General features: G+C 61.0%; 47 protein-coding genes (2 of these 47 cut by a window edge). 30 read left to right on the forward strand and 17 right to left on the reverse strand.

Annotation, left to right across the window (positions count from 1 at the left end; all coding sequences use genetic code 11):
* The 4 genes in view from HU722_RS16475 to HU722_RS16490 are tightly spaced (at most 43 nt apart) and all read left to right on the forward strand, a layout consistent with a single transcriptional unit that may run on beyond the window.
* A protein-coding gene (locus HU722_RS16475; RefSeq protein WP_065909524.1) for a hypothetical protein crosses the window boundary here: on the forward strand, positions 1–725 show its 3' portion. The gene continues 268 nt to the left of window position 1, outside the view; 725 of the gene's 993 nt are visible here — the last part of the coding sequence; its start codon lies off the left edge, out of view; it ends in the stop codon at positions 723–725.
* Positions 718–1839, forward strand: a complete 1122-nt coding sequence (locus HU722_RS16480; RefSeq protein ID WP_083213992.1) for an acyl-CoA dehydrogenase family protein — start codon at positions 718–720, stop codon at positions 1837–1839. The genes HU722_RS16475 and HU722_RS16480 overlap by 8 nt, the downstream gene beginning before the upstream one ends.
* A gap of 12 nt (positions 1840–1851) precedes the next feature.
* Positions 1852–2238 carry an ectoine synthase gene (locus tag HU722_RS16485; RefSeq protein ID WP_065872864.1) on the forward strand — a complete coding sequence of 129 codons (387 nt, stop codon included), beginning with the start codon at positions 1852–1854 and terminating at the stop codon, positions 2236–2238.
* A 43-nt stretch (positions 2239–2281) separates the two neighbouring features.
* On the forward strand, positions 2282–3481 hold the full coding sequence (locus HU722_RS16490) for an MFS transporter (protein ID WP_065872863.1): 1200 nt from the start codon (positions 2282–2284) through the stop codon (positions 3479–3481).
* On the opposite strand, the gene HU722_RS16495 is transcribed toward HU722_RS16490, so the two are convergent.
* Positions 3437–4039: a MiaE family protein gene (locus HU722_RS16495; RefSeq protein WP_065872862.1), complete on the reverse strand. Its 603-nt coding sequence runs from the start codon at positions 4037–4039 to the stop codon at positions 3437–3439. The two genes, HU722_RS16490 and HU722_RS16495, sit on opposite strands and share 45 nt — an antisense overlap.
* A 151-nt stretch (positions 4040–4190) precedes the next feature.
* On the opposite strand from HU722_RS16495, the gene HU722_RS16500 reads away from it, so the two are divergent.
* Positions 4191–5054 carry a universal stress protein gene (locus HU722_RS16500; RefSeq protein WP_186754196.1) on the forward strand — a complete coding sequence of 288 codons (864 nt, stop codon included), beginning with the start codon at positions 4191–4193 and terminating at the stop codon, positions 5052–5054.
* Between the two features lie 68 nt (positions 5055–5122).
* Here HU722_RS16500 and HU722_RS16505 read toward each other — a convergent pair whose 3' ends face one another.
* Positions 5123–5593 (reverse strand): DUF1289 domain-containing protein, encoded by a 471-nt coding sequence (locus HU722_RS16505; RefSeq protein ID WP_065872860.1) that lies wholly within the window; start codon positions 5591–5593, stop codon positions 5123–5125.
* 397 nt (positions 5594–5990) lie between these two features.
* Here HU722_RS16505 and acnB point away from each other — a divergent pair, with 397 nt between their 5' ends.
* The 5 genes from acnB to HU722_RS16530 all read left to right on the forward strand — a co-directional run bounded on the left by acnB (position 5991) and on the right by HU722_RS16530 (position 12585).
* Positions 5991–8600: a bifunctional aconitate hydratase 2/2-methylisocitrate dehydratase gene (acnB, locus tag HU722_RS16510; RefSeq protein WP_065890882.1), complete on the forward strand. Its 2610-nt coding sequence runs from the start codon at positions 5991–5993 to the stop codon at positions 8598–8600.
* Positions 8601–8943: 343 nt separating this feature from the next.
* Entirely contained in the window at positions 8944–9837 is an 894-nt protein-coding gene (locus HU722_RS16515) for an alpha/beta fold hydrolase (protein WP_065890881.1), read from the forward strand.
* A 25-nt stretch (positions 9838–9862) separates the two neighbouring features.
* Positions 9863–11134 (forward strand): glycosyltransferase, encoded by a 1272-nt coding sequence (locus tag HU722_RS16520; RefSeq protein ID WP_065872857.1) that lies wholly within the window; start codon positions 9863–9865, stop codon positions 11132–11134.
* Between the two features lie 118 nt (positions 11135–11252).
* Complete coding sequence (locus HU722_RS16525; protein WP_065890880.1) at positions 11253–11978, forward strand: autoinducer binding domain-containing protein; 726 nt, start codon at positions 11253–11255, stop codon at positions 11976–11978.
* A 28-nt stretch (positions 11979–12006) separates the two neighbouring features.
* The gene (locus HU722_RS16530) at positions 12007–12585 is read left to right on the forward strand and encodes an acyl-homoserine-lactone synthase (RefSeq protein ID WP_065880651.1); all 579 of its coding nucleotides are present in this window, start codon (positions 12007–12009) and stop codon (positions 12583–12585) included.
* Positions 12586–12636: 51 nt separating this feature from the next.
* Here HU722_RS16530 and HU722_RS16535 read toward each other — a convergent pair whose 3' ends face one another.
* Positions 12637–13914 carry a serine/threonine transporter gene (locus HU722_RS16535; RefSeq protein ID WP_065872854.1) on the reverse strand — a complete coding sequence of 426 codons (1278 nt, stop codon included), beginning with the start codon at positions 13912–13914 and terminating at the stop codon, positions 12637–12639.
* 381 nt (positions 13915–14295) lie between these two features.
* Here HU722_RS16535 and HU722_RS16540 point away from each other — a divergent pair, with 381 nt between their 5' ends.
* From HU722_RS16540 to HU722_RS16555, 4 genes are all read left to right on the forward strand, one after another.
* Complete coding sequence (locus HU722_RS16540; protein WP_065872853.1) at positions 14296–14820, forward strand: cysteine hydrolase family protein; 525 nt, start codon at positions 14296–14298, stop codon at positions 14818–14820.
* A 53-nt stretch (positions 14821–14873) separates the two neighbouring features.
* On the forward strand, positions 14874–15827 hold the full coding sequence (locus HU722_RS16545) for a 2-hydroxyacid dehydrogenase (protein ID WP_065872852.1): 954 nt from the start codon (positions 14874–14876) through the stop codon (positions 15825–15827).
* Positions 15828–15956: 129 nt separating this feature from the next.
* Positions 15957–17024: a phosphotransferase family protein gene (locus HU722_RS16550; protein ID WP_065872851.1), complete on the forward strand. Its 1068-nt coding sequence runs from the start codon at positions 15957–15959 to the stop codon at positions 17022–17024.
* Between the two features lie 9 nt (positions 17025–17033).
* Complete coding sequence (locus HU722_RS16555) at positions 17034–17801, forward strand: SDR family oxidoreductase (RefSeq protein WP_049713006.1); 768 nt, start codon at positions 17034–17036, stop codon at positions 17799–17801.
* 30 nt (positions 17802–17831) lie between these two features.
* Here the strand turns inward: HU722_RS16555 and HU722_RS16560 are convergent, their stop codons facing one another.
* On the reverse strand, positions 17832–18275 hold the full coding sequence (locus HU722_RS16560; protein ID WP_065872850.1) for a carboxymuconolactone decarboxylase family protein: 444 nt from the start codon (positions 18273–18275) through the stop codon (positions 17832–17834).
* 154 nt (positions 18276–18429) lie between these two features.
* Here HU722_RS16560 and pdxR point away from each other — a divergent pair, with 154 nt between their 5' ends.
* Positions 18430–19863: a MocR-like pyridoxine biosynthesis transcription factor PdxR gene (pdxR, locus tag HU722_RS16565; RefSeq protein WP_065872849.1), complete on the forward strand. Its 1434-nt coding sequence runs from the start codon at positions 18430–18432 to the stop codon at positions 19861–19863.
* Between the two features lie 84 nt (positions 19864–19947).
* Positions 19948–20349, forward strand: a complete 402-nt coding sequence (locus HU722_RS16570; protein ID WP_065890879.1) for a cupin domain-containing protein — start codon at positions 19948–19950, stop codon at positions 20347–20349.
* A gap of 36 nt (positions 20350–20385) precedes the next feature.
* Here the strand turns inward: HU722_RS16570 and HU722_RS16575 are convergent, their stop codons facing one another.
* Complete coding sequence (locus tag HU722_RS16575; RefSeq protein ID WP_065880654.1) at positions 20386–21015, reverse strand: DNA-3-methyladenine glycosylase I; 630 nt, start codon at positions 21013–21015, stop codon at positions 20386–20388.
* Between the two features lie 217 nt (positions 21016–21232).
* Between HU722_RS16575 and HU722_RS16580 the strand changes: the two genes are divergently transcribed.
* The 3 genes from HU722_RS16580 to HU722_RS16590 all read left to right on the forward strand — a co-directional run bounded on the left by HU722_RS16580 (position 21233) and on the right by HU722_RS16590 (position 24065).
* Positions 21233–22558 (forward strand): C4-dicarboxylate transporter DctA, encoded by a 1326-nt coding sequence (locus HU722_RS16580; protein ID WP_175402987.1) that lies wholly within the window; start codon positions 21233–21235, stop codon positions 22556–22558.
* A 101-nt stretch (positions 22559–22659) separates the two neighbouring features.
* Positions 22660–23361, forward strand: coding sequence for a FadR/GntR family transcriptional regulator (locus tag HU722_RS16585; protein WP_065872845.1), 702 nt, complete (start codon positions 22660–22662; stop codon positions 23359–23361).
* Positions 23362–23378: 17 nt separating this feature from the next.
* The gene (locus HU722_RS16590; RefSeq protein ID WP_065890878.1) at positions 23379–24065 is read left to right on the forward strand and encodes a GntR family transcriptional regulator; all 687 of its coding nucleotides are present in this window, start codon (positions 23379–23381) and stop codon (positions 24063–24065) included.
* Positions 24066–24201: 136 nt separating this feature from the next.
* Here the strand turns inward: HU722_RS16590 and HU722_RS16595 are convergent, their stop codons facing one another.
* Complete coding sequence (locus tag HU722_RS16595) at positions 24202–29070, reverse strand: NAD-glutamate dehydrogenase (protein WP_065890877.1); 4869 nt, start codon at positions 29068–29070, stop codon at positions 24202–24204.
* A gap of 491 nt (positions 29071–29561) precedes the next feature.
* On the opposite strand from HU722_RS16595, the gene HU722_RS16600 reads away from it, so the two are divergent.
* From HU722_RS16600 to HU722_RS16645, 10 genes are all read left to right on the forward strand, one after another.
* Positions 29562–29915, forward strand: a complete 354-nt coding sequence (locus HU722_RS16600; RefSeq protein ID WP_065872842.1) for a hypothetical protein — start codon at positions 29562–29564, stop codon at positions 29913–29915.
* Positions 29916–30346: 431 nt separating this feature from the next.
* Complete coding sequence (locus HU722_RS16605) at positions 30347–31306, forward strand: AAA family ATPase (RefSeq protein ID WP_003174327.1); 960 nt, start codon at positions 30347–30349, stop codon at positions 31304–31306.
* A 5-nt stretch (positions 31307–31311) separates the two neighbouring features.
* Positions 31312–32244 carry a DUF58 domain-containing protein gene (locus HU722_RS16610; protein ID WP_065890876.1) on the forward strand — a complete coding sequence of 311 codons (933 nt, stop codon included), beginning with the start codon at positions 31312–31314 and terminating at the stop codon, positions 32242–32244.
* Positions 32241–32735: a DUF4381 domain-containing protein gene (locus tag HU722_RS16615; protein ID WP_028616472.1), complete on the forward strand. Its 495-nt coding sequence runs from the start codon at positions 32241–32243 to the stop codon at positions 32733–32735. Before HU722_RS16610 ends, HU722_RS16615 begins: the two co-directional genes overlap by 4 nt.
* On the forward strand, positions 32728–33816 hold the full coding sequence (locus tag HU722_RS16620; protein ID WP_065872840.1) for a vWA domain-containing protein: 1089 nt from the start codon (positions 32728–32730) through the stop codon (positions 33814–33816). The genes HU722_RS16615 and HU722_RS16620 overlap by 8 nt, the downstream gene beginning before the upstream one ends.
* Complete coding sequence (locus HU722_RS16625; RefSeq protein WP_065890875.1) at positions 33813–35552, forward strand: tetratricopeptide repeat protein; 1740 nt, start codon at positions 33813–33815, stop codon at positions 35550–35552. Before HU722_RS16620 ends, HU722_RS16625 begins: the two co-directional genes overlap by 4 nt.
* Entirely contained in the window at positions 35549–37189 is a 1641-nt protein-coding gene (locus HU722_RS16630; protein ID WP_065890874.1) for a BatD family protein, read from the forward strand. The genes HU722_RS16625 and HU722_RS16630 overlap by 4 nt, the downstream gene beginning before the upstream one ends.
* Positions 37190–37599: 410 nt before the next feature.
* Positions 37600–38841, forward strand: a complete 1242-nt coding sequence (locus HU722_RS16635) for an exonuclease SbcCD subunit D C-terminal domain-containing protein (RefSeq protein ID WP_065871987.1) — start codon at positions 37600–37602, stop codon at positions 38839–38841.
* The gene (locus HU722_RS16640) at positions 38838–42476 is read left to right on the forward strand and encodes an AAA family ATPase (protein WP_065890873.1); all 3639 of its coding nucleotides are present in this window, start codon (positions 38838–38840) and stop codon (positions 42474–42476) included. Before HU722_RS16635 ends, HU722_RS16640 begins: the two co-directional genes overlap by 4 nt.
* Positions 42473–43066, forward strand: coding sequence for a glutathione S-transferase (locus HU722_RS16645; RefSeq protein ID WP_065880710.1), 594 nt, complete (start codon positions 42473–42475; stop codon positions 43064–43066). Before HU722_RS16640 ends, HU722_RS16645 begins: the two co-directional genes overlap by 4 nt.
* 157 nt (positions 43067–43223) lie before the next feature.
* On the opposite strand, the gene HU722_RS29000 is transcribed toward HU722_RS16645, so the two are convergent.
* The 6 genes from HU722_RS29000 to HU722_RS16670 all read right to left on the reverse strand — a co-directional run bounded on the left by HU722_RS29000 (position 43224) and on the right by HU722_RS16670 (position 48811).
* A complete protein-coding gene (locus tag HU722_RS29000) occupies positions 43224–43349 on the reverse strand; it encodes a hypothetical protein (RefSeq protein ID WP_256530428.1) in 126 nt (41 codons plus the stop codon).
* A gap of 159 nt (positions 43350–43508) precedes the next feature.
* The gene (locus HU722_RS16650; protein WP_065890872.1) at positions 43509–43688 is read right to left on the reverse strand and encodes a hypothetical protein; all 180 of its coding nucleotides are present in this window, start codon (positions 43686–43688) and stop codon (positions 43509–43511) included.
* Positions 43689–43844: 156 nt separating this feature from the next.
* A complete protein-coding gene (locus HU722_RS16655; RefSeq protein WP_065890871.1) occupies positions 43845–45017 on the reverse strand; it encodes a lactonase family protein in 1173 nt (390 codons plus the stop codon).
* Positions 45007–45300 (reverse strand): DUF5629 family protein, encoded by a 294-nt coding sequence (locus HU722_RS16660; RefSeq protein ID WP_065871991.1) that lies wholly within the window; start codon positions 45298–45300, stop codon positions 45007–45009. The genes HU722_RS16655 and HU722_RS16660 overlap by 11 nt, the downstream gene beginning before the upstream one ends.
* A gap of 79 nt (positions 45301–45379) precedes the next feature.
* Positions 45380–47755 carry an efflux RND transporter permease subunit gene (locus HU722_RS16665; protein WP_065890870.1) on the reverse strand — a complete coding sequence of 792 codons (2376 nt, stop codon included), beginning with the start codon at positions 47753–47755 and terminating at the stop codon, positions 45380–45382.
* Between the two features lie 15 nt (positions 47756–47770).
* Positions 47771–48811 carry a WD40/YVTN/BNR-like repeat-containing protein gene (locus HU722_RS16670; RefSeq protein WP_139114573.1) on the reverse strand — a complete coding sequence of 347 codons (1041 nt, stop codon included), beginning with the start codon at positions 48809–48811 and terminating at the stop codon, positions 47771–47773.
* A 307-nt stretch (positions 48812–49118) separates the two neighbouring features.
* Here HU722_RS16670 and HU722_RS16675 point away from each other — a divergent pair, with 307 nt between their 5' ends.
* Positions 49119–50234 carry a Gfo/Idh/MocA family protein gene (locus tag HU722_RS16675; RefSeq protein ID WP_065890868.1) on the forward strand — a complete coding sequence of 372 codons (1116 nt, stop codon included), beginning with the start codon at positions 49119–49121 and terminating at the stop codon, positions 50232–50234.
* 109 nt (positions 50235–50343) lie between these two features.
* On the opposite strand, the gene HU722_RS16680 is transcribed toward HU722_RS16675, so the two are convergent.
* The 5 genes from HU722_RS16680 to HU722_RS16700 all read right to left on the reverse strand — a co-directional run.
* Complete coding sequence (locus HU722_RS16680; protein WP_065908842.1) at positions 50344–52047, reverse strand: AMP-binding protein; 1704 nt, start codon at positions 52045–52047, stop codon at positions 50344–50346.
* 31 nt (positions 52048–52078) lie between these two features.
* Complete coding sequence (locus HU722_RS16685) at positions 52079–53377, reverse strand: acetyl-CoA C-acetyltransferase (protein WP_065890866.1); 1299 nt, start codon at positions 53375–53377, stop codon at positions 52079–52081.
* Positions 53374–54264, reverse strand: a complete 891-nt coding sequence (locus HU722_RS16690; protein WP_065871997.1) for a MaoC/PaaZ C-terminal domain-containing protein — start codon at positions 54262–54264, stop codon at positions 53374–53376. Before HU722_RS16690 ends, HU722_RS16685 begins: the two co-directional genes overlap by 4 nt.
* A gap of 3 nt (positions 54265–54267) precedes the next feature.
* On the reverse strand, positions 54268–55611 hold the full coding sequence (locus tag HU722_RS16695) for a 3-oxoacyl-ACP reductase (protein WP_065890865.1): 1344 nt from the start codon (positions 55609–55611) through the stop codon (positions 54268–54270).
* 152 nt (positions 55612–55763) lie between these two features.
* Positions 55764–57671, reverse strand: the 3' portion of a protein-coding gene (locus HU722_RS16700) for an acyl-CoA dehydrogenase (RefSeq protein WP_065871999.1). The gene runs 618 nt beyond the window's last position; the window shows 1908 of its 2526 coding nt (coding positions 619–2526); its start codon lies beyond the right edge, outside the window — the gene reads right to left on this strand; its stop codon occupies positions 55764–55766.

The following is a 57671-nucleotide window of genomic DNA, read 5'->3' on the forward strand; positions in this document are numbered from 1 at the left end:
ACGCCCGCCGCACCGGACAGGCGCAACACTTCAGTTTTTTTGAAGTCGATGCCTTCGACGGCAGCAATGGCCGCGCGCTGGCGGCCCACTCTCGCGGCTTGGTTCAGACACTGACGTGCTCGCCCAACCGCGCCAATCAGATCGCCTTTGATCGGTATGCCTCTCCTGAGCATTCACTGTTCTACCCACAATCGTTCTTCAAGGTCACCCCGTCGTTGCTCAGCTCGGCGCCTTATCAACGGTTTGCCGAGGGTTTCGACTACCTCTACGAAACCGCTGCATTCCAGTTCTACACTCAGGACCGCGACCTGCAGCTCAGTCATATCAAACCGCTGCTCAAGCCGGGCGGCCTGGCGTTCTTCTTGGAAAAACTCAATCACGCCGACCCTGAGGAATATCTGCGCCGGGAAGCGCTCAAGGATAAACGCTTCAAGACGCGCTATTTCACCGTCGAAGAAATCGAGTGGAAGCGCAGACAAATGCTCGATCAGATGGAAAACGGACAAGTCCGCAAGGAGGCTCTGGTTGCAGCCCTTCAGCGGCACTTCAAGCACGTCTTCCTGCTATGGAATAGCACCAATTTCTGCGAATTCGTCGCATCAGACGATCAGAACCACATCGAGCACTTCCTCGAACTGCTAGGCCCGGTCAATCAGCCCGGCGGCTTCTGCTTCGAAAATGCGTCCCTTGGCAAACAGCCGCAAGGGGACGCTCTCGATGCCTGACGTTTATCTATCCCAGTGGCGCGAGCGGGCTGCCCTTGCGGATAAAAGCCGTAGATTGAGCGACGAAACACTGGGTGAGTTGCGCTCAAGCGGTTTGCTGAACCTGGTTTGCCCCCGCAGAGCCAAACCGCTGAAACCCGGCTGGCCAGCATTGGTTCGTTCATCAAGGATAGCGGCCAGGGCATGTGCATCGACAGGCTGGTTAATCAGCTTGGTGGGAGGACACGCCGCCATCGCAGCGCGCTTGAATCCATCGTTTGAGGCGAAACTCTACGACGGCGGCACGACACAGTTGTTTGCCTCTGCATCGGCAGGCCCGGACAGTCGATTATCCATTGAGCCTGGGGGCATGCGTGTCAGTGGGCGCTGGCGATTCAGTTCTGGCATTGAACACGCGACGTGGTTGATTCTGAATGCACCCTGCGCGAACCCTCCTACGGCCGACGCCAGCGAGCGCTTCCTGATTGTCGTAGCGAAGCAAGGTGTCACTGTTCTCGACTCCTGGGACAGCATAGGCATGCGCGCCACGGGTTCGCATGATGTCGTAACACCAGAGCTGTTGGTGCCTCATCACGAAGTCTTCCCGCTTCAAGAGGTGTTCGGTGCACGACCGGCGGGCACCGGGTCGGATTACCTTTACAGCGTGCCCATCGTGCCGTTCATCACGACCTCGATCATAGGCCCGCTATTGGGCTGCGCGGAGGGGGCGTACGACCTCCATCTCCAGGCGCTCGCGCAGCAAACTACTCCACCTTCGGCGGTGGCCCTTGAGCGGGTAGCCCACAGTGGCGCGCAGTTGACGGCGGCCAGTGCGCTGTTTGATTCACTGGTCAATCGTTTGGACGAATCAGGTCAGGCACTGCGCTCACTCAGCGAGAGCCAGTTGTCAGCCCTCAAGCGTGATCGCAGCTACCTCGCCCGCCAATGCGTTGAAGCCGTACACCGACTGGTAGAACACAGTGGCGCCTCGTTGATGACCACCGGCAATCCGTTGCATCGCCACTGGCGCGACCTGCAAACAATGGCCGCGCACCGTGACGTGCATTGGGATTCAGCCATGCTCGCCAGTGCTGCTTCAGCGCTCCACCCCCCCCTTTTAGCCTCAAATCATTAACGGGAGACGACGATGTTTGTTCGCAGCAAAGCCGATATTGAAAACACCGCCCACTTTGTTGAGTGGGGTGCTGGAACCAGCCACCGCCTGCTGACGGAAAAAGACCAGATGGGCTATACCGTCTGCCATACCGTCGTGCGCGCAGGCACCGAGTCTCTGCTGCATTACCGTAATCACTTGGAAGCCTGTTATTGCATTGCAGGTAACGGTGAGGTTGAAGATATGAACGGCAACGTCTATCAGATCCGCCCAGGGGACATGTATGTGCTGGACCAGCATGACCGCCATTACCTGCGCGGTGGTCAGGACGAGGACCTGGTACTGGTGAGTGTGTTCAACCCGCCGCTCAGGGGCGATGAGCGCCACAACCTCAGCGACACCTCTGGCTCAAGCTATTGATCGGCTGTCAGTTGACTCTATGATTCATTGAAACGGGAGCACCATGCGCAAGGATTACCTGGCTTTTTTTATCTCACTGTTCCTGTCACGGCTGGCGGACCAGATCCTGCTGTTTATCGTGCCGCTGATTGTGTTCCAGACCACCAACAGCGTCGCGTGGGCCGGGTTGGCGTTTTTCGTCGAATCGCTGCCGCGCTACCTGGCCTTTCCCGTCTGTGGAGCGTTGTGCGATAAATTCTCGCCGGTGCGCATCCTGCATATCAGCCAGGTTTACCGCGCACTGGCGTGCGTGGTGGCCGTAGCGCTTTACGGGGTGTTTGACGGTATCTATTGGCTGGTGGCCCTGTCTGCGCTGTGCGGCGTACTGACGACGCAAGGCATCATGGCTCGCGAAGTCGTGATGCCACACATCTTCAAGCATTACACCTACGCCAAGACCTTGTCCTACTCACAAATAGCCGACCAGAGCGGCCTGGTGCTGGGGCCGCTGGTAGCGGCGTTGATGTTGGAGGTGTGGGCCTGGCATTGGGTAGTGCTGGGGGTTGCCGGGTTGTTTGTGCTGGCAGATCTGGCGATGCGGGCCTGGCAGCGCAACACCACGGTGAATCTTGAGAGTTTTGAACAGCATCAGGACATCTGGCTGCAACCGCTGCGCATCGCATTCGGGCATATCCGCAACCTGCCAGAGCTGAAGCGCATCATTGCCCTCGCGGTCGGCGTGAACCTGATCATCGGCGTGACGCTGGCCACGTCGGCGGCGATGGTCACGGGTCAATTCGCCGCCGGCAAGGATGCCTATGCGTTGCTACAGGCGGCCGGCGCAGTGGTCACCATCGCTATCCTGTTTTACCTGGCGCGCGCCACGCTGTCGTTGAAAGTGCTGGGCGGGCTGTCGTATTCAATGATCGGGGCCGGGGCCCTGGTCATGGCGGTCAGCCCCACGCTTTGGGCTTACACCGTGGGATTCCTGCTGGTCACCGGTTTCGACAAAATGTTCAACGTGTATATGCGCAGCACACGTCAACGGGTCATTCCGGTGCAAGACTTCGGTAAAACGGTGGGCGTGATCACGTTGCTCAACAACCTGGCACAGCCATTGGCCGGTCTTGCGATTGCCGTACTCGCCGCGCCCTTGAGTACCCAGACGGTGATCCTGCTGCTGACCGGGATCACCGCGCTGATCGGCGTGGCCGTCGCGTCAGGCTGGCACGCCACTGTGAAAGCGGAATTCGATGTCGGGTGACTCGATCAGCTCTTGCTCGGCCGCCCTCACCCGCTCGATCACCTGAGCGATATCCTTGGCGTCGCCATACTGGTACGCCAGCTTCAGGTAACCCTGGAAGTGCCGCGCCTCGCTTTTCAGCAAGCCAAAGTAGAACTTGCCGAGTTCTTCGTCCAAATGCGGCACCAATGCTTCGAAACGCTCGCAACTGCGCGCTTCGATAAAGGCACCCACCACCAGCGTGTCAACCAGTTTGACCGGCTCATGGCTGCGCACGACTTTGCGCAAACCCGAGGCATAGCGCCCGGCGTGCAGCTGCCGTAGCTCGACCTTGCGCTTTTTGATCAAACGCATGACTTGCTCATGGTGTACCAGCTCTTCGCGGGCCAGGCGCGACATCATGTTGATCAGGTCAACATGGCCGTGGTACTTGGCCATCAGGCTCAGGGCGGTGCTGGCGGCTTTGAATTCGCAGTTCTTGTGGTCGATCAGCAGGGTTTCCTGATCGGCCAGCGCGGCCTGGACCCAAGCGTCAGGGGTGCGGCAACCGAGGAATTCGTGGATTTCTGGCAGGTTCATCGGGCTCACGGGCAAAAGGATCACAAAAGGCCGGCGATTATACCGACCCCGCCGCAGACCACCAGTCACGGGCCTTGATGTGCATCAACATGACGTCTGGCGGGCAGCAACTATAGTTGTTCCAGCCCCCGCCTCTTTTGGAGATCCGATCATGCAAGCCATCCGCAGCATCCTGGTGGTCATCGAACCCGAGCATTCGGAAAGCCTGGCCCTCAAGCGCGCCAAGCTGATCGCCGGGGTCACTGGCGCGCACTTGCATTTGCTGGTCTGCGACAAGAAGCATGAGCACTCGGCGCTTCTGGCGCTGCTGAAGTCGGGCTTGCAGGAAGACGGCTACAGCGTCAGCACCGAGCAGGCCTGGAATGACAGCCTGCATGAAACCATTATCGATGTGCAGCAAGCCGAGGGTTGTGGCTTGGTGATCAAGCAGCATTTCCCCGACAGCCCGCTGAAAAAAGCCCTGCTGACGCCCGCTGACTGGAAGCTGCTGCGCTATTGCCCGTCGGCAGTGCTGCTGGTCAAGACGGCTAAGCCGTGGATGAGCGGTGTGATCCTGGCGGCGATCGATGTGGGCAACACCGATGCAGACCATCGGACGCTGCACAATTCAATCATCGACCATGGTTTTGATATCGCCAGCCTGGCCAAGGCGCAGTTGCATGTCATCAGCGCCCACCCGTCGCCGATGTTGTCGGCGGCAGACCCGACCTTCCAACTCAAGGAAACCATCGAGGCGCGTTATCGCGAGCAATGTAAGGCGTTTCAGACAGAGTTCGATGTGGACGACTCACACTTGCACATTGAGGAAGGCCCGGCGGATGTGCTGATCCCGTTCGCCGCCCATAAGTGGCAGGCGGCGGTGACGATTATCGGCACCGTGGCGCGCACCGGGATTACCGGAGCGCTGATCGGCAATACGGCGGAGGTGATACTGGATGCAGTGGAAAGTGATGTGTTGGTGCTCAAGCCTGACACGCTGATGGATCAGCTGGAGGAACTGGCCAGCAAGCCCTGACGGGGTCTTCAGGCAACAAAAATCAACTGTGGGCGCTGGCTTGCCTGCTCCCGCCTTGACCGCTCCAGTCAGTGCCCCAGTGCATCCTTCAAAAAGTTTGGCGCGATATAGCGCTGGTAGTGCGCCTCCGACAGGATAAAAAACTCCCGATCAATGGCATCGCGCAGGTCCGGCAAGGGCCAATCGCGAAACTCCGGCAACAGCACCATGCCGTAAGCCTCCAAGTTGGAAATAACCCGCGCACCACGGGCGATCAACTGGTACGCCCAGCAATACTCGGATTGATGCGGCACAAAGCGAATCTTGCGCTGCTCCAACTGCCCACGCAGGGTCTTGGGGTCGAATACCTCGACTTTGCCGGCCATTACCTGCACCAACAGCTGCTCCAACCGCAGCCAGACCGCGCGTTTTTCTTCTTCGTTATAGCCGTTCCACTGGATCACTTCGTGGTGGAAACGCTTGCAACCACGGCACACGAGATCGCCGTAAACCGTGGAGCACAGGCCGACGCAGGGAGTCTTGATGGTTTGGTTGGACATGGGCAACGACACGCAGATCAGCGAAACAATGCGCCATGTTAGCCCTTTGTCTAACGGCTATCACCCTGCAAACTTGGCGAGGCAACTTACCTTTAGTTTTTTTTTGCCGTAGAATCATCCGGCCTTGTAAGGCGCCAATAATCCGCTGGAAGCTGTTTTCAAAGCGTCACGAGCACAGTCGTTCCTTCAGAACGGTGTTGGCGATGGTGAATGACTCGGTAGGTCAACGCCCTCGCCAACCCTCATCAGCTCCGTTCTGCAGGCGTAAAACTTTGAAAGCAGCTTCTGTGAGAAATGCCGGCAGCGCTGGCTTTGTGGCTCAAAAAGCCCCCGAGCGCATGCGTGCCGTTCATTGCTGGATGAGCGTCCCGTGGGACCACTGATGAGGGTAATAACTGTGCTTGAAGCCTACCGCAAACATATCGAAGAGCGTGCAGCCCTGGGTATTGTTCCCCAGCCGCTTAACGCCGAACAAACCGCAGGCCTGGTTGAGCTGCTGAAAAATCCTCCGGCTGGCGAAGAAGAATTCCTCGTTGACCTGATCACCAACCGCATTCCACCAGGCGTTGACGAAGCTGCCTACGTCAAGGCCGGTTTCCTGTCTGCCCTGGCCAAGGGCGAAGCCACTTCCCCCCTGATCGACAAGAAACGCGCCGTTGAACTGCTTGGCACCATGCAAGGCGGCTACAACATCGTGACACTGGTTGATCTGCTGGACGACGCCGAGCTGGCACCTGTCGCCGCCGCCCAACTCAAGCACACCCTGCTGATGTTCGATGCGTTCCACGACGTGGCCGAAAAAGCCCGCAATGGCAACGATCACGCCAAAGCCGTGATCCAGTCCTGGGCAGACGGCGAGTGGTTCCGCAACCGCCCGACCCTGGCCGACAAGATCAGCCTGCGCGTGTTCAAGGTCACCGGCGAAACCAACACCGACGACCTGTCCCCTGCCCCGGACGCCTGGTCCCGCCCTGACATCCCGCTGCACGCCCTGGCCATGCTGAAAATGGCTCGCGAAGGCATCGTGCCGGACGAGCAAGGCAAGACCGGCCCGATGAAGCAGATCGAAGAGATGCGCGGCCAAGGCTTCCCGATCGCCTACGTCGGTGACGTGGTCGGTACCGGTTCTTCGCGTAAATCCGCGACCAACTCCGTACTGTGGTTCTTCGGTGACGACGTTCCTTACGTGCCGAACAAGCGCGCTGGCGGCTTCTGCTTCGGCAGCAAGATCGCTCCTATCTTCTACAACACCATGGAAGATGCTGGCGCACTGCCAATCGAATTCGACGTTACCAACATGAACATGGGCGACGTGATCGACCTGTACCCGCATGCTGGCAAAGTCTGCAAACACGGCACCGACGAAGTCATCACCACCTTCGAAATGAAGACCCCGGTGCTGTTGGACGAAGTCCGCGCCGGCGGCCGTATCCCGCTGATCATCGGTCGTGGCTTGACCGACAAGGCGCGTGCTGAACTGGGCCTGGGCCCTACCGACCTGTTCAAGCTGCCTGAAGCGCCTGTCGACACCGGCAAAGGTTTCACCCTGGCACAGAAAATGGTCGGCAAGGCGTGCGGTCTGCCAGAAGGCAAAGGCGTTCGCCCTGGCACCTACTGCGAACCGAAGATGACCACCGTGGGTTCCCAGGACACCACCGGTCCGATGACCCGTGACGAACTGAAAGACCTGGCGTGCCTGGGCTTCTCGACCGATCTGGTAATGCAGTCGTTCTGCCATACCGCGGCCTATCCAAAGCCGATCGACGTGACCACCCACCACACCCTGCCTGACTTCATCATGACCCGTGGCGGCGTATCGCTGCGTCCAGGCGACGGCATCATCCACAGCTGGCTGAACCGCATGCTGCTGCCGGACACCGTCGGTACCGGCGGTGACTCCCACACCCGTTTCCCGATGGGCATCTCGTTCCCGGCCGGTTCTGGCCTGGTGGCGTTTGCCGCGGCCACTGGCGTAATGCCACTGGACATGCCGGAATCGATCCTGGTGCGCTTCAAAGGCAAAATGAAACCTGGCATCACCCTGCGTGACCTGGTTCATGCCATTCCTTACTACGCGATCCAATCGGGTCTGCTGACGGTAGAGAAGAAAGGCAAGAAGAACGCCTTCTCCGGCCGCATCCTGGAAATCGAAGGCCTGAACGACCTGACGCTGGAACAGGCTTTCGAGCTGTCCGACGCCTCGGCCGAACGTTCCGCTGCCGGTTGCACCATCAAGCTGTCGAAAGAGTCGATCACCGAGTACCTGAACTCCAACATCACCCTGCTGCGCTGGATGATCGGTGAAGGCTACGGCGACCCGCGCACCCTGGAACGTCGCGCCCAAGCGATGGAAGCCTGGGTTGCCAACCCAGAGCTGATGGAAGCCGATGCCGACGCGGAATACGCCGAAGTCATCGAGATCGACCTGGCCGACATCAACGAGCCGATCCTCTGTGCACCGAACGACCCGGACGATGCCCGTCTGCTGTCCAGCGTTGCCGGTGAGAAGATCGACGAAGTGTTCATCGGTTCGTGCATGACCAACATCGGTCACTTCCGCGCTGCCGGTAAGCTGCTGGAGCAGGTCAAGGGTCAGCTGCCAACCCGTCTGTGGCTGTCGCCGCCGACCAAGATGGACGCTCACCAACTGACCGAGGAAGGCTACTACGGCATCTACGGCAAGGCTGGCGCGCGCATGGAAATGCCGGGCTGCTCGCTGTGCATGGGTAACCAGGCACGTGTAGAGCCGAACTCGACCGTTGTGTCGACGTCGACCCGTAACTTCCCGAACCGTCTGGGTGACGGCGCTAACGTCTACCTGGCTTCTGCCGAGCTGGCAGCAGTGGCGTCTACCCTGGGTCGCCTGCCGACCGTCGAAGAGTACATGGGCTACGCAGCGAAACTGGACACCATGGCCAGTGACGTCTACCGCTACCTGAACTTCGACCAGATCGCTGAGTTCCGCAAGATCGCAGCAAGCGCCAACATCCCGGTGATTCAAGCCTAAGGGTGTGTTGATGTAGCTACACCCGGTAAAAAAAACGCCGCGTATCGCAAGATACGCGGCGTTTTTTTGTGCTTGAAGAACCGCCGCGCCAGATGAAACACACTGATTGCCGACCGCCTTTGTATACCGACCTACCAGATCAGGTAGTTGTCCCCCAACACCTTGAAGACTAAAACTCTCTACAGCCTGAAACCTGCGTCATGGGATCTGCCTGCTCTGGATCTACTTCGCGCTGTAAGCCGTACTACTTCTAATAAAAAACAATCAAGCCTTGCCCCCGGCACCTGAGCTCAGTGGCAGGGGCGCTCTCGCCTGTTTTTCAAGTGCTGACTGGAGGTGTGTTATGTCGCGTAAACACTATGTGATCAAGAAGGTCTTCAAGGATTATTCGGTGTCAGTGGAACAAATCGGCGATGCTCCCAATAAAAATAACGTTTTGCTGGTCAACGGCGCCATGGCCACGACGTCGGCCTTTGCCCGTACAAGCAAATGCCTGGCCGAACACTTTAACGTGGTGCTGTTTGACTTACCGTTCGCTGGAAACTCCCGCGTTCATAACCCGGACCGGTGCCTGGTGACCAAGGACGACGAAGTGCAGATATTGCTGGCATTGATCGAGCGCTTCAATATTCACCACCTGGTTTCCGCCTCCTGGGGTGGCTTGTCGACCCTGTTGGCGCTCGCCAGAAACCCGGGCACCGTCAAAAGCTCGGTCGTGATGTCATTCGCTCCCGGCCTCAACGCACCGATGCTCGACTACGTCAGCGGGGCCCAGGCACTCATGGCCCGGGATGACAACGCAGGTATCGGCCATTTGCTCAACCAGACACTGGGCAAGCACCTTCCGGCCCGACTCAAGACCGCTAATCAACAACACATGGCGCAGTTGATCGACGCCGAGCAGCATCAAGCGCGATTCCATATCGACCAGGCGCTCAAGCTCAACGAGGGGGCTTACCTGCCGCAACTTTCGAGCATCAACAGCCATGTGCACTTTTTGAACGGCGCCTGGGACGAATACACCAGCGCCATGGACGTGCAGTGCTTCAAACAGTACATCCGTGACTGCAGCTTCTCCACGGCCGAGAGCAGCGGGCATTTTCTGGATCTGGAATCCAGGGCGGCGGCCAACGGCGTGCACCGTGCATTGCTCGGTCATTTGCTGGCGCCTCGCTATACCCAGCCAGAGGCGCTTCACGCGTCGCCCCCGCACCGAGCGCAGTTGAGCTTCGCCTGAGCACTTTTCGACAAGGATGTGGATGATGCGAGTAATCATGATTGCCATCGGCTCGGCCGGTGACGTTTTTCCCTTTATCGGCCTGGGCTCTGCCCTGATTCTGCGCGGTCATCAGGTGACCTTGTGCAGCATGCCGGCTTTTCAACGCACCATTGAGGCGCGAGGCCTAGACTTCGTACCGTTATGTGATGAGGCTACCTACACCGCCGCCATGGGTGATCCCCGGCTGTGGGACCCGAAGACATCCTTCGGCGTGTTGTGGCAAGCCATCGCCGGCCTTTTAGAGCCGGTCTACGACTATGTGACCGCCCAGGACAACGACGACACCGTGGTCGTCGGCTCGCTGTGGGCCTTGGGTGCTCGTATCGCCCATGAAAAATACGGCTTCCCCTACCTGTCCGTCCAAGTATCACCATCAACGTTGCTGTCTGCACATTTGCCGCCCGTGCACCCCACCTTCAATGTATCGCCGCGCTTGCCATTGACCCTGCGTAAACTCCTCTGGCGCGGGATCGAATACCTAAGCCTGGACCGTACCTGTGCGCCCCAAATCAATGCCCTGCGCCGCAAACACGGGCTGCCAGGCACGGTGAAGACTATCTTCAGCCAATGGATGCATTCGCCTCAAGGGGTAATATGCCTGTTCCCCGAATGGTTCGCCCCCGTACAGCAAGACTGGCCGCAGCCCTTGCACATGGCCGGCTTCCCACTGTTCGACGGCGGCACCCTCGGGCTCGATGAGCAAAGCCGAACTTTTCTGGACGCAGGATCTGCCCCCATTGTCTTCACCCAAGGCTCCACTGAGCACTTTGACCATCAGTTTTATCGGTTCGCCCTCGCAGCGCTGCACAAGTCGGGCGCACGCGGCATTTTTCTGACCGGTGATCGGCCGGTCATCAGCGACTTGCCGCCCACGGTGATGCAGCGTCCGTTCTTGCCGATGAGTTCACTGTTGCCCCGCGCGGCGGGCCTGGTCCACCCCGGCGGCATTGGTGCCATGAGCCTGGGGCTTGCGGCCGGCATTCCACAGATCGTCCTGCCGATCGCTCACGACCAGTTCGATAACGCCGAGCGACTGGTGCGCATGGGGTGCGGGATTCGCCTCGACCTGCCCCTGGACAGCCAAGACCTGCAAGGGGCGATCGCAGCACTGTTACACGATACCCACTTGCAAAAGGCCAGCCTGCGGGCGAGTAGCCTGATGCCCGCCGACGCGGCGTCCTGTGAAACAGCGGTCAAGGCCATTGAGCAGTGCCACGCGCGCCATTCAATTCCTCGTCTGCGCCAAGCGTCATAACACCAGCGTCTTGGGTGAAAGCACCGTGCCAGAGCCATCGGGAAAGCCTAGGAAAAGTTTGACAGAAATATCTCGTGGGCTAGATTGCCAAAGGTTTGGGGAATCGAGGCGACTGTCCATGGAGAAGGAAAACGACCTCATTCGCTGGTGGAATCGCTTGCGGATAGAGATGCTCAAGCAACAGGGTGGGCCACAAGTGTTCGCGCTGCTGGAGCGGGAGGTGTTGCAACTGGGGTTCGAGTATTACGCCTATGGCGTACGCCACCTGACCCCTTTTACCCGTCCAAAAACCGAGATTTACGGCTCCTACCCCGAAAGATGGCTGGAACATTACGAGGAGCAAAACTACGCGGCAGTCGATCCGTCGATTCTCAGTGGCTTGCGTTCCACCGAGATGGTGCTGTGGAACGACGCACTGTTTGATAACAGTCGAAAGTTATGGCTGGAAGCTCGGGACTGGGGTCTGCGCATCGGCGCCACGCTGCCGATTCGCAGCCACGATCACTCGCTGCGGTTACTGTCCGTGGCCCGGCGCGAAGACCGGATCTCACAGGCAGAAAGCGACGAAATAGAATTGCGCCTGCGCTGCATCCTCGAACAGGTGACGCTGCGCCTGACGGACCTTGGCCATAGCGAACGCACCCACCCATCGGTGTGCCTCAGTCTGCGTGAGCGGGAGATACTGCAGTGGACCGCCGACGGCAAAAGTTCCGGCGAGATCGCGCTGATCCTCACCATCTCCATCAACACCGTGAACTTTCACCTCAAGGCCATCCAGAAAAAATTCGGGGCCGCCAACAAGACACTGGCGGCTGCCTATGCCGCCGCACTGGGCTTGATCTAGGGCCCGACGATCACGATAAGGACATCCAATGATCAATATCATCACCCGCCATCACCATGAACTGTCTGCAGCCCTTGAGGACGACCTGGGCCGCTATCGACACGAAGTATTCATCCAGCAACTGGGCTGGAAACTAGACTCCACCTGCGCCCTGCCCCAACGCGAATTCGACCAGTTCGACCAGGCCGACACCCGTCACATCCTCGCCCTGGACACCAAAGGCCAGGTCTGCGGTTGCGCACGACTGTTGCCGACCACACAGCCTTATCTGCTGTCGGAAGTCTTTGGATTTCTGTGCGACCAGCCCAGCCCGCAAAGCAGTGATACTTGGGAAGTGTCGCGCTTTGCCGCCCGAGCTCTTGAGGAAGGCACCTTACCGATGCGGATCTGGTGGAACAGCCTGCACCATGCCTGGCGCCAGGGCGCCAATCGAGTGGTGGCGGTCACCACCCCGGCACTGGAGCGTTATTTCCTGAAAAATGGTGTGCAGTTGAGTCGCCTCGGCGCTGCGCAACGCGTGAACAAAGACCACCTGGTAGCGCTGAGTTTTCCGGCCTGGCAGAAAAACGGCCAAATCGCGTTGCACGCTGATTCGGCCGTTGCATAGCGCTGCGTGATCCAGGTGTGAGGAAAGCCCGGGTCGAAGGTTTTGCTCACATCAAGGAATCAGCGAGTACACCACCGCAGTGATCGCCACCAGGCCAACCGCCGTGACAAACACATTGGACGCCTGCCCACGGTACTTGGCCATGGCCGGCACTTTGCGGATGGCATACATCGGCATCAGGAACAGGATCGAAGCAATGATCGGACCACCCAGAGCCTCAATCATGTGGAGAATGCTTGGGTTTAACGTCGCAACCATCCAGCACGCCACCAGCATGAAAGCGGCAGTCATGCGGTCCAGGCGCTTGGCACCCGGGCGACGACCCGTTTTCAGCACCAACCCCTTGAGGCCTTCGCTGGCGCCGATGTAGTGGCCCAGGAACGATTTGGCAATCGCCACAAACGCGATCAACGGAGCGGCAAACTCGATGGTCGGGTTATCGAAGTGGTTGGCCAGGTACGACAGGATCGACAGGTTCTGCGCCTTCGCTTCGGCCAACTGCGCCGGCGATAGGGTCAGTACGCAGCTGAATACGAAGAACAGCACCATCACCACCATCAATACGTGTGCGCGGGACAGGATCTGCGAGCTGCGCTCATCGGCGTGGGCGCCGTACTGGCGCTTCTGGTCAACCGCAAAGGCCGAGATGATCGGCGAATGGTTGAACGAGAACACCATCACCGGGATCGCCAGCCACAGCGTATTGAGCAGTGCAGACGGTGCCGGGACTACGCTGGCGGTGCTGAGGATGCCGCCATTCCAATGCGGAACCAGGTACACCGCCAGGAACAGCAAGGCGACGATGAACGGATACACCATCAGGCTCATGGCCTTGACGATCACTTGCTCGCCGCAACGCACCACGGCCAGCAGGCCGAGGATCAGCACCAACGACAGAATCGCTCGTGGTGGCGGCATGATGTGCAGTTGGTGTTCCATGAAGCTACCAACGGTGTTGGTCAGCGCCACGCTGTAGATCAGCAGGATCGGGAAGATCGCAAAGAAGTACAGCAAGGTGATCAGCGCACCGGCCTTGATGCCGAAGTGCTCTTCGACGACGTCGGTGATGTCGGAGCCTTCTCGACCGGACAGTACGAAGCGGGTCAGGCCACGGTGGGCGAAGAACGTCATCGGGAAGGCCAGTACCGCGAGGATCACCAGTGGCCAGAAGCCTCCCAGGCCCGCGTTGATCGGCAAGAACAGCGTGCCGGCGCCAATGGCGGTGCCGAACAGGCCAAGCATCCAGGTGGTGTCCTGGCGGCTCCAGCGTGTGAGGGTTGCAGGTGTCGTCTCATAGCGTTGGTCGACGCTATTGGCCTGATCATTCATCCGATCGGATCTCCGCTTTTACACGGTCGGGACGAGTCAGAAAAACCTGACAGGCAGCGCCCCGACCATAGAAGGGGCCGGATTGTCCGGGATTCTGTTGAATAAGCAAAGACTTAGCTGAGGAACGGTGGCGTGGTACATCGACGCGCCGCGCACAAATCAAACACATTCGTTGACAACTTGGCGCCGCTTTCAGCATGATCCAGCCATGAACCGTATTCAGCTGAACCTCACCCCCACCACCACGACCGCCTCAGGCGGGTCGTGCGGTTGCGGTGGGTGTTCACGCTAGACACCTCACAGATTCAACCCAAGGCCCCGCCAGCAATGGACGGGGCCTTTTTATTGCTCCGCCATCTGGCCATTGCAAGGAGCAACACCATGACTGACGCCCTGCTGATCATTGATATGCAAACTGGCTTATACGACGGTCCGGAAAAGCCCTTCGAGCGCGAACGTGTACTCGCCACCATCAACCAACTGATTCAGCGTGCACGCCATGCAGGCGCCCCGATCTTCGTCGCCCGCCACACTGGCCCGGCAGGCTCGCCGATTGAAGCCGGCAGCGCGCCCTGGCAGCTATGGCATGGCCTGGATGTCGACGAGTCGCGCGATCTGTTGTTCAACAAAACCCGCCCCAGTTGCTTCCTGGGCACAGACTTGCAGCAGCAACTGAGGGCGGCACAGGTCAGCCAATTGGTGATCGTGGGCATGAAAACCCAGTTCTGTATCGACGCCACCTGCCGGGTAGCGGTGGAACTGGGCTTCCAGGTGGTGCTGCCGGAAGACGGCCATACCTGCATGGACACTGCGGCATTGAAAGCCGAGGCGATTATCGAGCATCACAACGCGACGTTGGCTGGGGCGTTTGTGAAGCGCACGAGAGCGGCTGAGATCCGCTTCTGACCACGCAAATACTGCATACTCATGCCCTCAAACCCTTCAGGAAGAGCCTTCCGATGACCGCCACCGTTCTGGTCCTGGTAGAAACCATCAACGAATACCTGCCCATCATCGAGAGCAATGACTTTCACGTGATCCTGGCGCCGACGCCCACCGAACGCGCCGAAGCCATCAAAGCCCATGGCAGCCAGATCAACGCCGTACTGACCCGTGGCCCGCTGGGTTTGTACGCCGAGGAAATCGCCGCCCTGCCGCTGCTGGAAATAATCTGCGTAATCGGCGCCGGCTATGAGCATGTTGACCTGCAGGCCGCCAGCAATCGCGGAATCGTCGTCACCAATGGCGCCGGAGTGAATGCGCCGTCGGTGGCCGATCACGCCATGGCGTTGCTGCTGTCGCTGGTGCGCGGCATCCCGCAGACCGACGCAGCCGTGCGCCGTCATGAATGGCCGAAAGTGATGCGCCCGTCGCTGGGCGGCAAGCAGCTGGGCATTCTTGGACTCGGTGCGGTGGGCCTGGAGATCGCCAAGCGTGCCGCCCTGGGATTCGGCATGGAGGTGAGTTATCACAACCGCCAGCCGCGCGACGACGTGGACTACACCTACTGCGCAACCGCCGTGGAACTGGCGCGCACCTCGGACTTCCTGATCCTGGCCACGCCCGGCGGCGCCAGCACCCGCCACCTGATTGATCGCCATGCCCTGGACGCGCTGGGGCCGAATGGCTATCTGGTCAACATCGGCCGTGGCAGCGTGGTGGTCACCGCCGACCTGGTCGCCGCCCTGGAGCAACGCCGCATCGGCGGCGCCGCGCTGGATGTGTTCGACGACGAGCCCAAGGTGCCCGACGCGCTCAAAAAACTCGGCAACACCGTGCTCACCTCCCATGTCGCGGGCCTCTCGCCGGAAGCCGCCCATGACACCGTGCAACGCGTGGCCGACAACCTGGTGGAATACTTCGCCGGGCGTCCGGTGCTCACGCCGGTCGCCCTGCCCCCGCCCAATAAATGACCGATCAGGCACGCTGATCATCGTCCAACACGCTAACCTATTAAGCCGCCCCGACCTTGTCGCTGGGCGGTGGTGCGCATTAGATTAGGAAATAGTCCAAGGCCTTTAGAATAAGCAGAAGGGATAAGCATGGCGCTGAACGACCAATCGACCCAGATTCGCCCAGGTGAAGAACTTGATGCCAGCCTGATCGATCCCTACCTCAAGGCTCACATCCCGGGCTTGAGCGGCACGCCTACGATCAGCCAGTTCCCAGGTGGCGCGTCCAACCTGACCTACCTGTTGGAATACCCCGGTCAGGAGTTCGTGCTACGTCGCCCACCGTTTGGGCACAAAGCCAAGTCCGCCCATGACATGGGCCGCGAATACCGCATTCTCAACCAGCTCAAAGACGGCTTTCCCTACTGCCCCAAGGCCTACGTGCATTGCACCGACGAATCGGTGATCGGTGCCGAGTTCTACGTGATGGAGCGCGTCAACGGCATCATCCTGCGCTCCGACCTGCCGGCCGAGCTGGGCCTGGATGCCGCCAAGACCGAGGCGCTGTGCAAGAGCTTTATCGACAAATTCGTTGAACTGCATCAGGTGGACTACAGCGCCTGCGGCCTGGCGGATTTGGGCAAACCCGAAGGCTACGTTGAACGCCAGATCCGTGGCTGGAGCGATCGCTACGAAAAGGCTCTGACCCCCGACGCGCCACGCTGGGATGCGGTACGCGCCTGGCTGAATGAAAAAATGCCCGCCGACCACCCGACGTCAAGCATCGTGCATAACGACTACCGCTTCGACAACGTGATTCTTGACCCGCATAATCCGATGCAGATCATCGGCGTGCTGGACTGGGAACTGACCACCCTCGGCGACCCGCTGATGGACCTGGGCAACACCCTCGCCTACTGGATCGAAGCCGCTGACCCTGCGCCGGTGCAACTGATGCGCCGTCAGCCAAGCAACGCCCCCGGCATGCTCACCCGCCGCCAGTTCGTCGATTACTACGCTGAACGCGCGGGCCTGCAGATCGACAATTTCGACTTCTACTACACCTACGGCCTGTTCCGCCTGGCCGGTATCGTGCAGCAGATCTACTACCGCTTCTTCCATGGCCAGACCCAGGACAAACGCTTTGCGCAGTTCATTCAAATGAACAAGCTGCTGGAGCAAATGAGCCTGAATGTCATCGGTAAATCAGCCCTCTAAGGAACCCTCATGTCCAAGACCAACCTGTTCGACCTCGATGGCAAGATCGCATTCGTTTCCGGCGCCAGCCGTGGCATCGGTGAAGCGATCGCCAAGTTGCTGGCCCAACAAGGCGCTCACGTGATCGTTTCCAGCCGCAAGCTGGAAGGCTGCCAGCACGTGGCTGATGCAATCATCGCCGACGGCGGCAAGGCCACCGCCGTGGCCTGCCACATCGGCGAGATGGAGCAGATCACCCAAGTGTTCGCCGGCATTCGCGAACAGTTTGGTCGCCTGGATATCCTGGTGAACAACGCTGCGACCAACCCGCAATTCTGCAACGTGCTGGACACCGATCTCGGTGCGTTCCAGAAGACCGTTGACGTGAACATCCGTGGCTATTTTTTCATGTCGGTGGAAGCCGGCAAGCTGATGCGCGAAAACGGCGGCGGCAGCATCATCAACGTAGCGTCGATCAACGGGATTTCGCCGGGTGTATTCCAGGGCATCTATTCGGTGACCAAGGCCGCTGTGATCAACATGACCAAGGTGTTCGCCAAGGAATGCGCCGAGTTCGGCATTCGTTGCAACGCCCTGTTGCCGGGCCTCACCGACACCAAGTTCGCCTCGGCCCTGGTGAAGAATGACGCAATCCTGAAAATGGCCCTGGCGCAGATCCCCCTCAAGCGTGTGGCGGATCCAAGCGAGATGGCCGGCGCGGTGCTGTTCCTGGCCAGCGATGCATCCAGCTACACCACGGGTGTGTCGCTGAATGTGGATGGCGGTTTCCTGTCCTGAAAGCCGCACTCTATGTGGGAGCTGGCACATTCAAGCATTCGGCGGCTGCTGCCGAAAGCTCACCGCCAGGCGGTTCCAGCCACTGATGCTGGACACCGCCATGGTCAGGTCCACCAGCTCCTGCTCACTGAATTCCACGCGTACAGCCGCGTACAATTCATCCGATACCGTCGAGGTCGGCAGCGTCGCCACCGATTCACTCCAGGCGAGTGCCGCCTTTTCCCGTGCCGTGAAAAACGGCGAGTCACGCCATACGCACAACGCGAACAAGCGTCGCTCGGTTTCGCCGCGCTGGCGCGCCGCCATTGAGTGCATGTCTGTGCAAAACCCACAGCCGTTGAGCTGCGAGACACGAATCTTGATCAGCTCCAGCAAGGGCTTTTCGATGGACAAACCAAAGGTTGTCGCCTCCAGCATCAGCATGCCCTTGAGCGCTTGCGGCGAGGCGGTGTAGTAATCGAGGCGAGGTTCCATGGAACGGTTCTCTGGCGTAGGGCGCAATGACAAACCAGCCTAGAGTCCGCAAGGCATAAGCCCTATAGCCAATCAGCCGGTTTATGCGCAGACCATTTTGAGCCTGTCACGCAGGCGCGTAATCTTGGCAAAGAGTGAATGCCCGGGATAAGACATGGAACTGCACGTTGTGATCAACGGCCGCAAGGATCTGGCCGAACAGTTGTACCAACAGCTGCACGAAGCCATCGGCTCCGGACGCCTGGCCGCTGGCGCGCAATTGCCGCCCAGCCGCTTGCTTGCCGAGCAACTGGGCATATCGCGCAAGACCGTGTCCGACACCTACGCCACCCTCACCTACGAAGGCCTGCTGGTCGGCAAGACGGGCCGTGGCACCTTCGTCAACGCCCGCGCACCGCAGTCCGAACGCCTGCAAACCGCCACCGACCTGGCCTGCGCCGCCAACCTGGCGAAGTGGCAGTCGCTGCCCTCGCCCATGCGCCACCCCACGCGCGACAGCACGCTGCGTTACGAATTTATCGGCGGTGCCACCAGCCGCAACCAGTTCCCCCAGGATGAATGGCGGCGCTGCACCCAGGACGCGCTGCGCCGGATTGCCCAGAACAGTGGGTTCTACAGCCAACCCGAAGGCTTGCCTGCGTTGCGCAGTGCAATCGCCGGGCATATCGCGTTCTCGCGCGGCGTGAAATGCCGCGACAGCGACATCATCGTCACCAACGGCGCACAGCAGGCGCTGGATTTGATCGCACGCGTGGTGCTGGAACCGGGCAGCATTGTCGCCATGGAAGACCCCGGCTACAGCCCCGCACGCCAGTTGTTCATGGCAATGGGCGCCAACGTTGCCAGTGTGCCGGTGGATGCACAGGGCATTCGCGTCGACCAGATTCCCGACGGCACGCGGCTGATCTACGTGACGCCCTCACATCAGTTCCCCCTTGGCATGCCCATGAGCCCGCCACGCCGTGAAGCCTTGCTGGCGCGGGCGCTAGAGCTGGGCGCGATCATTATCGAGGACGACTACGACAGCGAGTTCCGCTACGAGGGGCGCCCTACCGACTCCCTGCAAAGCATGGACACCCGTGGCCTGGTGACCTACGTCGGCACCTTCTCGAAAACGTTGCTGCCCGAGCTACGCCTGGGCTACGCGGTGCTGCCACCGGCGATTCATGGCGCGGTGCTCAAAGCCAAGCAATTGACCGACCAGCACAGCTCGACACTGCCGCAATGGGCATTGGCCAAATTCATCAGCGAAGGCTACCTGCTCAAGCATATCCGCCGCTGCCACACGGTCTATGCCGGGCGCCGCGAGCGCATCCTGCAGCGCTTGGCGGGGGATTTGTCGCCGTGGTTCGACGCCGTGCCGACCGTGGCCGGGTTCCACATGGCTGCATTGTGCAAGGTGCCGGTCAACATCCCGCTGCTGATGGAGCTGGCGCGGCAGGTCGAAGTGGGTCTGTACCCCCTGGATGTGTTCTTCCACGACGCTCCGGTACGTCCTGGCCTGATCATCGGCTTCGGCGCCATCGAAACCCTGGACATCGACCCGGCGCTGGACAAGGTCCGCGATATTCTCCAGCAGATTGGCTAGGCGGTTTTCCGCTGGATTGGTCATTGGTCACCCAGGCGCTGCGGCGTAGGGTGAAGAGGTCTCGAATGACTTGGAAACCTCGCCATGAAACGACTGCTCGCCAGCGCGCTGATGTTCACCTCGCTCACCGCCTTTGCCCACGAACCGGTTTACAACCAGGAATCGATCAAGGTTCTGCAAGAGCACGCGCTGACCAATGTGCCCGGCAAGAAAACCATCCTGCTCACCGTCGATTATGCCCCCGGCCAGGCCACTGTGCCCCATAGCCACACCGGCACCGCCGTGGCTTACGTGCTGGAGGGCGTGGTGACTTCGCGGGTGAATGAGGAGAAGGCGAAGACCTACACAGTGGGTGAGTCGTTCTACGAACCGGCGGGTTCGCGGCACTTTGAATCGAGCAATGCCAGCCAGACAAAACCGGCCAAGTTGCTGGTGGTGATGGTGTTGGATGACAAGGCTGAGGTGCTGACACCCCTTCCACACTAATCAGCCACACCACCACCCCCCTGTGGGAGCAGGGATTCAGGGCCGCTTGAACTGCCGCCGCAGCGTTTCAATTCGCGGCCGGCAATAGCAGCCTTCCAGATGATCATTGACCATCCCCATCGCCTGCATCAGCGCATACATCGTGGTCGGGCCGACAAACGTCCAACCCCGCTTCTTCAGGGCTTTCGACAAACGTTCGGAAGCCGGTGAGGTGGGGTTACCCGTCCAGTAAGCCATGTCCACCAAGGCCGGGCGCTCATCGTCAGCGGGCTCAAACGCCCACAACCACCGTGCCAGCGAGCCGGTCTCCTCCACCAACTCACACGCCCTGCGCGCATTGTTGAGGGTGGACACGATCTTCGCGCGATTACGCACGATGCCCGGGTCCTGCATCAGCCGCTCGATATCCGCCTCGCCGTACTGCGCCACCCGGCGAAAATCAAAACCTTCGAACGCCGCGCGAAACTGCTCGCGTTTGCGCAGGATGGTGATCCAGGCCATGCCTGCCTGAAAACCTTCCAGGCAGATCTTCTCGTACAGCTGGATGTCATCCGCTACCGGCACGCCCCACTCACAGTCGTGGTAATGCGGGTATTCCGGCGCTGCGGTGCGCCAGGTGCAATGGGTGCGCCCGGTTTCGTCGGTGGTCAGTCCTGGCTGGTCCATCTATCACCTCATAGGCCGAGCGGCGGATGATAAGCGAAAAAAATCCCGCCCCGCCAACCGCTCAAGCATCGCCCTCACCGACCAACTGGTCAGACCGGGACCCGTCAACTGGCAAATAATGACTTGTTATTTCAAAAATACCTGGCCTAGACTGGCCCCGCACTGGACTTACCGGTATGACCACAACAATTAAGCCCTGGAACCACCAGGGCACCGAATAGAGATCCCTCCCATGCTCAGATGGTGCTCGCGTTCGATTTTCCTGCAAGTCGTGATCGGCCTGATGTTAGGCATAATCTGCGGCCTGGCCCTTCCCGAATTCTCCTCGCAACTCAAACCCTTGGGCGACGGCTTTATCAAGCTGATCAAGATGCTGATCGGCCTGATCGTGTTCTGCGTGGTGGTCAGCGGCATCTCCGGCGCCGGCGACCTGAAGAAAGTCGGACGCATTGGCCTCAAGTCGGTGATCTACTTTGAAGTGCTGACCACCATCGCCCTGGTGATCGGCCTGATCATGGCCTTCAGCACCGGTATCGGCACTGGCGCCAATATCCACCTGGAACAGCTCTCCTCCGCCGGCCTCAATGAACTGGCCGACAAGGGCCAGCACATCAAGGGCACCAGCCAATTCCTGATGGACCTGATCCCCAACTCGGTGATCGGCGCTTTCGCCGAGAACAACGTGTTGCAGGTGCTGCTGTTCTCGGTGCTGTTCGGCAGTGCGCTGAACCTGGTGGGCGAAGCGGCCTCCGGCATCACGCGGCTGATCAATGAACTGAGCCACGTGATTTTCCGCATCATGGGCATGATCGTGCGCCTGGCGCCAATCGGCGTATTCGGCGCGATCGCCTTCACCACCAGCACCTACGGCCTGGACTCGCTGCAACATCTGGGCAGCCTGGTGGGCCTGTTCTACCTGACCTGCTTCGCTTTCGTCGCGCTGATTCTCGGCTTGGTGATGCGCGTGTCGGGGCTGCGCATGTGGCCGCTGCTCAAGTACCTGCGTGAAGAACTGCTGATTGTCATGGGCACCGCCTCTTCCGACGCCGTGCTGCCGCAGGTCATGCGTAAACTTGAGCACCTGGGTATTGGCAGTTCCACCGTCGGCCTGGTGATTCCAACCGGGTATTCGTTCAACCTCGATGGCTTTTCGATCTACCTGACCCTGGCCATCGTGTTTATCGCCAATGCCACCGGTACACCGCTGTCGATGACCGACCTGATGACCATCTTGCTGGTGTCGCTGATTACCTCCAAGGGTGCCCACGGCATTCCAGGGTCGGCCCTGGTGATTCTGGCGGCCACGCTTACGGCGATCCCGGCGATTCCGGTGGTGGGCCTGGTGCTGGTGCTGGCGGTGGATTGGTTCATGGGCATCGGCCGTGCATTGACCAACCTGATCGGCAACTGCGTCGCCACCGTGGCCATTGCCCGCTGGGAGAAAGACATCGATATCCAGCGTGCCAACAAGGTCCTCGATGGTCACCAAGGCTACGCCTTCCAGGCGAAGAAACCGGTGCTGCCGGCGCATCAGGAGTTCTGAGCAAGCGACACGGTTCAAATGTGGGAGCTGGCTTGCCAGCCTCCCACATTGGCTCAACGCCAGTTTAATTATTGTATTTGCAACTTAAAGGAGTGTACGACGTGATCAGCACCTCAACCGTCGTCAATTCAGTCGTAGAAAAACTGCGCGCCGCACTCAAGCGGGGCCAGTGGCGACGCGGCGAAATGCTCCCCGGCCAGCGCGAACTGGCCGAACAAATGGGCATCAGCCGCCCCAGCCTGCGCGAAGCCGTGATCGTCCTGGAAACCCTTGGCCTGGTGCGCTCCATGCCCGGCAAAGGCGTGGTGGTGCTGGAGACCAGCGTCAGCGAGCCGCAATCCAGCGACGCCGTGGCCGACGCCAGCCTGGAAGATATCCTGCAACTGCGCTACACCCTTGAACCCTTCATCGTCGGCCTGGTGGCCCAATCCATCAGCAGCAAAGAGGTCGGCCAATTGCGCCTGACCTTGATGGACATGCGCGAAGCCCTCGACGCCGGCGACGCCGAAGCCGGCATGAACGCCTACATCGACTTCCATGAAGAACTGTTCGCCCTGACCTCCAACCCGATCTTCCAGAACGTGGTGCAGCAAACCAGCAATGCCCTCAAGCAAAGCGCCCAAGTGCTGCGCAACTCGCCCGAGCACCTGGCGGAGCGCCTGCGAGAGAACGAGGCCGTGGTGCGCGCCATCCGCAACAAAAACAGCGCCCTGGCCAGTGCGGAAATGCGTCGGCACATCCTTCAGGAAGGCCTGCGCATGGGCATTCGTTTGAACATCCCGGACGACCATCTGGGCAGCTGACTTTCTGGAGACAGGCCATGACCGCTCACGCGCTGCAACGCGATCCCATCCTCCCTGCCCTGCGCCTGGTCGCCGGTAAAAAGCCTTCGGTGGACGACATCTACCCGCAGCTGTTCGACGCCATCCTCGAACAACGCATTGCCCCGGCCAGTCGTTTTACCGAAGAAGGCCTGGGCGAAATCTTTGGCGTGAGCCGCAGTGTGATTCGCCGGGTCCTGGCAAAACTGTCCCATCAGCAAGTGATCATCCTGCGCCCCAACCAACGGGCCCAGGTCGCCGCGCCGGACCCGCAGCAAACCCGGCAAATTCTCGAAGCACGGCGCCTGACTGAAATGACCGTGGTGCAACTGGCCTGCGCGCACGCCACACCGACCCAGGTACGCCAGTTACGCGAGCTGATTGCCCGCGAGCGCGAGTGCATCGAGCGCGACCAGCGTGGGCCGGCGATTCGGCTGTCGGGAGAGTTTCATCTGCAATTGGCAGCGATGGCGCGCAATGCACCGCTGGCGCAGTTCCTTAACAGTTTGGTGCCGCTGACGTCGTTGATCATTGCCCAATACGAAGCAAAAGCCTGCACGTATTGCGCGTGGCAGGAACATGCGGCGATTGTGGATGCAGTGGAGCAGCGTGACTCAACTACCGCGGTGGCGCTGATGACCCAGCATCTGGACCACCTGGAAACTAAATTACTGAAGCACCACTGACCCCAAGGTAGATGGAGATCAAAATGTGGGAGCTGGCTTGCCTGCTCCCACAGTTGCCCTGCATCGTTTGTCAGAAGGTGTTCCAACAAAAAGCCCCCGAATCTCACGATACGGGGGCTTTTGTTTTACCGCTTGATCAAGCCGGTTGCAGCACCGACTGACCACTCAACGCCAGGTCCAGCAACTCACGGTTGGCCACTGCATACATGGCGTAGTCCGTGCCCACAGCGGCACGAATCTCAACCATCATCGCCACCCAACGCTCGGCCATGTCCTTGTGCTGCTCAAGCCACAGGGCCACGCGGGCTTCCATGTCTTGTGGCGCGTCGGCCATTTGCAGGACGGAGATGGTGATCGCGCGTTGCTGCCAGTCCACGTCATCACGGAAGGCTTCGCGGGCCTGGGCCTGCCAGTTGTTGGCCACTGGCAAATCGCTGATCTGCTGCAGGTACCATGGCAAGTCCAGGGCGCTGCCGACGGCGAAGTAGGCCTTGGCCACTTCAGCGGCGTCGTGCCCCGTTACATCGGCGGCTTCGATGATCGGCAGCAAGGTGTACAGGTGGGTAGTACCTGCAACCATGCGTGCCAACAGCTCAGGAACACCGGCTTCGGTGTAGGCCTGGTAACGGTTCTGCCAGCCTTCGCGAGTCGGGCCTTCCAGCAGTTCGTCGAGCTTGAGGCCCAACGCCGCCAGGTGCGGACCAAAGTGCGCGGTGTCACGACCAGCGTCCTGCTCGTTACGACGGCTGCGCAGGAACCAGCGCGTGGCGCGCCGACCCAGGCGCATCAGCTCATCCATCAATTCCAGTTGCACGTCAGCCGACACCTGGTGGTCCAGGGCTTCGATCTGGCGGAACCAGTGCGGGAGGTGGAAGATGTCACGCACGATCACATAAGCACCCGCCACATTCGCCGGGCTCATGCCCGTCGACTCCTTGAGTCGTTGCACGAAGGTGATGCCCATGTGGTTGACCAGGTCGTTGGCGATCTGGGTGCTGACAATCTCGCGCTTCAGACGGTGGCGACGCATGGCCTCGCCGAACTTGGCCACCAGGCTCGGTGGGAACGCGGTCTCCATGTCACGGGTGAGGTACTCGTCATCCGGCACCAGCGACTTGAGCAGCGCTTCCTTGAGGTCGATCTTGCTGTACGAGATCAGCACCGACAGCTCCGGACGGGTCAGGCCCTTGCCGTTCGCGGCGCGCTCGGTGAGCTGTTCCTCGGTCGGCAGGTACTCGATGGCGCGGTCCAACTTGCCACGGCCTTCCAAGTCGCTCATCAGGCGTTTGTACTCGGCGGCACGCTCGTAGGCACGGCGCGCCGCCAGGGACAGGGCCTGGGTCTGCTTGTAGTTGTTGCCCAACACCAGGTTGCCGACTTCGTCGGTCATGCTCGCCAGCAACTGGTTGCGTTGCTTGTCGGTCATGTCACCGGCCTGCACCACTTCGTTGAGCAAGATCTTGATGTTCACTTCGTGGTCGGAGCAGTCCACGCCACCGGCGTTGTCGATGAAGTCGGTGTTGGAACCGCCGCCATTGAGGCCGAATTCCACACGACCCAGTTGGGTCATGCCGAGGTTACCGCCCTCGCCTACCACTTTGCAGCGCAGCTCGTTGCCATTGACGCGCAGTGCGTCGTTGGCCTTGTCGCCCACATCGGCGTGGCTTTCGGTGCTGGCCTTGACGTAGGTGCCGATACCGCCGTTCCACAACAGGTCTACCGGCGCTTTGAGCAAGGCGTTCAGCAATTCGGTCGGGGTCAGCTTGTCGGCCGCGATGTCGAAGCGCTCTTTCATCTGTGGCGAGATGGCAATGCTCTTCGCGCTGCGCGAGAAGATACCGCCGCCTTCGGACATGATGCTGGTGTCGTAGTCGGTCCAGGCCGAACGCGGCAGCTCGAACATGCGCTGGCGCTCGACGAAGCTGGTGGCCGGGTTCGGGTTTGGATCGATGAAGATATGCAGGTGGTTGAAGGCCGCGACCAGTTGCAGCTTGTCGGACATCAACAGGCCGTTACCAAACACGTCACCGGCCATGTCGCCGACGCCCACAACCGTGATGCTGTCTTCCTGCACATTGATGCCGCGCTCACGGAAGTGACGCTGCACACCGACCCACGCGCCCTTGGCGGTGATGCCCATTTTCTTGTGGTCGTAACCGGCGGAACCACCGGAAGCAAACGCATCGCCCAGCCAGAAGCCGTAGTCGATGGCGATGCCGTTGGCGATGTCGGAGAAGGTCGCAGTGCCCTTGTCCGCAGCCACCACCAGGTACGGGTCATCGTCGTCATGGCGCACAACGTTGGCCGGCGGTACCAGGGCGCCGTCTTTCAGGTTGTCGGTGATGTCCAACAGGCCGGAAATGAAGATGCGGTAGCAGGCGATGCCTTCGGCCGCGATCTCGTCCCGGCTGCCGCCCAGTGGCAGGCGACGCGGCAGGAAGCCGCCCTTCGCACCCACTGGCACGATGACCGAGTTCTTCACTTGCTGGGCTTTTACCAGGCCAAGCACTTCGGTACGGAAGTCTTCTTCACGGTCGGACCAGCGCAAACCGCCACGCGCGACGTTGCCGAAGCGCAGGTGCACACCTTCAACCCGTGGCGAGTACACGAAGATCTCAAACTTCGGCACTGGCTTAGGCAGCTCAGGAATCGCGTGCGGGTTGAACTTGAAGCTGAAGTACGACTTGTTCTGACCGTTGGCGTCGGTCTGGTAGAAGTTGGTACGCAGGGTGGCCTTGATCAGGTCCAGGTAGCGACGCAGGATGCGGTCTTCGTTGAGCACCTGAACATCGTCCAGTGCGGTGAGGATCGCTTGTTCCAGGCGTTGCTGCTTGTCTTCCAGGTCTTCGGCGGTGAGTTTGCGCGCCAGGTAGAAACGGGTCTTGAACAACCGGGTCAACTCGCGAGCGATGTCGGTGTGGTTGTTCAGGGTGCTGGCGATGTAACCCAGGTCAAAGCCCAGGCGGATCTGCTTCAGGTAACGGGCGTAGGCACGCAGCAAGGCCACGTCACGCCAAGGCAGGCCGGCAGTCAGTACCAGGCGGTTGAACGCATCGTTCTCGGCGTCGCCATGCACGATATGCACGAACGCGTCCTGCAGGGTGTCGTTGAGCTGCTGGATGTCCAGGTTCACGCCTTCGGCGGCGATGAACGCGAAGTCATGGATCCAGAACTCACGACCATTGGCGTGGCGCAGGCGATACGGGAACTCACCCAGCACGCGCAGGCCGAGGTTTTCCAGGATCGGCAGCACGTCGGACAACGCCAGCGGGGTGTCGGCATGGTAGAGCTTGCAATGCAGCTCGCGTTGGCCGGAAACCTGGCCCAGCGGCTGATAGAAGCTCATTACCAGTGGGTTGGCTTCGGTGAGGCTGAGCAGGTGCTGCATGTCGACCACGGCCGAATGTGCGGCAAAACGCTCACGGTAGCCGGCCGGGAAGCCTTTGGGGAAGTCGGCCAGCACGTTGGTGCCGTGGGCTTCACCGAAGCTCTCCACCACCAGGCTGGCGTAGTCGTCCTGCCAGCTGCGGCAGGCTTGCACCACTTCTTTTTCCAGTTGCAGCGGGTCGATGTCCAGGCGGTTCTTCGGGTCAACCCGCAGAATCAGTTGCACGCGCGCCAGCACGGACTCGGAGAAGAAGGTCCAGAATTCGCAATCCGAGGCTTTCAGGCGATCCATCAGTACTTGCTGGATTTTCTGACGCACTTCGGTGGAATAGATGTCGCGCGGCACATAAGCCAGGCAGTAGCAGAAACGACCGTACGGGTCTTTGCGCAGGAACACGCGGATCTTGTTGCGTTCCTGGATCTGCACGATCGACATCACGGTGCTGAACAGCTCGTCGACCGGCGTCTGGAACAGGTCATCACGCGGCAGCACCTCAACGACTTGAGCAAGCTCCTTGCCCAGGTGAGCCTTGGGCTGGAAGCCGGAACGGCGTTCGATTTCCGCGACCTTGCGACGGATATAAGGAATGACCCGCACGCTTTCGCCATACACCGAGGACGTGTACAGGCCCATGAAACGGTGTTCCTTGATGACCTTGCCGTCGGCGCTGATCTCACGGATCGACACGTAGTCCGGATACGCCGGGCGGTGCACGCGGCTCGGGTGCGCAGCCTTGGCGAACGACAGTACGGTCGGTTCACGCAGGTAGGCCACGGCATAGTCTTCGATGCGCAGGTCGTCGGCGGTGAGACCGGCGCGCAGCAGTTTGGTCAGACCGAGGAACGAATCGGCGTCATATTCGATATGACCGCCATCCGCCTCGTCACGTACCACAAACTCTTCATAGCCGAGGAAGGTGAAGTGGTTGCCCACCAGCCATTCCAGGAAGTTCTTGATCTCGGCTTTTTCTTCGCCGTCGATGCTGAACTGGCTGGCGTCGATACCGGCCAGCAGGTCCTGGACCTTGGCTTTCATCGGTTCGAAATCAGCCACGGCCACGCGCACTTCGCCCAGCACCTGCTCAAGCTCTTTGCTCAGCACGTTCAGTTCGGCGGCGTTGGCGCAGCGGTCGATTTCCAGGTACATCAGCGATTCTTGCTGGATGCCTTCGCCCTGGGTGCCTTTCGGCAGGATTTCCAGCAGCTCGCCCTTGGCACCACGACGTACGCTGAGCACGGTGGTTTGCAAGGTGTGGATGCTGTAGCCACGGCGGTTCAGTTCGGTACGGACCGAGTCCACCAGGAAAGGCAAGTCATGGTGCAGCACTTCGACCGCGGTGTGGGTCGACTGCCAGCCATGACGTTCATAATCGGGGTTGTAGACCCGCACCTGCGGTTGGGTGTGGTCAAAGCGCTCAAGCAGGCGCCACGCAGAGAGGGTGCAGCCGGCCAGGTCGGAAAGGCGACGCTGGGTCAGTTCGTCCAGGGAAATGATGCCGAAGAATTGTTCAGCAAACAGCGCCACTTGTGGCAGTGCCTGTTCACTGATGTGCTGGGCCAGTGCCGCTTGCAGTTGATGCTGGAAGTCGGCCTTGCTGGCTGCGGTGAAGAACGCCATCTGTGGTACTCCGCTTGGGCTTGTTATTGATGGAAGCGTCGCGTGTTATCCCCTTGCGGGGAGACCGTCAGCTCTGTTCGCTGGTAATTCTGGAAACACCATAAACGAATCAGAGTGACAGGTGGGTGAAGCTGGACAAGACAATGAGGTCACATACAACTTCCATAAGATGCGCACCTTGCCGGGTGACGTTACGACGGGCAGGTCAAGCGCCTGGCACGTGCACATCCGTTGCGCAGCTTAACGAGTGTAGGAAGACAGCTGCTTGCGACGCTGCGACATATTCGGTCATCGGTAAGCAGGCTCGGGGTTGCGACTTGGGCAACCCGGATTTCCAGGTAGAAAAACCGGCGTTTTTCAATCCCCCGAGTACCAGAAATGACTGATTCAGCCCGCCAGGTCATGCACGGGGTCTGACACAGGATGCAGCACAAAATTCGTCGCAATGGCACAATTGCCCCCATCACGCCCTACCCCAGACAGGATTCCCCATGCTGCAGCTGAAAACCGACGCCCTGATGGTCACCCCGTGCGACGACGAAGAAGACAACATGGCCATGCTCTGCTGCCACGGCAAGAACGGCGAGATGTTCATGCTCACCCGTTACCCCGATGAAGACGAAGTCGAACTGACCTGGGATTACGAGCCGTCGACCCTGGATGGGTTGAAGGTCACGCTGAGTGAGACGACCGTGCTGGTAGAAGTCGCCGCCGGCGATGCCGACGCGCTGGGTGGTAAGGATCAGCTGCAGATCACCCATGCCACGGCCGCGTCGGACATGGCCGAAGTTGAAGAAACCCTGCAGAACATCCTCAAAGGCACCGGCACTTTCACCCGAATTTAAACTGCACCAACGATCAACTGTGGGAGCTGGTCGTAACCCTCTACACATCTTCAAAGTGAACGTGCGTAGCAGCTGTCGAGCCCCGGCGAGGCTGCGTCAGCGGTGTGTCAGACAAGCCGCAAACGCAGCCTCGCCGGGGCTCGACAGCTGCTACGCAGAGGGCTCGCTCCTGATAGGTAGATACCAATGGTGCGATGGCATCAACCCGGTCTGGCTGACACACCGAGTCGCCTGCATCGCAGGCAAGCCAGCTCCCACATGAACGGTGTGCTCAACAGAATTGGTGCGCCACACACAAAATTCCTACAAGTTTTCCGAAAAATACCCGTCACGCCGTTAGTCGCCACCCCCTGCCATGCATTAAAGTAAGCCCCCCAAGCCCGACGCTTTTTTCACGGCACTCAGGCTCATCTCTCCAGGAACCGTCATCGATGGAACATCGTGAAGCGCTGCTTGCGCTGCGAACTTTTCTTTCTACGCAGATTCTCGGCCAGGAAAAACTCATCGATCGCTTGCTGATCGCCTTGCTCGCTGACGGCCATATGCTCGTAGAAGGCGCGCCGGGCTTGGCCAAGACCAAGGCCATCAAAGAGCTGGCCGAAGGCATAGAAGCGCAGTTCCATCGAATCCAGTTCACCCCCGACCTATTGCCAGCCGACATCACTGGCACCGAGATCTATCGCCCGGAAACCGGTAGTTTCGTGTTCCAACAGGGGCCGATCTTCCACAACCTGGTGCTGGCCGACGAAATCAACCGCGCACCGGCCAAGGTGCAATCGGCGTTGCTGGAAGCCATGGCCGAGCGCCAGGTCAGCGTCGGACGCAGCACCTATGACCTGTCGCCGCTGTTCCTGGTGATGGCCACGCAAAACCCCATTGAGCAGGAAGGCACCTACCCGCTGCCCGAAGCCCAGCTCGACCGCTTCCTGATGCACGTCAAGATCGGCTTCCCCGACGCCGCAGTCGAACGACGCATCCTGCAACAAGCGCGTGGCGAAGCGCTGAACGGCGAAACCAAGCCTGAGCGCCGCGTCAGCCAACAGGCGATCTTCGCCGCGCGCAAGGAAATCCTCGGTTTGTACATGGCCGATGCAGTGGAGGAATACCTGGTGCAACTGGTGATGGCCACGCGCACTCCAGCCAAGTTCGACCCGGAGATGGCCGAGTGGATCGCCTATGGCGCCAGCCCACGCGGCTCCATCGCCCTCGACCGCTGCGCCCGCGCCCATGCCTGGCTGGCCGGTCGCGACTTCGTCAGCCCGGAAGATATCCAGGCGGTGCTGTTCGACGTGCTGCGCCATCGCATCATTCTGTCGTTCGAGGCCGAAGCCGCCGGCATTGACCAGGACCGCGTGGTGCAACGCATTCTTGACGTCGTTGCCGTCGCTTGAAACCCATGAACGCCAGCGATGGAATCCGCGTCACGCTCAGCGAATTGATCGAGATGCGCCACCGTGTGCGCGAAGTGCAGCTGTTTTCCACGCCGAGCCAGCGCAGCCCGCTGATCGGCCTGCACCACTCCAAGCTGCGCGGGCGCGGTGTCGACTTCGACCAGGTGCGCGTGTACCAGGCCGGCGACGATGTGCGCACCATCGACTGGCGCGTGACCGCGCGCACCCAGGAACCGCACACCAAGCTGTTCCACGAAGAACGCGAGCGGCCGATCTTCATCATGGTCGAGCAAAGCTGCCGGCTGTTTTTCGGCTCAGGGCAAATGTTCAAATCGGTGCTGGCGGCCCAGGCGGCCAGCCTGATCGGCTGGGCGGCGCTGGGGCATAACGACCGCGTGGGCGGGCTGGTGTTCGGCGATAGCGAGCACTACGAAATCAAGCCGCGCCGCAGCAAACAAAGTCTGCTGCAACTGCTCAACCGGTTGGTGCGCGTCAACCAGAGCCTGAACACCGAAAGCCGCCCCGAGACTGATGCCCTGGGCATGGCACTGCGCCGTGGCCGCGAAGTGCTGCGCCCCGGCAGCCTGGTGATTGTGATCTGCGATGAACGCGCGCTCACCGAAGGTGCCGAGCAACAGCTTAGTCTTTTGTCGCGGCACTGCGACCTGCTGCTGTTGCCCATCTCCGATCCGCTGGACCACGCTCTGCCCGCCGCCGGGCTGCTGCGTTTCGCCGAACGCGGTGCCCAGCTGGAACTGGACACGCTGAACGTCGATTTGCGCCAGGCCTACAAGGCCCAAGCCGAAGCACGCATCGCCCGCTGGGAACTGCTCGCCCAGAAGCTGCGCATCTTATTGATGCCCTTGAGCACCCAGAGCGAAATGGTCGAGCAACTGCGCGAGTACCTCAACCCGCAACGTCCGGTTAAAAAACAATGAGCAGCCTTGACCAACTGCAACCGCTGATCGCCCCGCCAGCCATCGGCTTTTGGCCGCCTGCGCCGGGCTGGTGGTTGTTGCTGCTGGTGATTCCACTGCTCGGCTGGGGGCTTTGGTCACTGCGACGCTTTCTGCCAACCCGTCGCCCCATCGCCCGCGCCGAGCAACCGCTGGACCCATTGCGCATCGCCGCCCTCGCGGAACTGGCGCTGATGCCCAAACCCTACGACGGGGCCCCGGCCGGCGCGTGGTTGCAGCAACTCAACGGCCTGCTCAAACGCCTGTGCCGCAACGACTATCCCTACAGCCAGAGCCATACCCTCAACGGCCGAAAATGGCTGGCGTTCCTCGACAACCGCTGCCCCGCCGCGGGCCTCACACGCTGGATGGTGTTGGTGGAAGGCGCCTACAAACCCGAATGCAAACTCGACGACAAGGCCATCGCCGGCCTGACCCAAGCCGTCGACACCTGGATTCGCAAACATGTTTGAGTTCGCCTGGCCGTGGATCTTCGCCCTGTTGCCCTTGCCCTGGCTGATGCGGCTTGTGTTGCCGGCAGCCGACAGCGGCGAGCCGGCGTTAAAAGTCAGCTACCTCAGCGACCTTGAGGGCCTGGCTCGCCGCCGCGCCCGCGTCAACCTGCCCGGCTGGCGCCAGCAAGCGCCCTTTGTGGTGCTGTGGCTGCTGTTGTTAACCGCCGCTGCCCGCCCGGAATGGCTTGGCGAGCCGCTGCCGATTGCCGCCAGTGGCCGCGACCTTCTGGTGGCGGTGGACGTGTCCGGCTCCATGGACTTCCCCGATATGAACTGGCAAGACGAGGACGTCAGCCGCTTGAGCCTGGTCAAACACTTGCTCGGCGACTTTCTTGAAGGCCGTGAAGGTGACCGCGTCGGCCTGATCCTGTTCGGCAGCCAGGCCTACCTGCAAGCACCGCTGACCTTTGACCGCCGCACCGTGCGCACCTGGCTGGATGAAGCGCGCATCGGCATTGCCGGCAAGAACACCGCAATTGGCGATGCCATTGGCCTGGCCTTGAAACGCCTGCGTCAGCGCCCGGCGCAGAGCCGTGTACTGATCCTGGTCACCGACGGCGCCAACAACGCCGGGCAGATCGACCCACTGACCGCCGCGCGCCTCGCTGCTGAAGAAGGCGTGAAGATCTACCCGATCGGCATCGGCGCAGACCCGGAACAAACCGGTTCCTTGGGTATCCTCGGCGTCAACCCGAGCCTGGACCTCGACGAACCGGCACTCAAGGCCATCGCCGAGGCTACGGGCGGCCAGTACTTCCGCGCCCGTGATGGCGAAGAGCTGCAAGCGATCAAGGCAACGCTCGACAAGCTCGAACCCGTTGAACAGCAACCCACCCAGGCGCGCCCGGCCCTGGCCCTGTACAGCGCGCCGCTGGCCTTGGCGTTGGTGCTGAGCATGTTGCTGGTGATCCAGGAACGCTGGCCGAACAACGCCTTGCATCGGTGGTTCACCAAATTGTCGAGCAAGGGGATTTTCCTGCAACAGCACCCGGAATGGCGCCAGCGCCTCAAACGCCTGCGATTGCGGAGGCGTCGATGATCGACCTGTGGCCGCACTGGTTCCGCCCTTGGTCGCTGTTGCTCCTGCCATTGCTCGGCTGGTTGCTCTGGCACCTGTGGCATCGGCAAAAGCGCGCCGGGCGTTGGCAGATGATCCTGCCGCCGGCCTTCCACGCCGTGTTGCTCAGTGGTGGCAACGGGCGCGAAAGCAAATCGCCATGGGTGGTGCTCGGCATTGCCTGGCTCTTGGCCGTGCTCGCGCTGCTTGGGCCCAGTTGGCAAAGGGTTGAGCAGTCCAGCCAGAAACCCTCCGATCCTTTGGTGGTGCTGCTGGAGTTGACCCCGGAAATGCTTGCCACCGACAGCCCGCCCAACCGCCTGGAACAGGCGCGGCGCAAGCTGTATGACCTATTGCAGGCACGCACCGATGCGCAGACGGCCATCGTCGTTTACGCCGGCAGCGCCCACACCCTGGTGCCGCTGTCAGACGACCTGGGCACCAGCCGCAACCTGCTCGAAGCCCTGCGCCCGTCAATCATGCCGGAGCCCGGACACCGCGCCGACCTGGCAGTCGAGAAAGCCCTGGGCCTGCTCAAACAAGGCGGCCTCGGCCAGGGTCGTCTGGTGCTGATTGGCTCTTCGCTGTCCAAACAGGAACGCCAGGGCATTCGGCTGCTGCTGCAAAGTAGCCAGGCGCCGACCCTGTCGATCCTCGGTATCGGCAGCCGGGAAGGCACCCCGGTGACTCAGGAAAGTGGCGAGTTTCTCAAGGACGAACAAGGCGCGATCCTGGTGCCACGCCTGGACAGCCCGACGCTCAAGGCCTTCGCCAGCGAAATGGGCGGTCGCTACCGCGCCGCCCGCCTGGACGACAAGGACCTGCGCCAACTCGGTGTACTGGACCCGCCACACACCTTGCGCAACGACGGTCAACTGCTGCACCTCGACACCTGGGCAGACCAGGGTTACTGGCTGCTCCTGCCGCTGTTGCTGCTCGCTGCCTGCGCCGGTCGGCGTGGCTGGTTGTTCTGCCTGCCCCTGCTGCTGTTGAGCGCGCCGCAACCCAGCTATGCCTTCGGTTTGCAGGACCTGTGGCTGCGTCCCGACCAACAAGGCCAATACCTGCTGAAGAAGAAACGCCCCGCCGAAGCCGCCGAACACTTCGAAGACCCGCAGTGGCAGGGCGTAGCGCTCTACGAAGCCGGCAACTATGCCGAGGCCATCAAGCGTTTCGCCGAGGGCAATGACGCCTACGCCCACTACAATCGGGGTAACGCCCTGGCCAAGTCCGGTGAGCTGGAGGCCGCCATCGACGCCTACGAACAGGCCCTTGAAGCACAACCCGACTTGCAACCGGCCCTGAAAAACAAAGCGCTGGTGGAAACCCTGATGCAGGAAAAAGAGCCGCCCGAACCCGATAAGCCAGCCGATAACGAGGATGACGAAACCACCCAACCCGGCCAAACTGCGCAACCGGGCGCGAGTGGGCAAAGCACCACGGGTGGCGAGCAGTCATCCCAAGGCCAGGGGGAAGCCGGCACCGGCGACACCCAGGCCGGTAATACGCCGCGCGCCCCAGGCAATGAAGTACCGGGCAGCGAACTGGGCGACGAACAAACCACCACCCCGCCGCTGCTTCCTGCCGACGCCAGCCTCGACGGTGAACGTCGCCAGGCCCTGGAGCAATGGCTGCGGGAGATCCCGGACAACCCCGGCGAACTGCTGCGCCGCAAATTCTGGTACGAACAGCAACAACATCAGGACAAGACTCGATGAGCCGCCGCACCACCCTACTGTTCCTGCTCGCACTCTCGGCAGGCCACGCCCAGGCGGCGAGCCTGACCGCCAGCGTCGACCGCAGCCGCCTCAATTCCGGGGAAACGGTGGAGCTCACGGTAGAGTCCAGCGATGTAACGCAGTTCGGCAAACCCGACCTGTCGCCGCTGGATGCGCAGTTCGAAGTCAGCGGTACGCGGCAGATCAACCAACTCACCACGCTGGGCGGCGATAACCACGCCACCACACGCTGGATCATCACGCTGCTGCCCAAGGAAAACGGCACGGTGCTCATCCCGCCCCTGCAAGTAGGCGAGTACAAGACCCAGCCGATCAGCCTGCAAGTGGTAGAAACCGCCAGCCAGAACACAGCCGCCGAACTGGCGCCGGTGTTTGTCGAGGCCAATCTTGACCAGACCAGTGTCTACGTCCAGGCCCAGGCGCTGTTGACCGTGCGCGTGTACCACTCGGTGTCGCTGTATGACGACAGCAGCCTCACGCCGTTGCAGATTGCCGACGCACGTGTCGAGCAATTGGGCGAGTCACGCACCTACGAGAAGGTGATCAACAGCATTCGCCACGGCGTGATCGAAACCCGCTACGCGATTTACCCGCAGCACAGCGGCACATTGGCGATTCCGGCGCAGACGTTCAGCGCGACGCTGGTGGAGTCGCGCCCGCCGCAGGAGAACACGCTGCAAGGTACCAAGCCCGGCAAGCTGATCCACGTCAGCTCGGCGGAGCTGCCGCTGGTGGTCAAGCCCAAGCCGGCGCTGTACCCCGCCGATACGCCCTGGCTACCGGCGCGCAGCCTGATCCTGAGCGAAAGCTGGAACCCGGAGCCTGAGCATGTGCAGGTCGGCGACTCCCTGACCCGCAGCCTCACGGTCAAGGCCGAAGGCCTGTCCAGCGCGCAACTGCCGGCGCTGCCCAGCACCGAGATCAACGGCCTGCGCCGCTACCCGGACCAACCGGTGCTCGGCAACCAGACCAGCGACCGCGGCCTGATCGGCAGCCGCGAAGACCGCGAAGCCCTGGTGCCCACCCGCGCAGGTGCACTGGAACTGCCCGCCGTTGAAGTGGTGTGGTGGAACACCCACGAAGATCACCTTGAGCGCACCAGTCTGCCGGCCCGCACCCTGCAAGTGGCGATCAACCCGAGCCTGGTGGTTGACGCGCCCGCCACGCCTACCGTCATCACCGCCCCCGACGACAACCACCTATGGCTGTGGCAACTCAGCACCCTGCTCCTCGCGTGCACCACCTTGCTCGGTTTTGGCCTGTGGTGGCGCGCGCGCCGGCAGCCCGCCGTACTGCGCGCCGCGCAAACCGGCCCGAGCCCGCGAACCCTGCTCGACGACCTCAAGCGCGCCACCCAGGCCAACGACCCCCAGGCCACCCGCCAAGCCCTCGACGCCTGGGCCCGGCAACAGCCGGAAACCCTGGCGGACATGGCCGCGCGGTTTGTACCGCTGTCGGACGCGTTGGATGGGTTGAACGGCGCGCTCTACAGCGAGGGCGGCCATTATTGGCTGGGTGAAGACCTGTGGCGTGCGGTGAAGGCCATCCCGGTGGCTGAGCGTGAGCTGGATCCGGCCGCCGACACCACCAGCCTGCCGCCGTTGTATCCCAAGTAACGGCAACATCCCTGACGCCACACAAATCAAAATGTGGGAGCGGGCTTGCCTGCGATGGCCAAAGGTATCTACACATTTTCACTGTGATAGTGCGTAGCAGCTGTCGAGCCCCAGCGAGGCTGCGTTTGCGGCCTGTCTGACACACCGCTGACGCAGCCTCGCAGGGGCTCGACAGCTGCTACGCCTGGGGGGGGGGAATAAAGATATGTAGATACTTATGCTGCGATGGCGGTGGATCAGTCAGCTCATTTTTGACTGACACACCGCCATCGCAGGCAAGCCAGCTCCCACAGTTGATCTCCTTCGCCCGCAGGCACCGGGTTCGCATTACAGGTAAACTCCCTTCCTTTTCACCGCCCTTCTCTGTTCATGGCGGCTATTCACTTTTCTGTTTATTCACGGAGTTCGCCTTGCGTCTGTTCCACACTTCCGACTGGCACCTTGGCCAAAACCTCCACGGCCAGGAACGCGACTTCGAACACGCCTGTTTCCTCGAGTGGCTGCTGGGCCAACTCAACGCCCAGCGCCCGGATGTGCTGCTCATCGCCGGCGATATCTTCGACACGGTCAACCCGCCGCTCAAGGCCCAGGAACGGTTGTATGACTTCATCATCAGCGCCCACGAGCAAAACCCCAAGCTGACCATCGTGATGATCGCCGGCAACCACGACTCCGGCTCGCGCATCGAACTGCCCGCACCACTGATGCGTCGCCTGCGCACCCATGCGCTCGGTCGCGTGCTGTGGCTGGATGACGGCGAACTCGACGCCGAACGCCTGCTGATCCCACTGCCGGATGCCAAGGGCAAGATTGCCGGCTGGTGCCTGGCCTTGCCATTCCTGCGCCCGGCGGAAGTCACCGGTGCACACCTGGGTGACGACTACCTGCGCGGTATCGGCCAAGTGCATGAATGGCTGATCGCCGCCGCCAACGCCAAGCGTAAAAAAGGCCAGGCGCTGATTGCCATCAGCCATGCGCACATGGCCGGAGGTTCGGTGTCGGAAGACTCCGAGCGCAGCCTGATCATCGGCAATGCCGAGGCGCTGCCGGCCAGCCTGTTCGATAAAAGTGTCGGCTATGTCGCCCTCGGCCATTTGCACAAGCCGCAAAAGGTCAATGGCGAAGAGCGGATTCGCTATAGCGGCTCGCCGATTCCGTTGTCATTTTCCGAAATCGGCTACAAACACCAGATCCTCGACGTGACGTTCCAGGGCCAATGCCTAGTGAGTGTCGAACCACTGCTGATCCCGCGTTCGGTTGACCTGCAACGCCTGGAGGCTGCGCCGCTGGCGGATATCCTCAAGGCCCTGGCCGAGTTGCCGGACGTCGACCTGCTCGCTGAAACCCAGCGCCATCCCTGGCTGGAAGTGCGCGTGCGCCTGGACGAGCCGCAACCCGACCTGCGCCAGCAAATCGAAACCGCCCTGCAAGGCAAAGCCGTGCGCCTGGTGCGCATCGCCGCCGAGTACGCCGGTAAGCGCGGCAGCGACAACACGGACGAAGACCGCCTGATCGAACTCGACCAGCTCACGCCCCAGGAATTGTTCAGCCGCGCCTGGCAGGACAGTTACGGCAGTGAAGTGGATGAACAGACCTTGAAGGATTTCGCTGTGCTGCTCCAGGAAGTGCAACAGGAGGAGCAACAGCCATGAAGATCCTCGCCATCCGCCTGAAAAACCTCGCCTCCCTGGCTGGCCCGTTCGAGATCGACTTCACCGCAGAGCCGCTGGCCAGCGCGGGTTTGTTCGCGATTACCGGGCCGACCGGCGCCGGTAAAAGCACCCTGCTGGATGCGTTGTGCCTGGCGCTGTTCGGCGCTGTGCCGCGCCTGGGCGATACCGGCCAGGCGAAGATGCCGGATGCCGACAGCGATATTTCCATTGGCGACCCGCGCACCTTGATTCGTCGCGGCACCGGGGGTGGTTATGCCGAAGTGGATTTTGTCGGCGTCAGCGGCCGTCGCTACCGTGCGCGCTGGGAAGCCAACCGCGCCCGCGACAAGGCCAGCGGCAAGTTGCAGAACAGCCGCCAGAGCCTGATCGACCTGGACAGCGACCAACTGCTGGCCAGCCAGAAAACCGAATACAAGACCCAGTTGGAACTGGCCCTGGGCCTGAACTTCGAGCAGTTCACCCGCGCCGTATTGCTGGCGCAAAGCGAGTTCAGTGCCTTCCTCAAGGCCAACGATAACGAGCGCAGCGAACTGCTCGAAAAGCTCACCGACACGGCCCTCTACACCCAGCTTGGCCGACGCGCCTTCGACAAGGCCAAAGACGCCAGGGACGCGCACAAGCAGTTGCAGGACCAAGCCACCGGCGTGGTGCCCCTGGCCCCTGAAGTACGTGCCGAACTGGATCAGCAATTCGACGCCGCAAACGCCCAGCTCAAGAACCAACAGGCCCAACTCAAGCAGTTGGAGCTGCAACACACCTGGCTCAAGGAACTGCGCGAATGGCAGGAGCGCCAGCTCGCCGCCACCGAACAGCTGCAATGGGCACAGGCTGATTGGGATGCCCAGGGCCCGCAACGCCAGGACCTGAGTCGCCTGGAGCAATTGGCGCCGCAACGTCATCAGTTCGCCCGCCAAGCCGAACTCAACAGCGTGCTTGCCCCGTTGGCCGTGCAGATTCAGTTGCATATCGAACAACAGGGCCAACTTCATAGTCGCCAGACGCAGGCCGAGCAACAGCAAGCCACCGCGCAAACCGCGTTGGCCGAGGCGCTGAAAAACCAGGCCGATGCCGTGCCTTTGCTGCGCCAAGCGTTTGAAGAGCAGAGCACCCTCGCCCACTTGACCAAAGCGCTGGCCAAGCGCGCCGAGGACAAACAGCAGCACGAACACGCCTGCACCGAAGGCCAGGCCCGGCTTAACGGTCTGCTGGAAAAGCAAAGACAAGTCGCCGAACGCCTCCAACGCCTGGCCACCGAACTTGATCGCAGCGCCGCCCTCGCCCCCTTGAGCGACGCCTGGACCGCCTACCGCGATCGCTTGCAACAGCTGATGTTGATAGGCAATCGCCTGAACAAAGGCCAGGCCGAACTGCCGCAATTGGAACAACGCGCGGCCCGCGCAGCCGAACAGTTCACCGGACAACGCGAGGCTCTGGACCTGCTGTATCAGGAGGCCGGTGCCGAGCCGCATGCCGTGGCCGAGCAAATCCAGTTGCTGGCCAGCCTGCTGCAAGACAATCGCAAACAGCAACGCGCCTTTGAAGACCTGACGCGCCTGTGGGACAGCCAGCAGCAGCTGGACCAGCAGGCCAACGTACTGACGCAGAAGCTTGCCGACGCCCAACAGCAACGCGAGCAACTGAACCAGACCGGCCTGCAAACCAAGGCGGAGCTGACCGTTGCCGAACAAACCCTGACGGTGACCAAGCAACTGCTTGAGCGCCAGCGCCTGGCCCGCAGTGCCAGTGTCGAAGAATTGCGCGAGCAGTTGCAGGACGACCAGCCCTGCCCGGTGTGCGGCAGCCACGAACACCCGTACCACCAGCCCGAAGCGCTGCTGCAGAGCCTAGGTCGCCATGACGAAAACGAGGAAGCCACGGCGCAGAAAGCCGTCGACACCCTCAAGGAAAAGCTCACCGAGCTGCGCGGCGAAGTCGGCGGTTTGATCGCCCAGCAAAAGGAATACCTGCAACAGCAGGAGCAACTGGCGACGCAACAACAAGCACTCAAGCCCAGCCTGGATGCGCACCCACTGTCGGCCGCGCTGTTCAACCAGGATGAGGCCAAACGCAGCGCCTGGCTTGATCAACAGTTGAGTCAACTGACCCAGAGCATCGCCCAGGACGAACAACGCCAAGGTGCCCTGCTCAACCTGCAACAAAACGCCGGGCGTCTGCAGCAACAACTGCAAGCCGCCCAGGAAGCGAGCCAGCAGGCCCGTCAATTGCTGGTGGATCAGCAACGCGAGCTGGCCAGCGACCGCGAACGTCTTGAGCAGGAACTGAATGCCTTCGCCAGCCTGTTGCCCGCCGACACCCTGGACGGTTTGCGTGCCGAGCCGGCCGCAACCTTCATGCAGCTGGACCAACAGGTCAGCCAGCGCCTTGAACAGCTCGGCCATCAACGTGATGAGCTGGCCGAGCAACAAGAACGCCAACAAGCGATCGAGAAAGAACAGACGCATCAGCAGCACCGCCAGCAGCAACTCGATGCGCTGAATCAGCAGGTCAACGAGTTGGCCGCCCAGCAACAAGCAGCTCAGGAAAAACTCGGCGCGTTGCTTGGCGAGCACGGCAGTGCCGAACACTGGCAACAGCAGTTGGATCAGGCCGTGACCCAATCACGCCAGAGTGAAACCGACGCCAACAAGCAGTTGCAAGAGATCCACAACGCATTGATCCAGTTGGCCGCCGATCTCAAGGCCCAGCAGGAGCGCCAGCAAGCCTTACAGGCCGAACAGCAATCGCTGGACACACGCCTCGGCGAGTGGCGAGCCCGGCACCCGGAGCTCGATAACGATGGCCTCAACCGCTTGCTGGCCTACGATGACGCCCAGGTCAGCCAATTGCGCCAGCAGTTGCAGCACAGCGAAAAAGCCGTTGAACAAGCCAAGGTCCTGCTGCAAGAACGCGAGCAACGCCTGGCCGAGCACCAAGCCCTGCACAACGGCAACCTTGAAGCCGAAGCACTGGACAGCGCGTTGGCTACGCTCAACCAACAGTTGGCTGAGGGAGAAAAAACCTGCGCCGAATTGCGCGCGCGCCAGTCCGAAGACCAGCGCCGCCAGGATGCCAATCAGGCCTTCGCCGAACAGATCGCCAAGGCCTATGACGAATGGCAACGCTGGGCACGCCTGAATGCGTTGATCGGCTCAGCCACCGGCGACACCTTCCGCAAGATCGCCCAGGCCTACAACCTCGACCTGCTGGTGCACCACGCCAACGTGCAACTGCGCCAATTGGTGCGCCGCTACCGCCTCAAGCGCGGCGGCAGCATGCTGGGCCTGTTGGTCATGGACACGGAAATGGGCGATGAACTGCGCTCGGTGCATTCGTTGTCCGGTGGTGAAACCTTCCTGGTGTCGCTGGCGCTAGCGCTGGGCCTGGCGTCGATGGCCTCCAGCACGTTGAAGATCGAGTCGCTGTTTATCGACGAAGGCTTCGGCAGCCTGGACCCCGAGTCGCTGCAGTTGGCGATGGACGCACTGGACGGTTTGCAGGCCCAGGGCCGCAAAGTGGCGGTGATCTCCCACGTGCAGGAAATGCACGAGCGCATTCCGGTGCAGATCCAGGTCAAGCGCCAGGGCAATGGGTTGAGCACCCTGGAGGTCAAGTGAGCGAGGCGCTGCTGTATTCGTTTCGACGCTGCCCGTATGCGATGCGTGCGCGCCTGGCGTTGCGCTATTGCGGCGTGCCCGTGCGCATTATCGAAGTGAGCCTCAAGGCCAAGCCGGCCGAGATGCTGGCGCTGTCACCCAAAGGCACGGTGCCGGTGTTGAGTGTGAATGGCGTGGTGATCGATGAAAGCCTGGCGATCATGCAGTGGGCGCTGGCGCAGCACGACCCGGATGATTGGCTGCTGCAGGGTGACCCGGCGGTATTGGCGTTGATTGCCGAGAACGATGTGGGCTTCAAGTATCACTTGAATCGATACAAGTATGCCGAACGCTACCCGGAACAACCGATGGAACATTATCGGGCCGAGGGCGAGGTGTTCTTGCGCACACTTGAGGGATTATTGGCGAATCGCGAGTACTTATTCGCCGATCACCCAAGCCTGGCAGACATGGCCCTGGCGCCGTTTGTGCGTCAGTTCGCCCATGTGGATCGGGAATGGTTTGCCGGTGCACCGTATCCCCGGTTACAGCAGTGGCTGGAACGCTTCCTGCAATCGCCGCTGTTCATTGCCGTAATGGCAAAGACCTGACCCGACAGGGCTCTGTAGTGAGCGGGCTTGCCCCGCGCTGGGCTGCGAAGCGGCCCCATCGAAAACGCCGCACGGTGTCAGGTATTCCTCGGCGCCTGGTTTTGGGGCTGCTTCGCAGCCCAGCGCGGGGCAAGCCCGCTCACTACTGGGATTCGGTTTAGCCTTCAACCAGGTTAAGTAATCGCTCACGGGCAATCTCCGGCTCACCGTCCACCCCTTGTACGGAGGACAGGATGGGGGCGGAGTAGAGAACCAGGATGAGTGCGGCGAGTCGGAGTGCCATGCTGTCGATTCCAGGAATAAATGCGTCAATATTTGAGCGTCAAATTTAAACACATGGCAATGTGATATCAATCATTTTTATTCTGCAGATGCACAAACGCCAAACCACTCGAACGAGCCAGGCTTCGTTCCAGTGGTTTGGCGTCTGCTTTTGTGCAGGTTATTGCTGAGTCTTGTGATCCAGTGCGGCGTAGAAGTTGGCACTTTGTTGCAGGTATTTCTGGGTGTAGGCGCTGGTGCTGGATTTTTTGCCGGAAACTTCCACGCTGGACGCCGCTGGCAGGGCGACAGTGGCGGAAACAGCGGAAGCGGCAATGATGGAGAAGAGATTCAAGTTCATGTCGGTAACCCTTGTGTTCGTTTGGTTGGGTGGCCTGGGAAGGCCTTGGAACCCAACTTACGCCCGAGGGTTGAACCTTAGAAATGCTTTGAAACAGTAGCCGCTATTAATAGAATTAATACACCGGGTCAGGCCCCGCAGTGCGGGGCCTGTGGCTTATTGACGCACCAGGAATTTGAGGTCACTGGGGGCGTCGATCGCCAATTTCTGCACGGTTTTACCCAGCAGACCGGTGTTGGGGTCGCGTTCAACCACCACGATTTCGTTACTTTTCTGGTTGGCGATCAGCAAAAACTTGCCGCTCGGGTCCAGGCTGAACTCGCGCGGGTGGTCGCCTTCCACGGAACGGCGTTGCAGTTCCTTGAGGTGCGCGGTAGCCGGGTCGATGCTGAACACCAGCAACTGATTGGCCGTGCCACGGTTGCTCACGTAGAGGAATTTGCCATCACTGGACGCGTGCAACGCAGCGCCAGCCTTGTCCGGTACCGGTTTCCCGGCGGCGAAGTCCACCAGTTGCGTCTGGGTCAGCTGGCCATCTTTGTAGTCAAACACCGCGACCTGCGCGCTCATCTCGGTGGTCAGCCAGGCATGTTTGCCATCAGCGCTGAACAACAAGTGACGCGGACCGCTGCCCGGCGGCAGTTGCACCGAGGCCGGAGTGGCCGGGGTCAATGGCAGTTCATGATTGGCCTTGGGATCGTAGTGATAGGCAAACACCTTGTCCGCGCCCAGGTCCTGCACGAACACGTATTTGCCATCCGGCGACGACACCACCGAATGCACATGGTTGGACGCCTGGCGCTCCGGGTTAACGCGGCTGGCCGGGTGGCCGCTCAGTTGCACCGGGGCTGACAGCTTACCCTCGGCATCCACCGGCAGCACCGCCAGGCTTCCGCCCGGGTCTTCCACTACCGAGTAGTTGGCCACAAACAGGTAGCGCCCATCGGCGGCCACGCTGGAATGGGTGGGCTCGTTGCCCAGGCTCTGGACCTGGTTGATCAAGGTCAGCTGATGATTCTGCGGATCAATGCTGTAGCTGCTCACGCGGCCTACCGCATCCTGTTGGCCCGGCCCGTTTTCGTTGACCACAAACAGGTGCTTCTGGTCCTTGGAAACCGTCAGCCACGACGGGTTCGCGGCCTTGGCCGCCAACACCGGCGGGCCCTGGAACGTGCCGGTACGGCTGTCGAATTGCAGGCGGTAGATGCCTTCGCTGGTGCCAGCGGTGTAGCTGCCCACCAACAGTTCATAGGTGTCGGCCGGCGCGGCCTGCACCGACATCGCGCCTACACTGCCGGCCATCAGCAGGGGCCAGAATTTACGCATCATCCGCTTCATCCTCGTCGTTGTTGTTGTCGCCCTTGATCGCACTCAGGCAGACCAGACGGTGTTCACCGTCTTCGTTGCTCAAGAGCCAGCTTTGCAAGCTGCTATCAAAGGTGGCGGCGTTCAGTTGATCTGGACTGAACGTCCAACGCTTGAGTTCCCGGCCGTCCATGCTTTCGATCTGCAAGTGATGATCGAACGTGAAGTCGAAGGCGTGCAGCCCGTTGATGATCAGCATGTCGCTGTCTTTCAGGTCGGTGCTCAGGTTGGGTGCTGCGTCGGTCATGATGTGAAGTCACTGCGGGGGAAAAGACACATGATAGGTCAATTCCCCCGCAGTGCCTTGCGGCAATGGTCTATATCGGTCAGTGAGCAAACAAAGAATTGCCCTTCTGCCCCGCCAACTTCTCCGGTTTGATCAGGAACCGCGCCAGCGCCGGCAGCAGCCACAGCGCACCAAACATGTTCCACAGGAGCATGAAGGTCAGCATCAAGCCCATGTCGGCCTGGAACTTGATGGCCGAGAAGATCCAGGTGCACACGCCAATCGCCAGGCACAAACCGGTGAACAGTACGGCTTTACCGGTGGACTTGAGCGTCTGGTAGTACGCCTCTTGCAGCGGCAGGCCGGCACGCAGGAAGCTTTCCAGGCGGCTGTAGATGTAGATGCCGTAGTCCACGCCAATCCCCACGCCCAAGGCCACTACCGGCAAGGTCGCGACCTTGACGCCGATACCCATGAACGCCATCAGCGCGTTGCCGAGCACCGAGGTCAGCACCAGCGGCAGCACGATGCACAGGGTCGCCGCCCAGGAGCGGAAGGTGATCATGCACATGGTCGCCACGCACAGGTACACCAGGATCAAGATGGTCAGCTCCGATTCCTTGATCACCTCGTTAGTCGCTGCCTCGATCCCGGCATTACCCGCCGCGAGAATGAATTCCAGGCCATCCTTGTTGTTTTCTTTGGCGAAGTCCTGCACCGCATGCACCGCGCGGTCGAGGGTTTCGGCCTTGTGGTCGTTGAGGAACACCAGCACGGGCGCCAGGGAGCAGTTGTTGTTGTACAGGCCATCGGCACGGGCGATGGAGTTGTTCAGCACATCCGGGTTGCGCGACAGCGTTTCCCATTTCAGGTTGCCCTCGTTCATGCCCTTGATCATCTGCTTGGACACGGTCACCAGCGAGATCGCCGACTGCACGCCCTCGGTGTTCTGCATCTTCCACATCAACTGGTCGATGGGCGCCATGGCTTCATAGCGCGAGCAGCCTTCGGCCTTGGTCTTGACCATCACCACCAATACGTCGGAACTAGTTGAGTAGTTGCTGATGATGAAGTTGTTGTCTTTGTTGTAGCGCGAGTCCGGGCGCAGTTCCGGCGCGCCTTGGTCCAGGTCACCGATCTTCAGGTTCTGGCTGTACCAGAGGCCGCCGCCGAAGGCGACCAGCGCGAGCAGGATCGAGACCGGCGCCACTTTGGCGCTGGCGAATTTCGACAGCAGGCGCCAGAACGGGTGGTCGCGGTGCGCGTCCTTTTTGCTCCTGGCGATGGCGCGCTGGCTGATGCCAGCATAGGAAATCGCCACCGGCAGCAGGATCAGGTTGGTGAACACGATCACCGCCACGCCGATGGACGCGCCGATGGCCAGTTCACGGATCACGCCAATGTCGATGATCAGCAGCGTGATGAAGCCCACCGCGTCGGCGAGGATCGCGATCATCCCTGGCAGAAACAGTTGCCGGAAGGTACGGCGGGCGGCGGTCAGCGCGTTATCCGCTTCACTGGATTGCAGGGCGATACCGTTGATCTTCTGCACACCGTGGGAAATACCAATGGCGAAGATCAGGAACGGCACCAGCATCGAATACGGATCAAGGCCGAAACCGAAAAAGTGCATCAACCCGAGCTGCCAGACCACCGCCACCAATGTCGTGCTCAACACCGCAACGGTGCTGCGCAGGCAGTTGGTGAACCACAGCAGCAGAATCAGCGTGATAACGAACGCGATGCCAAAGAACAGCACCACCATCACCAGGCCATCGATCAGGTCACCGACCTTCTTGGCGAAACCGACGATGTGGATCTTGACGTTAGGGTTCTGCGCTTCGAACTTGTCGCGAATCTTGTCTTCGAGTTCATGGGAGAACTTGCGGTAGTCAAGGGCCAGCAACTTGCCTTGGTCCTGCGGATCCGGGTAAGACTCCAGCAGCGGGATATCGACAATGCTTGATTTGAAATCGTTGGCTACCAAGCGCCCGACCTGGCCGGACTTGAGCACGTTGTTGCGCAGTTGATCAAGGCTTTGCGGCGAGCCGTTGTAGCTCTGCGGAATCACTTCACCACCGGCAAAGCCTTCTTCGGTCACTTCGGTCCAGCGTACGCTGGGGCTCCACAGCGACTTGAGGCCCGAACGGTCGACGCCGGAGATGTAGAACACTTCGTCGTTGATCTGGCGCAGGGTCTCCATGTACTCCTTTGTAAAGATGTCCCCGTCCTTGGCCTCCACCGAAATGCGCACCGTGTTGCCCAGGTTGGCCAGGTCGTTGCGGTGCTCCATCATCTTCTCGATGAAGGGATGCTTGAGGGGGATCATCTTTTCAAAGCTGGTGGACGGGCGAATCAACGTCGCCTGCCAGAACAGGAAAATACTCACCAGCAGGCAGATGACGATCACTGCCGGGCGGTTGTTGAAGATCAGGCGCTCAAGAAAGGTCGCTTTATCGTTGTGATGACTGCTCATTCTTTGCCCGCCTTCTTATTGTTTTGTCGGTTCAGCGCCGGTGGGCATGGCAACACGAACGCCACCCTGCCCGGCCAGAATCAAGTTGCCGTTGCCTGCCGCCGTGACGGCCGACAGCGAAATACGGTCCGGACGATTGAACACGCTGAAGGTCGCCCCATCGTCATGACTGACCACCACGCTGCCACCGTTGCCGACGACAACGATGGAACCGTCATCCAGCAAAGTCGCGCCCGACAAACCAAACTCCAGCGCTCCCCGCGCCGCGTTCAGCTCAACTTGTTCCCAGGTGCTGCCGAAATCCGTGGAGCGGTAAAGGTTGCCGCGCAAGCCATAAGCCAGCAGGGTCTGCGGCTGGGCGGTGCTGATTACGCCAAACAGCGAGCCCTCATAAGGGCCTTCGAGTTTTTCCCAGGTCTGGCCGTCGTCGCTGGAGCGGAACATGCTGCCTTGCTCACCGACGATGAACAGGCCGGCGTCCTTGATATGGGCGATGGCGTTGAGATGGAACTGGTCTTCGTTGTCCAGGCGGTCACTGACGTCGTTCCAGGTTTTGCCGCCGTCAGTGGTTTCGATCAACGCACCGTAGGCGCCGACGGCCAGGCCGTGGCTGGCGTCGTTGAACCACACGTCGAGCAACGGGGCTTCGCGCTTGAGGTCTTGGTATTGCTGAGTCCAGGTGGCACCGCCATCGGAACTGGCGAGAATTTGCGCATCATGGCCCACCGCCCAGCCCTGCTTTTCATCGACAAAAAACACCGCCGTGAGCAGTTGCCGGGTGGGGACTTTGGCTTGGGTCCAAGTGCTGCCCTGGTCGTCGGAATAGAGGATATGCCCGCGATCACCGACGGCCACCAGGCGCTTGCCGGCATGAACCACGTCGATCATCAGGCCTTTGGCGGCCTTGGGGGATTCAATCGCAAACGCAGGTGTTGCGGTGGTATCGCTGGCTGCCAGTGCGGACGTGGGCAACACACCACCGACCAGCAACGAGAGCGCTGTGGCCAACAACGCAACCTTGCGTGCGGCGCGTGGGCGGCAAACAACCCAACCCATGACAGGCTCACTCATAGACCTTTCTCCCATTTATTATTGTTATCGCCTGCCTTCCGGGGCCTTGAAACCTGCAATCTAGAGCGCCTGGAGGAAGCAGGGGCCATCCTATCGGGCTTTCGAATCGTCTGACAATCGGCGCTACGTTATCTTTTGTTAACTGACGCCGTTTCCCCATGGCCTGAATATAGCTGCATTCGCTGGGGTGATCTTCGGCAGCCTAATGAATTTTTATTCCATCTATTGAATTTAGAGAATTTTTATTCCATTAATACCCCCTCTCAAAACAATAATGCAAAGGACCACGGCAATGCGCGAACTCGGAATCGGCTTGATCGGCACAGGCTTCATGGGCCGCGCCCATGCCCTGGCATTCAATAACGCCCGCGCGGTATTCGAATTGCCAGTTACCCTCAAACTGGCTGCACTGGCCGACGCCGATACCGAACGCGCACAGCGCTGCGCCACGGCGTGGGGATTTGCCGAGGCCCACGGCGACTGGCATACGCTGATCAATGATTCCAGGGTCGATGTAGTGGCCATCACCACCCCCAACCATTTGCACTACCCCATGGCCATGGCCGCCATCGCGGCAGGCAAGGCGGTTTACTGCGAAAAACCCCTGGCGGTCAGCCTGGAGCAGGCCGACGCCATGCGCCGCGCCGCCCGTGCGGCTGGCGTGGTCACGCGGGTCGGCTACAACTATCAGCACAACCCGATGATCACCTTGGCCCGGCAGATGATTGCCAATGGCGAGCTGGGCGAAATCATCAGCTTCCAGGGTGAATTCAGCGAAGACTTTATGGCCGACCCGACGTCCCCTTGGTCGTGGCGCTGCGAAGTGGAACATGCCGGCGGCGCGCTGGCGGACTTGGGCAGCCATCTGCTGTCGATGGCGCGCTATCTGGTGGGGGATGTCGTCAGCGTGTGCGCCGATACCCAGACCGTCCACGCCCGGCGCCCTGCCGTCAAAGACAGCACCGACTTGAAATCCATCGCCGTGGATGATCAGGTGCATGCCCTGCTGCGGTTCGCCAACGGCGCGCGCGGCACGGTCAGCAGCAGTTGGCTCAAGCATGGGTACAAGAATCACCTGAGCTTCGAGATCAGCGGGACGAAAGGCACGCTGGCGTTCGATCAGGAGCGCTTGAATGAACTGCGCGTATGCCGTGTCGGCCAGGAGGGTTTCCAGCGTCTGTTGGCCGGTCCCGCCCTGCCCGGCTATGCGGCGTTCAGCCCGGCTGCGGGGCACCAGTTGGGGTACAACGAGTTGAAGACGCTGGAGGTGCAGGAGTTGATTCTGGCTGTGGCTGGCCAGGGTGCGCAGGGCACTGACTTTGAGGCGGCATGGGAGGTCGAGCGCTTGGCGACGGCGATTCGCCTGGCGGCCAAGGAAGAACGCTGGGTAGCCGTGAACTCACTCTAAAATCCACCACAGAACTTTGTGGGAGCTGGCTTGCCTGCGATGGCGGTGTAACGGGTACACCGCTATCGCAGGCAAGCCAGCTCACATTTGGATCACCTAAACCTTCGAATCAGCGCAAGGCGCGGCGCAGGACTTTACCCACGGTGGTCTTGGGCAACTCGGTGGTCCGAAACTCCACATACCTGGGCACCTTGTACCCCGTCAGATACTCCCGGCAATGCACCAGGATCTGCTCCTGCGTCAGGTTCGGGTCCTTGCGCACTACGATGATCTTGACCTTTTCCCCCGTCACGCCATCTTCCACCCCAATCGCCGCCACTTCCGCCACCCCTGGGTGCAACGCCACCACGTCTTCGATTTCATTGGGGTACACGTTGAAGCCCGAGACCAGGATCATGTCTTTCTTGCGATCCACCAGACGGATATAGCCACGCTCGTCCATCACACCGATATCGCCGGTCGACAGCCACCCCTCGGCATCCAGCACCTCGGCGGTGGCTTCCGGGCGTTTCCAGTAGCCCTGCATCACCTGCGGCCCGCGCACCTGTAGTTCGCCCTGCTCGCCAATCTCGGCCAGCTCGCCGTCTTCACGGATAAACCGCACCCAGGTCGACGGCAATGGCACGCCGATGCTGCCGGTGAATTCCATCTCGCGCATGCGCGCAATATTGATCGGGCTGATGCTCACCACCGGCGAACACTCGGTGAGGCCATAGCCTTCGATGATCGGCAGCCCGGTGACTTCCTTCCAACGCTTGGCCACGGCGGTGTGGGTGGCCATGCCGCCCGCAATCACCATGCGCAGGTCGGAAAAGTCCCGCGCGCAAAACGCCTTGTTTTCCAGCAAGCCATTAAACAACGTGTTGACCCCGGCAATGCCGTTGAAGCGCTCCTTGCGCAGGATCATCTGCACCCGCTTCACGTCCCGCGGGTTGGCAATCAAGATATTGCGCCCGCCCAGGCACATGAACATCAGGCAGTTCACCGTCAGCGAAAAAATGTGGTAAAGCGGCAGCAAGGTGACGTTGGTTTCCTGCTTTTGCTGGTCCAGTTGGTCACCGACCCAGGCCTTGGCCTGCAGCAGATTGGCGATGATGTTGCGATGGCTGAGCATCACGCCTTTAGCGTCGCCGGTGGTGCCGCCGGTGTATTGCAGGAAAGCCAGGTCGTCGAGGTGCATTTCCACCGGAAAATGATTGAGCCCGCGCCCCTGTTTCAAGGCCTGATTGAACCGCACCGAGCCGCGCAGATTGAACGCCGGCACCTGCTTTTGCACGCTACGCAGGATAAAGTTCATCGCCGCGCCCTTGAAGGTGCCGAGCAAGTCGCCGATGGCCGCGATGACCACGCGCTTGACGCTGCTGCCGGCAATGACTTTTTCCAGGGTATGCGCGAAGTTTTCGAAGATCACCACGGTCTGCGCGCCGCTGTCCTTGAGCAAATGCTTGAGTTCATGGGAGGTGTACAGCGGGTTGACGTTGACCACCACCGCGCCGGCCAGGATCGTACCCAGCAGGCAGATCGGGTACTGCAAGCAGTTGGGCATCATCAACGCCACGCGGTCGCCCTTTTGCACACCCTGGCCCTGCAACCAGGCGGCGAACGCAATGCCTTGCACCTGCCAGTCGGCGTAAGTCATTTCGGTGCCGATGCTCACATACGCCACACGCTCGTGGAATTTCTCCAAGTGTTCGAGGAACACCTCGCGCAACGATGGGTAATCTTCAATCGCGGCATCGATATCCGCCGGGACGCCAGGCAGGTAAGCGTCAAGCCAGATCCGTTCGGTTTGTTCCAGGCTTACAGCGTTCATGGCAGTCTCCTTGTTGTTGTTTTTGATAGAGCTACTTTTCGACGATGGCGGTAATGCCCAGTCCGCCTGCCGCACAGATGGAAATCAGGCCGCGCCCGCCGCCGTTCTCATGGATGATCTTGGCTAGCGCTGCCAATTGCCGGCCTCCGGTGGCGGCGAACGGGTGACCGCAGCCCAGCGAGCCACCGTTGACGTTCATTTTCGCCCGGTCAATGGGGCCCAGCGGCGCGTCCAAGCCTAGACGCTCGCGGCAATAATCGGCGTCTTCCCAGGCCTTGAGCGTGCACAGCACCTGGGCGGCAAAGGCCTCGTGGATCTCGAAAAAGTCGAAGTCATTAAAGCTCAGGCCTTCACGTTTGAGCATGCGTGGCACCGCGTAGGCCGGGGCCATCAGCAGGCCTTCGGTGCCGTCGACAAAGTTCACGGCTGCCGTTTCGCCGGTCCGCAGGTAAGCCAGCACTGGCCAGCCGTGCTCGGCTGCCCATTCTTCGCTGGCCAGCAACACCACCGAAGCGCCATCGGTCAGCGGCGTGGAGTTGCCTGCGGTGAGCGTGCCGTTCTGGCGGTCGTAAGCGGGTGACAGCCCGGCGAGTTTCTCCAGGCTGGCGTCAGCGCGTAGGTTATTGTCCCGGGCCAGGCCGCGATGGGGGCTGATCAGGTCGTCGAAGAAGCCACGTTTGTAAGCGGCATCCAGGCGCTGATGGCTGGTGAGTGTCAGCTCATCCTGGGCCAGGCGCTTGATCTGCCAGCGCTTGGCCATTTCCTCGCAGTGTTCGCCCATGGACAGGCCGGTGCGTGGCTCACCATTGCGGGGCAGCAAGGGCTTGAAAAACATCGACGGCCGAACCTTGAGCAGCGCTTTCAGCTTGTCGCCCATGCCCTTGGCGCGGTTGGCCGCGAGCAAGGTGTGGCGCAGGGATTCGTTGATGCCGATGGGGGCGTCGGAGGTGGTGTCGGAACCCCCGGCAATGCCCACCTCGATCTGGCCCAGTGCGATCTTGTTCGCCACCAGCAATGCGGCTTCCAGGCCGGTGCCACAGGCTTGCTGCACGTCGTAGGCTGGGGTGTCCGGGGACAAGGTGGTGGACAGCAGCGACTCACGCGCCAGGTTGAAATCCCGCGAATGCTTGATCACCGCCCCGGCGGCAAACTCACCCAGGCGTTGGCCGTGCAGGTTGTAGCGGTCGACCAGCCCCTGCAAGGCGGCGACCAGCAGATCCTGGTTGCTGTCGTGGGCGTACACCGTGTTGGAGCGCGCAAAAGGGAGGCGGTTACCGCCGATAATCGCGACGCGGCGAACCGGAGCTCGGTTGAAGCTGTAATCAGTCATTTAAGGCTCTCTTTCCAGACGAACAGTCCACGCATGTGAGGCTTGTCACCTGCGAAATTGCGTACTTCAAACTCACGGCAAGGGCCCGCTGCCGGACGGTTCCACAGCGCGACCTGGCCGGGCAGGAAGATCGGCAGCTTGAAATCGCAATGCGCCTCGGCCTGGTCCAGCCCACCGGGCGGTTGCTGCGCGGCAAGGGCGCGGCCCAAGGTCCACATGCCGTGGGCGATGGCACGGCGAAAGCCGAAGATTTTCGCGCCGATCACCGACGTGTGGATCGGGTTGAAATCCCCCGAGACCTTGGCAAAGCGCCGGCCCAGGTCGGCGGGCAGCACCCAACGTTGAGTGCGCAACAACCCTTCTTCCTGCAACGGCAACGCGTCGTCCCAGGGCTCGCCGACCGGGTCGTTGACATCCCGGCGCAGGTACAGGCTGTCGCTCTCCCATACCAGGGTGCCAGCACTGTAGGCACGGGTCGCGATGCTCAACGCCTGCCCCTTGGGATGCGCGACCCAGCGCTCGCAATACACTTCCAGGCGCAAGGCCTGGCCTTCGTGCAGGCGTTGGTGCTGACGAATACGATTCGCCAGGTGCACCATGCCGCTGGCCGGGTACGGGAAACTCGGGCGGGTCAACAGCATCAGGTGCAGCGGGAACGCCAACACATGGGGATAAGACAGCGGCACGCCTTGCTCGCGGCGAAAACCACAGGCACGGCCATACGCGGCAATGCCAGCGGCGGATAACTCCACTGCCGAGCGCACCAGGCGTTCCTTGGGCAATACAGGCGCACCGTCGAGCGCTGGCTTGCGCAAGGCCCGCACGCCGTCCAGCAGCAAGCGGGTGCGTGATGGCGGTGGGTCGATAATCTGTGTCACGTAGTCCATGGCTCAGGCTCCCAGCAGGCTTTGGCCGCACACGCGTACGACTTGGCCGTTGACCCCGCCAGACGCAGGGTGCGCCAGCCAGGCAATGGTCTCCGCCACATCGATCGGCTGCCCGCCTTGGGACAGCGAATTCATGCGCCGCCCCGCTTCACGAATCATCAGCGGGATCTTCGCGGTCATTTGGGTTTCGATAAACCCCGGCGCCACCGCATTCACGGTGACGTGCTGCGCCGCCGCACGCGGTGCCAGGCCCTGGACCAGGCCGATCACACCGGCCTTGGAAGTGGCGTAATTGCTTTGCCCGAGGTTGCCAGCGATGCCGGAAATCGACGACACGCACACGATGCGCCCACCGGGGTTCAGCCCTTGGTTTTGCAATAACGCGTCGCTGAGTTGCAGGGGCGCCTCAAGGTTGACCGCCAGCACACTGCGCCACGCCGCCTCGGTCATTTTGGCGATGGTTTTGTCGCGGGTGATCCCGGCGTTGTGCACCACCACGTCAAAAGCGCCGTATTGACTGACATGGGCCTGCAGCAGTGCGCCGGCATCCGTTGCAGTGATATCCAGGGGCAGCGCCGAACCGCCGACACTCTCCGCCGCCTGTTGCAGCGACGCCTGGGCCTGCGGCACATCCACGCACACCACATGGGCACCGTCGCGCGCCAACACTTGGGCAATCGCCAAACCGATGCCACGGGAAGCGCCGGTGACCAGCGCGCGGCGGCCGGCGAAGGGTTTGTCCCAGTTGACGGGAACCTGGCCGTCCACCGGTTTTTCCAGGCGCACCACCTGCCCCGATACATACGCCGACCGGCGCGACAGGAAGAACCGCAGGCTGCTGTCCAGTGCGTCTTCGGCGCCCGGCGCCACGTAGATCAGTTGCACGGTGATCGCCCGGCGCAACTCCTTGGCCAGCGAACGCACCAACCCTTCAAGGGCGCGTTGGGCGATGGCTTGGGGCAAGTCCTGGCAGTGTTCCGGCGCGGTACCGAGTACCACCACGCGGCCGTGCTGACCGAGGCGCTTGGCGTTGGCATGGAAGAACACATACAGCTCATCCAGTTGCTGCAGGTCGGCCACGGCGCTGGCGTCAAACACCGCGCCCTGCACGTTCACCGTGGACGGCGCCTTGAGCGAGGCCGGGGTGGCGGTGACGGTGTCGGTGGCCGCGAAAATCCGCTGCACCTCAAAGGCCAGGCGCCCTGCCCCGGCGAGGATCACCGGGTTGGCCAGGCCTTGCTGGCCGCTGCGATGACGTTGCAGCGCCAAGGGTTGCGGCAGGCCAACGGCCTGGGCCAGGCGACGGCCCCAAGGGGAATTGACGAAAGAAAGGTAGCTGTCACTCATAGGTAGTTCTACTCACAACGCTGTCTTGGCTGTAAACCCGATCAGTGTGGGAGCGGGCTTGCTCGCGAATGCGCCGTTTCAGTCACCCGATGCAGCGACTGATCCACCGCATTCGCGAGCAAGCCCGCTCCCACATTTGGATCGTGTTTCTCCTAATTCACCGAGGTACTTTCACCTTGGGCGGTTCGGCGCTTTGGCATAGGCTCCAGCGCTTGCTTGCGCCGCTGCAACGCCTCCAGCAACCCGAAGTCCTGCGGGAAGTCATCCACTTGGATGCCGTGGTCGGCGTATTCCACATAGCGACCGAGCAAGGTGTCTTCGTCGTCGCTGATCAGGTCCAGCGCCCGCGCCTTGACGCGCCAGACGGTGAAGGCCGTGGCTGAGATCGGCATCGGTTCGATCAAGCCCTGCTTGACGGCGGGCTTGAGTCGGGCGTCGATCAACTCCACCTGCGGCAACAGGCGGAAGCCCAGTTCGCCGTAGGCCAATTTGTCGATTTCCGGACGTGGGATGTAGGAATTGGCCAGCAAGCGGTCGCGGGTTTCGCCTGGTGTCTGCACCACATCCGCCACCTGGGCCAGCAGACGGTCCGAAGGTTTGCGCAACGGGATACCGAACGGGAACGTCAACGCCCGCACCACGGCCGCCGCCGCTTTTGACGGGTAGTTATCGAGCACCTCGGCCAGCGCCTCATGAGCCCGCAGCAATGCATCCTGGGCCGACCAATGCACCAACGGCAGGTCCGCCTGGGGCCGGCCGTCATCCTCGAAGCGCTTGAGCACGCAGGACAAAATGTACAGCTGCGACAGAATATCCCCCAGGCGCCCGGTGATACTTTCCTTGCGCTTGAGTGCACCGCCCAGTACGCCCATGGAAACGTCCGAAATCAACGCCAGCACCACCGACAGACGATTGGCCTGGCGATAGTAGGACGCCAACGCGGGGTCGGTCTTGGCCGGTACGGATATCAGCCGCCCCGCTGTCAGAGAATGCACTGCCGCGCGTACGGTGTTAGCCAGCACAAAGCTCACATGGCCGAACATCGCGCTGTCGAAGTCTTCCAGCGCCTTGCGCCGGTCCGGGTTGCTCGCTGCTTCCATCTCGCGGAACACATAGGGATGGCAACGAATCAGCCCCTGGCCATAGATGATCAGGCAGCGCGTCATGATGTTCGCGCCTTCCACGGTAATGGCGATGGGGCTTTGCTGATAGGCACGCGCCAGGAAGTTATTCGGCCCCATGCAGATGCCCTTGCCAGCAACGATGTCCATGCCGTCATTGACGATGATGCGCGCGCGCTCGGTGACGTGGTACTTGGCGATGGCCGAGATCACCGAAGGTTTCTCACCCGCATCCAGGGACGCTACCGAGACTTTACGCACCGCATCGCAGGCATACAGGTGCCCGGCCATGCGTGCCAGTGGCGCCTGCACGCCTTCGAATTTTCCGATCGGCAAGCCGAACTGTTTACGCATGGCAGCGTAGGCCGTGGTGCCGCGCACCGCGACCTTGCCCAGGCCGACGTTGGCCGACGGCAAGGAAATCGCCCGCCCCGCTGCCAGGCATTCCATCAACATGCGCCAGCCATTGCCGACTTGCTCGCGGCCACCGATCACCCATTCCAGTGGGATGAAGACATCCTTACCGGTGGTAGGACCGTTCTGGAACACAGCATTCAATGGCCAATGACGGCGACCGCTGTTCACGCCGGGATGGGACGTTGGAATCAGTGCACAGGTGATGCCGAGTGAGCCGGGAGCACCGAGCAAGCCGTCCGGGTCTTCAGCGCGGAATGCCAGGCCCAACACCGTGGCAATCGGGCCGAGGGTGATGTAGCGCTTGTCCCAAGTCACACGAAAACCGAGCACTTCCTCGCCTTCATGGGTGCCTTTGCAGACGATGCCCAGGTCGGGAATCGCCCCCGCATCAGAGCCGGCATAGGGGCTGGTCAGCGCGAAGCACGGGATGTCCTCACCCCGCGCCAGACGCGGCAGGTAGTAATTGCGTTGGGCATCGGTGCCGTAATGCAACAGCAGCTCCGCCGGACCGAGGGAATTGGG

This window comes from Pseudomonas tritici (assembly GCF_014268275.3).
Taxonomy (GTDB): Bacteria; Pseudomonadota; Gammaproteobacteria; order Pseudomonadales; family Pseudomonadaceae; genus Aquipseudomonas; species Aquipseudomonas tritici.

What these genes read in the sequence shown, in the direction of transcription:
- HU722_RS16480 (WP_083213992.1), top strand. Translation starts at nt 718, where the DNA reads ATGCCTGACGTTTATCTATCCCAGTGGCGCGAGCGGGCTGCCCTTGCG.
- HU722_RS16485 (WP_065872864.1), top strand. Translation starts at nt 1,852, where the DNA reads ATGTTTGTTCGCAGCAAAGCCGATATTGAAAACACCGCCCACTTTGTT.
- HU722_RS16490 (WP_065872863.1), top strand. Translation starts at nt 2,282, where the DNA reads ATGCGCAAGGATTACCTGGCTTTTTTTATCTCACTGTTCCTGTCACGG.
- HU722_RS16495 (WP_065872862.1), bottom strand. Translation starts at nt 4,039, where the DNA reads ATGAACCTGCCAGAAATCCACGAATTCCTCGGTTGCCGCACCCCTGAC.
- HU722_RS16500 (WP_186754196.1), top strand. Translation starts at nt 4,191, where the DNA reads ATGCAAGCCATCCGCAGCATCCTGGTGGTCATCGAACCCGAGCATTCG.
- HU722_RS16505 (WP_065872860.1), bottom strand. Translation starts at nt 5,593, where the DNA reads ATGTCCAACCAAACCATCAAGACTCCCTGCGTCGGCCTGTGCTCCACG.
- HU722_RS16515 (WP_065890881.1), top strand. Translation starts at nt 8,944, where the DNA reads ATGTCGCGTAAACACTATGTGATCAAGAAGGTCTTCAAGGATTATTCG.
- HU722_RS16520 (WP_065872857.1), top strand. Translation starts at nt 9,863, where the DNA reads ATGCGAGTAATCATGATTGCCATCGGCTCGGCCGGTGACGTTTTTCCC.
- HU722_RS16525 (WP_065890880.1), top strand. Translation starts at nt 11,253, where the DNA reads ATGGAGAAGGAAAACGACCTCATTCGCTGGTGGAATCGCTTGCGGATA.
- HU722_RS16530 (WP_065880651.1), top strand. Translation starts at nt 12,007, where the DNA reads ATGATCAATATCATCACCCGCCATCACCATGAACTGTCTGCAGCCCTT.
- HU722_RS16535 (WP_065872854.1), bottom strand. Translation starts at nt 13,914, where the DNA reads ATGAATGATCAGGCCAATAGCGTCGACCAACGCTATGAGACGACACCT.
- HU722_RS16540 (WP_065872853.1), top strand. Translation starts at nt 14,296, where the DNA reads ATGACTGACGCCCTGCTGATCATTGATATGCAAACTGGCTTATACGAC.
- HU722_RS16545 (WP_065872852.1), top strand. Translation starts at nt 14,874, where the DNA reads ATGACCGCCACCGTTCTGGTCCTGGTAGAAACCATCAACGAATACCTG.
- HU722_RS16550 (WP_065872851.1), top strand. Translation starts at nt 15,957, where the DNA reads ATGGCGCTGAACGACCAATCGACCCAGATTCGCCCAGGTGAAGAACTT.
- HU722_RS16555 (WP_049713006.1), top strand. Translation starts at nt 17,034, where the DNA reads ATGTCCAAGACCAACCTGTTCGACCTCGATGGCAAGATCGCATTCGTT.
- HU722_RS16560 (WP_065872850.1), bottom strand. Translation starts at nt 18,275, where the DNA reads ATGGAACCTCGCCTCGATTACTACACCGCCTCGCCGCAAGCGCTCAAG.
- pdxR (WP_065872849.1), top strand. Translation starts at nt 18,430, where the DNA reads ATGGAACTGCACGTTGTGATCAACGGCCGCAAGGATCTGGCCGAACAG.
- HU722_RS16570 (WP_065890879.1), top strand. Translation starts at nt 19,948, where the DNA reads ATGAAACGACTGCTCGCCAGCGCGCTGATGTTCACCTCGCTCACCGCC.
- HU722_RS16575 (WP_065880654.1), bottom strand. Translation starts at nt 21,015, where the DNA reads ATGGACCAGCCAGGACTGACCACCGACGAAACCGGGCGCACCCATTGC.
- HU722_RS16590 (WP_065890878.1), top strand. Translation starts at nt 23,379, where the DNA reads ATGACCGCTCACGCGCTGCAACGCGATCCCATCCTCCCTGCCCTGCGC.
- HU722_RS16595 (WP_065890877.1), bottom strand. Translation starts at nt 29,070, where the DNA reads ATGGCGTTCTTCACCGCAGCCAGCAAGGCCGACTTCCAGCATCAACTG.
- HU722_RS16600 (WP_065872842.1), top strand. Translation starts at nt 29,562, where the DNA reads ATGCTGCAGCTGAAAACCGACGCCCTGATGGTCACCCCGTGCGACGAC.
- HU722_RS16605 (WP_003174327.1), top strand. Translation starts at nt 30,347, where the DNA reads ATGGAACATCGTGAAGCGCTGCTTGCGCTGCGAACTTTTCTTTCTACG.
- HU722_RS16610 (WP_065890876.1), top strand. Translation starts at nt 31,312, where the DNA reads ATGAACGCCAGCGATGGAATCCGCGTCACGCTCAGCGAATTGATCGAG.
- HU722_RS16615 (WP_028616472.1), top strand. Translation starts at nt 32,241, where the DNA reads ATGAGCAGCCTTGACCAACTGCAACCGCTGATCGCCCCGCCAGCCATC.
- HU722_RS16620 (WP_065872840.1), top strand. Translation starts at nt 32,728, where the DNA reads ATGTTTGAGTTCGCCTGGCCGTGGATCTTCGCCCTGTTGCCCTTGCCC.
- HU722_RS16625 (WP_065890875.1), top strand. Translation starts at nt 33,813, where the DNA reads ATGATCGACCTGTGGCCGCACTGGTTCCGCCCTTGGTCGCTGTTGCTC.
- HU722_RS16630 (WP_065890874.1), top strand. Translation starts at nt 35,549, where the DNA reads ATGAGCCGCCGCACCACCCTACTGTTCCTGCTCGCACTCTCGGCAGGC.
- HU722_RS16640 (WP_065890873.1), top strand. Translation starts at nt 38,838, where the DNA reads ATGAAGATCCTCGCCATCCGCCTGAAAAACCTCGCCTCCCTGGCTGGC.
- HU722_RS29000 (WP_256530428.1), bottom strand. Translation starts at nt 43,349, where the DNA reads ATGGCACTCCGACTCGCCGCACTCATCCTGGTTCTCTACTCCGCCCCC.
- HU722_RS16650 (WP_065890872.1), bottom strand. Translation starts at nt 43,688, where the DNA reads ATGAACTTGAATCTCTTCTCCATCATTGCCGCTTCCGCTGTTTCCGCC.
- HU722_RS16655 (WP_065890871.1), bottom strand. Translation starts at nt 45,017, where the DNA reads ATGATGCGTAAATTCTGGCCCCTGCTGATGGCCGGCAGTGTAGGCGCG.
- HU722_RS16660 (WP_065871991.1), bottom strand. Translation starts at nt 45,300, where the DNA reads ATGACCGACGCAGCACCCAACCTGAGCACCGACCTGAAAGACAGCGAC.
- HU722_RS16665 (WP_065890870.1), bottom strand. Translation starts at nt 47,755, where the DNA reads ATGAGCAGTCATCACAACGATAAAGCGACCTTTCTTGAGCGCCTGATC.
- HU722_RS16670 (WP_139114573.1), bottom strand. Translation starts at nt 48,811, where the DNA reads ATGGGTTGGGTTGTTTGCCGCCCACGCGCCGCACGCAAGGTTGCGTTG.
- HU722_RS16675 (WP_065890868.1), top strand. Translation starts at nt 49,119, where the DNA reads ATGCGCGAACTCGGAATCGGCTTGATCGGCACAGGCTTCATGGGCCGC.
- HU722_RS16680 (WP_065908842.1), bottom strand. Translation starts at nt 52,047, where the DNA reads ATGAACGCTGTAAGCCTGGAACAAACCGAACGGATCTGGCTTGACGCT.
- HU722_RS16685 (WP_065890866.1), bottom strand. Translation starts at nt 53,377, where the DNA reads ATGACTGATTACAGCTTCAACCGAGCTCCGGTTCGCCGCGTCGCGATT.
- HU722_RS16690 (WP_065871997.1), bottom strand. Translation starts at nt 54,264, where the DNA reads ATGGACTACGTGACACAGATTATCGACCCACCGCCATCACGCACCCGC.
- HU722_RS16695 (WP_065890865.1), bottom strand. Translation starts at nt 55,611, where the DNA reads ATGAGTGACAGCTACCTTTCTTTCGTCAATTCCCCTTGGGGCCGTCGC.